Raw genomic sequence first — 57,671 nt, forward strand, 5'->3', positions numbered from 1 at the left:
TTTTGGGGGGGGTTCGCGCCCCCCCCAAAATCCTTTTTCATTTTTTTTATTAAAAAAAAAACAAAAAACCCCCCCCGGGGGGGTCCCCCCCCCCCCGGCCCCCCCCCTTCATGATACCAAAACTGGCGGAAATTTATTTTAGGCCAGTCTCTAGCTTGGGACGGAACCTCAGTTTGGCAAGTCAAACACCAGCACTTCGGCCGCTTTGGCGTCCTGCAAGGTCACCAGCGTCTCCGCGGTGATCTTCAGCGCATCGCCGCCCTGCAGCGCCACGCCGTTGACGCTGACCTCGCCACGGATCACGTGGACATACGCATTGCGCCCGGCGGCCAGCTCATGCTTCAGGCTGTCGCCCGCGGTCATGATGGTGGCGTAGATCGCCGCATCCTGGTGGATCAGCACCGAGCCTTCGCGGCCGTCGCTGGAGGCGATCAGGCGCAACTGGCCCAGTTTGCTCTCAGGCGTGAAGTTCTTTTCCTCGTAGCTCGGAGGAATGCCGGTCACGTTGGGCTGGATCCAGATTTGCAGGAAATGCACTTGCTCGCTGCGCGAATGGTTAAACTCGCTGTGACGCACGCCGTTGCCGGCGCTCATGCGCTGGACGTCGCCGTAGTGCAGCACCGAGCCGGTGCCCATGCTGTCCTTGTGCTCCAGCGCGCCGCTCAGCACGTAGGAGATGATTTCCATGTCGCGGTGGCCGTGGGTGCCGAAGCCCTGGCCGGCCTGCACCTGGTCTTCGTTGATCACCAGCAGCGGACCGAAGCCGACATGTTCCGGATCGTGATAGCTGCCGAACGAGAAGGTGTGGCGCGACTGCAGCCAGCCGTGGTTGGCGACGCCGCGTGCTTCACTTTTACGAATTTGCAACATGATGGGGCTCCGTTTCTAGTTTGTTAATGTGCGATAATTTCGCATCCATGAATCACAGTGTACGCCTGTGATTCGGAATGAAAAAACGGAAAATTTACCCTTTTACTATCGAAAAAATCGAATGCTAAGACTGAGCCTGGAAGCGCTGCAGATTGTCGATGCGATCGACCGCCGCGGATCGTTCTCGGCGGCCGGCAAGGAGTTGCACCGCGTGCCGTCGACGATTTCCTACACCGTCAGCAAGCTGGAGGACGACCTCGGCGTGCAGGTGTTCGAGCGCAACGGCCCGCGCGTCGTGCTGACGCCGGCCGGCGTCGAGCTGCTGAAAGAGGGGCGCTACCTGCTGAAGGCGGCGCAGGACCTGGAACACAGGGTGCGCCGCGTGGCCTCCGGCTGGGAGACCGAGCTGGCGGTCGGCATGGATTCGATGTTCTCGGCCTGCATGTTCCACGACGATATCAAGGCCTTCTACGACGTCGCCCAGCAGACCCGGCTGCGCATCGTGCAGGAGGCGCTGTCCGGCACCTGGGAGGCGCTGCTGGACCGGCGCGCCGATCTGCTGGTCGGCGTGGCCGGCGACGGTCCGGCCGGCGGCGGCTACGTGTCCCAAGCCATCGGCAAGATCGGTTTCGTGTTCGCGGTGGCGCCCGGGCACCCGCTGGCCGCCGTCGAAGGCAGCCTCGACCGCGTCCAGCTGCAGCAATACCGCGCCGTCAGCGTGGCCGATTCGGCGCGACAGATGGCGCCACGCACCGTCGGCCTGCTGCTGGGCCAGGACACGCTGACCGTGCCCGACATGCGAACCAAGTTCCAGTACCAACTGGCCGGCATGGGCTTCGGCTTCCTGCCCGAGCCCTGCGCCCGCGCCGCCATCGCCGCCGGCTTGCTGGTGGAAAAGCAGGTGGACGAGCCGAAACCGGCGGAAACCTTCTACCTGGCGTGGCGCAGCGGCGAAAACGGCGCCGCGCTGAAGTGGTGGATAGATCGCATGGTCCGGCCCGGCCTGTTCGAGCGGCTGGTGGGGCATTTGCCCCATCACCAGCTCGCCGTTTGATACAGAACACGGATCGGGCGCGTGAATTGCGGGCTTACGCGGCATAATGTTGGCAAATGCCAATAATTTCGGAGTACCATAGCGGGATCGCAGATTGCTTTCGCTGGAACAATATCATGACCGCCTCGACCGCCATGCCACCTGTGTTCTTGCATCCCCTGGCCGACCGTCACGGTACTCCGGCGGCGCTGCTGTTCGATGTCGCAGGCCTGGAGCAGCCGGAAGCGGTGCCTTTGGCCGCCCTGCAGGAGCTGGCGGGCGGCAGCATGGGCTGCTACTACCGCGCCGGCCAGGCCGACGCCGTCCACCAGGTGCTTGACGAGGCCGGCTGGAAACCGCTGACCGCCGACAAGATCCAACGCGTCGACAGCGCTTGGAGCGCCGACCTGCCGGCGGCGGTCGCCTGGGTCGAGGGCGACTGGTTCCTGGCGCCCCCGCCCAAGCCGGTCGGCAACCAGGCCGCCTCGCGCGCGCTGGCGATGAAGCTGGTGCAACTGGTCTCGGCCGACGCCGACACCCACGAAATCGAGGCGCTGCTGCGCCAGGATCCGACGCTGTCCTACCACCTGCTGCGGCTGGTTAATTCGCTGGGCATGGGCACCGGCCGCCGCGTCACCAGTTTTTCGCAGGCCATCCTGATACTCGGGCGTTCGCAGCTGCGGCGCTGGCTCAACCTGATGCTGTTCTCGTCGCGCGAAGCGGACCAGCGCTCGGCCATGCTGCTGGCGCGGGTGTCGGTGCGGGCGCGCGCCATGGAGCTGCTGGCCAAGGCAGCCGGGCAGGACAAATCGCATCAGGAGCAGGCTTTCATGACCGGCATGTTCTCGCTGCTGGGCGTGTTGTTCGGCATCCCGCTGGCCGAGGTGCTGCAGCCGCTGACCATCAGCGAGGCGGTGCAGCAGGCGCTGCTGATGCGCGACGGCGAACTGGGCCAGCTGCTGTGCGTGGTGGAGGCTGCCGAACGCGGCGACGCCGCCTGCCTGACCGAATGCCTGCAGGCGCTGCAGATCGAGCCCGACAGCTTCAACCAGATACTTGCCGACTCCTACCTGTGGATGCAGGGCGTGGCGGCCGGCAAGACGGGATCCGCCCATGCGTGACGCGATCGAGCGTTGCCTCGCACTGAGCCAGCAAGCCCGCAGCGAATCGGGCGAGGCGCTGACACGCACGCTGGCCGCGCTGGACGCCGCGCTTGCCGAGGCGCGCGGGCTGGCCGAGCCGGATGCCGATGCAGGCGACGCCGTGCTGGAGCTGGACTTGACCGGCTACCTGACCGCATGGAGCCTTGGCGCGCAGCAGATGTTCGGCTACGCGGCCGCCGAGGCGCTGGGCCAGCACATCCTGTTCCTGTACGCCGAGGACGACGACGACGGCAATATCGCCGAACTGTTTTTCGAGGACGACGGCAAGGAAGGTGGATACGGCGGCGCCCACACCGAAGTGCGGCGCCGCAAGAAGAGCGGCGAAATCATCTGGGTCCAGCTGCACATCACGCTGCGCCACGACGAGGCCGGCGATCCGGTCGGCATGCTGGTGCGGCTGGCGCAGGTGGACGAGGCGCTGTCCGATGCGGACAAGATCCACCTGCACGCCCGCATCATCGAGGACAGCGACCAGGGCGTGCTGATCACCGACGCGCATGAACGCATCGTCTCGATCAATTCCTCGTTCACCCGCATCACCGGCTACACGCCGGAAGAATCGATAGGCAAGACGCCCGACCTGCTGCGCTCCGGCGTGCACGACGCCGAGTTCCGCGCCAAGGTGCGCTCGGCGATGCAGGGCGAGGGTCCGTGGCGCGGCGAGATCATCGGCAAGCGCAAGAACGGCGAGCTGTTTCCGCAGTCGGTGACCATCAGCGTGGTGCGCGACGAGCAGGGCAAGATCAGCCATACCTTCTCGCTGTTTTCCGACATCAGCGTGCACAAGGACGCCGAGGCGCGCATGCAGCGCATGGCCAATTACGACTCGCTGACCGGCCTGCCCAACCTGTGCCTGCTGAACCAGCTGGTCAGCCAGGCGCTGACCGAGACCAAGCGCTCGAAGGAACACGGCGCGCTGCTGGTCATCGACATCACCCGCATCGGCGCCATCAGCGACACGCTGGGCCACGACATCGGCAACGACCTGCTGTGCGAGATCGGCCGCCTGTTCCGCCTGTCGCTGCGCGAGGCCGACGTGCTGGCGCGGCTCGACGGCCACAAGTTCGCCGTGGCGCTGCTGCATATCGAGAAGCGCGAGCACGCCGCCATCGTCGCGCAAAAGCTGCTGGCCGCGCTGGCGCAGCCGATCGTGCTGGCCTCGCACAGCCTGCAGGTGGGCGCGCACATCGGCATCACCGTGTACACCGAAGACGGCACCGACGTGCCGACCCTGATACGCTACTCCGACGTGGCGATGAGCAAGGCCGCGCAGAACATCGAGTCCGGCTTCCTGTTCTACAGCGAGGAAATGAACCAGCGCGCCAAGGAGCACCTGCGCATCGAGAGCGAGCTGCGGCAGGCGTTGCTCAACAACGAGCTGATGCTGTACTACCAGCCCAAGGTCAGCCTGCGCAGCGGTCGCATCGTCGGCGCCGAGGCGCTGCTGCGCTGGCGCCATCCGGTGCGCGGGCTGGTGTCGCCGGGCGTGTTCATCCCGGTGGCGGAAGAGACCGGGCTGATACTCGACCTCGGCACCTGGGTGCTGGAGGAAGCCTGCCGCCAGGTGCGCGAGTGGAAGGACGCCAACCTGATCATGCCGCCCATCGCCGTCAACCTGTCGGCGCGGCAGTTCGACAGCCAGCTGCCCAAGCGCATCGCGGCGGTGCTGGAGCGGCACGGCGTGCAGCCGGACCAGATCAACCTGGAAATCACCGAGAGCCTGCTGGTGCGCGGCACCGACAATGTGATCGCCATCATGAACGAGCTGGTGGCGATGGGGATGGCGCTGGCGCTGGACGACTTCGGCACCGGCTATTCAAGCCTGGCTTATCTGAAGAAGTTCCCGATCAGCACGCTGAAGATCGACCGTTCCTTCGTCATCGGCTTGCCTTACGAAGAAAACGATTGCGCGATCGCGCGCGCCATCGTCACCATGGCGCAGCAGCTGCGCCAGGAAATCGTGGCCGAGGGCGTGGAGACGGCCGAGCAGATGAGCTTCCTGCGCGAGCTCGGTTGCGACCAGCTGCAAGGCTATCTGTTCAGCCAGCCGATACCGGCGGCCGACTTCGCCGGCATGCTGCGCGAAGGCAAACGGCTGGCGTTCGGCGGCCGTTGAGCGTTGTGCGGCCCTCCCTAAGGCGGATGGACGCTGAGCGCAGCGGGTGCTAGGCTGGTCAAGCTGATTTTCGGCGACCACCATCGGAGGCTCACATGCAGCAACTGGTCCGCACTCCCGTTTTTCTTTTCGTATCGCGGTTCATCCGGCGCCCGATAGCGGCCCGTGCGGCGGCCGTGCTGCTGGCGGGCTGCGTCGCGGCCTCCAGCCATGCGGCGCCTGCCGCCATGCAGTCCGCCACCAAGCTCGCCTTTGGCGGCGCCGGCACCCTGTTCGTGGCCGACTGGAAGGGTGCGCGCATCTACGCGCTGCCGGTCGCGGCGCCGGCCAGGGCGGCCGGCAAGACCTTCAACCTGATGGACGTGCAGGCGCCGATCGCCAGGGCGCTCGGCGTGGCGCCGTCGGCGCTGCGCTTCGAGGACCTGGTGGTGCAGCCCGACAGCGAGCTGGCCTTTGTCGCGCTGACGGTGCGCGGCGCCAAGGGCAAGTCGTCGCCGGCCATCGTCAGCATCGACGCTAGCGGCAAGGTGGCGCGGCTCGACCTGGCCAAGGCGGTCAGTAGCGCCAGCTCGGCCGCGATCACCGACGCGCCGTCGGCCGACCTGGCCTTCTGGCGCGACCTGCCTGCGCAAACGCTGACCGTCACCGACATGCGCTTCCACCAGAACAAGCTCTACGTGGCAGGCCTGTCCAACCGCAGCTTCGCCTCGACCCTGCGGGTGTACGACTACCCGTTCAGCGGCAAGGCCCAGGCCACCACCATCGAGATGTACCACCCGGTGCACAACGAGATCGAGACGCGGGCGCCGATCCGCAGCATGGCGGTGATGACCATCGCAGGCGAGCCGTCGCTGCTGGCCGCCTACACCTGCACGCCGCTGGTGATCATCCCGCTCAAGGACCTGAAGGACGGCGCCCACATCGTCGCCAAGACGGTGGGGGAGATGGGCTGGGGCAGCGCGCCGAACGGCCTGGTCACCTTCAGGCAGGGCGACGTCGAGTATGCGCTGCTGGCCAATTCCAGCCGCTCGGCCGACCTGATGACGGCGTCCGACCTGGGCGCCGCCGCCGGCGCGCCCGGCGTGACCACGCCGATCGACTGGCCGGCCAAGCCTTATCTCGGCGTGAAAGGGATGATGACGCCGCTGGCGCCGGTGATGCGCATCGATAACCTGAACGCCGGGTTGCTGCTGGCGCTGCGGCGCGAGGATGCGAGCGGCAATATGCAGCTGGTCTCTATCCCCAAGGGGGCCTACCTGCGCCTGAGCGATTTCGTCAACGAATACGACTTCCCCGACTACAAATATCCGGACGGCGACAAGTTCCGCGATTTCCACAAATATGCGCGCGGCCTGGAGGGCTATCCTGAACTGGCGCGCTAGCGCCGGGGTGCTGGCGCTGCTGCTGCCGGGACTGGTGATAGCCGGCGTGCTGGTCACGCCGTCGGGGCCGGAAGTGGCGGAAAACCTGCTGCGCATCGAGCTGCATCTCGACACGCCGTTGTCCGCGCCGCTGGACATGCGGCGCGTGGTCCTGCTCGACAGCGCCGGCGTCCCCATCGACGGCGCCTTCCTCGACCTGCCGCTGGCCGACCCGGACGGCAGGGCGGTGGCGCTGCTGCTGCATCCCGGACGCATCAAGACCGGCGTCGGCCCGAACCTGGCGCTGGGGACGGCGCTGCACGCCGGCCAGGCCGTGCGCCTGCGCATAGCCGACGCGCAACTGGGCCGGGTGGTGGAAAAACAGTGGCGTGTGGCGCCACCTTTGCGGCAGCTCATCGATCCCCAGCGCTGGACGGTGCATGCTGTCAAACGGGGTAGCAGGCAGCCGCTGCGGGTCGCGTTTCCCACCGCGCTCGATGGCGATGCGGCGCCGCTGATCGCGCTGCAGGGACCGGATGGCCGGCGCGTGGCCGGTGCGGCGCGGCTGCTGTCCGGCGAGCGCGAGTGGCGCTTCACGCCGGCGCCGGCCTGGCGTCCCGGTACCTATCTGTTGCGCGTGCACCCGAGGCTGGAAGATCCGCAGGGCAATCGCCTGTGCTCGGCGTTCGAACAAGCCGGGCAGAGCAGTCAGGCGTGCGCTGAGGAAGGGCGACTCGAGTTTATAATCAATTAATAGTTTGCCACGCCGCAACTGCGGCACATTTTGGAGACTGCCATGCAAAAACGTACTTTCCTGCTTCGTTCCACGATCGCCCTGGCGCTTGGCCTGGGCCTCGGCGCCTGCACTACCACCACCACGTCCGGCAAGGCCGATTCCGCGGCGGTCCGCACGGAGATCGAGCAGGGCGCCCACAGCACGCTGGAGCGGCTGTATTCGGAAGTGAAGGGTTCGCGCGAGCTGGTGCGCAAGGCCAACGGCGTGCTGGTGTTCCCGCGCGTGCTGGCGGCCGGCCTGGTGGTGGGCGGCGAGTACGGCAAGGGCGTGCTGCATAGCGGCAGCCAGACGGTGGATTACTACAGCGTGGCGTCGGTGTCGGTCGGCTTCCAGGCCGGCGCGCAGTCGAAGGCCGTGGTGCTGTTGTTCATGACCAAGGATGCGCTGGATAAATTCCGCAACAGCAAAGGCTGGACCGCCGGCGTCGACGGCTCGGTGGCGCTGCTGAAAGTGGGTGCCAACGGCGAGATCGACACCACCACCGCCAACAATCCGGTGCAGGCGCTGGTGCTGACCAACGCCGGCCTGATGGCCAACCTGAATCTCGAAGGCACCAAGATCTCCAAGCTGGAGCTGTAATCCCGGCGGCCGGCGCGGAAAAGGCTTTGCCGCCGCGCCGGTTGCGGCTAACCTATGGTTTTTGACCACAGGGATACCCCGATGAGCCGCAACATCCTCGACGAAGCGCATATCCACCCGGCCGTACGCGACTATGTCAGCGGCTACCACCGCGACCTGGTGGCGGAAGTGCAGGCGGCCGTGGCGGCCAACACCGTCGTCGTGGTCGGCATGGGACTCAATCCGTTTCCGCGCAAGGCCCGCAAAATCCTCGACGGCCTGGGCACGCCTTACGCCTACCTCGACTACGGCAACTACTTCACCGAATGGCGTCCGCGCATCGCGCTGAAAATGTGGACCGGCTGGCCGACCTTCCCGATGATCTTTGTAAAAGGCACGCTGATCGGCGGCGCCACCGACCTGCAGAAGCTGGTCGACCAGGGCGAATTCGCGCGCATGGTGGCGTGATGCAAACGCTGGCGCTGCGGCTCAATCCCGGCGACGACCTGCGCGCCTCGGTGGTGGCGGCCTTGCTGGCCAGCGGCCACGAGGCCGGCTTCGTGCTGCAGGGAATCGGCAGCCTGAACGTGGCGCAGCTGCGCTATGCGGGCCTGCCGCAGCCCGACGAACTGCGCGGCGACCTGGAAATCCTGACCGTGGCCGGATCGATCTCGGCCGACGGCGCGCATCTGCACATGTCGGTGTCGGATGCGCAGGGGCGGGTGCTGGGCGGCCACGTCTGCGCCGGCTGCCTGGTGCGCACCACGGCGGAGCTGCTGCTGGCGCTGCTGCCCGGCCAGCGCTTCACGCGCGAGCTGGACCCGCGCACCGGTTATCCGGAATTGAAGATAGCCTAGTCCGGATCGGTTTCGTTGATCTTTTCCGTCAGCTCCTTCAGCGGCGCCGGCGCTTCATCCAGGTGATAGCGCACGCAGTGCGGCTGCTTGCCGTCTTCGCAGACTTCCAGGTCGTATTGAAAATCCCAGGACTTCGGCGCCGACTTGGTCAGCGTAGGCGGCAGCGCGAAAAAATCCGTCGCATGGATCAGGCTTTGCAGCTCGGCCGCCTGGTCTTTCGGCAGCCGGGCCAGGTCCAGCGTGCGCGTCTGCGCGCCGGCGGGGCCGGTAAATCCGCCGGTACATCGTAACTTCAACAGCATCTCATTCTCCTTTAAACGACGCCCACCACTTTCCATGCGGCCTGTATCGCGTGCTGCTCGGCCGAATCGGCGCCGTACAGCAACGTGGCGGCCTGGGTGGTGGCCTTGGCCATGTCGGCAAACGTGGCGTTCGACGTCAGCAATCCCAGCGCCTTGTACCAGATCGGCGCCGCCTTGTCCCAGGAGTTGCCCTTGAGCGCGACGGCCGCCGCGTAAAACGCGTGGTTGGGTATGCCGGAGTTGGTGTGGACGTCGCCGCCTTCCACATATCCCGCCATGGTCTTGGGTTGATCGTCGCCGGACCAGGTTAGTTCCCGGTTGCCCGGATCGGCCATCGAGCGCAGCGCCTTGCCGACGCCGGGAGCCATCAGGCCGGCGCCGATCAGCCAGTCGGCCTGTTCGACGCTCTGTTTCAGCGCCCACTGCTTGACCACGCTGCCGAACACGTCGGAGATCGACTCGTTCAGCGCGCCGCTCTGGTTTTCGTAGACCAGGCCGCCCGGCACCGCGTACTGGGTGACGCCGTGCGTCAGCTCGTGGCCGATAACGTCGATGGCGCCGGTGAAGCCGAGGAACAGCTTGCCGTCGCCGTCGCCGTAGACCATCTGCTGGCCGTTCCAGAAGGCGTTGTTGAACTTGTTCTGGTAATGCACAGTGGAATCGATGCGCAAGCCCTTGTTGTCGATGGAGTTGCGCTTCAGTACTTCGCGGTAGAAGTCGTAGGTGGCGCCGGCGCCGTCATAAGCCTGGTTGACGGCGACGTCGGCCACGGCCGCCGCGCCTTCGCCGCGCACCAGCTTGCCGGGCAGCGTGGACTTGTGCCTGGCGTCGTAGACGGTGCGGCGCTTCTCGCCGGCGGAGGCGATACCCATCGCGACCGGCGTCACCGAGCGCTGGCCGCGCAGGTGGGCCGATATTTCGCACTGATCCAGCAGCAACTGACGTTCGGCAGGCGTCACGGCCGCAGATTCGGCCAGCTTGCGCAACATTTTCGACGGGATAATGAAGCAGGTGCAGTTGAGCGGCTGTGACGACATGGCGATCTCCTTCGCGAAAGCAATAGTGTCTTTATACACTTGTTTCCGCTGCTGGGATGTCACGATTCGGCAGAGCCGAAGACGATGCGGCACACCGCCTCGCATTTGGCGAGGTCGAACCGGTTTCCCGTGCGCACGCCGGACTCCATGTCTATCCAGTAGGCGGTGTCGGCGTCGAGCGGCAAGTGCGCCAGCACCGCGGCCACGTTGTCCGGATTCAATCCTCCCGAATAGCCGCAAAACGCCTGCCGCGCGCCGATGGCGGGCCATACCTCCGGCCGTTGGCCGGTGCCGAACGAGACGTCGTAAAGCCAGTCGACGCGTGCATCCACGGGAAACTCCCCCTGGCACTGCAGCGCCGCGCGCACGCCGTTGCGGGCCGCGTACAACTGGCTGTTGCGGATCTCGCTGTCGCTGCTGCCGGAGCGGCTGTGGTTGATCTGTATGCGGGCGTAGCCGCTCAGGTCGAGGCCGGGATCGCCGCCTTCCACGATGGCCCTGGCCGCCGCGCCGCACACGTGCGCCGACAGGCGCAGCGGCGCGCCTTGCAGGGCCCTGCGTACCGCCGGAAGCGGAAACAGCGGCGCTCCTTCCTGTGCCACATCCAGTAACACGCCCCATTCGACCGGATAGCGCGCCGACAGCGCCAGCATGCCCGGCAGCAGGACGCTGTCGTCGATGCCGGTGAAGGTGATAAAGGACGGTGCCGTGAAAAGTGCTGTCATGATTGTCTTTGGTTTTTTATGGTACGTACCATTGTATTTATAAAAATTCAAAAATCAAGAAATTTGCTCAAAAAATACAAGATAAAATAAATTTATTGATAATTGGTACGTACCATTATATAGTTTTGTCAGGTGGCTATTTCGATCAATCAAAGACAGCGAGGGAGGTGGTGGGCATGACGATCTTGAGGCAAGCGTGGGGTATATGCGGGGCCGTGGCGGCGTTGGCGCCGTCCGGCCTGGTCCTGGCGCAGGATGCGGTACCGGCGACTGCGCCGACGCCGGCGCAGTTGCAGACGGTGACGGTGAGCGCCGAGCGGCGTCAGGAAAATATCAAGAACGTGCCGGTGTCGGCATCCATCGTCTCGGACGAGGCGCTGGCTGCGCTGAATTCCGGCAACCTGGACATGCAGATGCTGGCGGGCCGCGTGCCCAGCCTGAACGTGGAGTCGTCGTTCGGCCGCTCCTATCCGCGCTTCTACATTCGCGGCTACGGCAACGTCGATTTCCATCAGAATGCGTCGCAGCCGGTATCGCTGGTCTACGACGACGTCGTGCTAGAAAGCCCGGTGCTGAAGGGTTTCCCGGCGTTCGACCTGGAACGCATCGAAGTGCTGCGCGGTCCGCAAGGGTCGCTGTTCGGCCGCAACACGCCGGCCGGCGTGGTCAAGTTCAATTCGGTCCAGCCCTCGTCCACGCCGGGCGGCTATGTGACGGTGTCGGATGCCACCTATAACACCGCCAATCTGGAAGCGGCGCTGAATGTGCCGATGGGGGACGGGCTGGCGGCGCGCATCTCGGTGCTGGGCGAGCACCGCGACAACTGGATCGGCAATCCCCATACCGGCGACGCCAAGGCCTACGGCGGCTACAACGACAACGCCGCGCGCTTCCAGCTGTCCTACAAGCCCGACGCCAATTTCAGCGCGTTGGCCAACCTGCACGGACGGACGCTGAACGGCAGCGCCTCGGTATTCCGCGCCAATATCATCCAGAAGGGCAGCGACGCGCTGGTGCCCGGCTTCGACGTGGCCAGCGCCGCCACCGACGGCGACAATGGGCAGCACCTGGAAAACTACGGCGGCAACCTGCGCCTGCAATGGCGCCTGGGCGGTGTGACGCTGCATTCGATCACCGGTTATGAAACCGTGCGGGTGTTCAGCCGCGGCGACATCGACGGCGGCGTGGGCGCCGCGTTCGCGCCGCCGTCCGGACCGGGCTTGATCCCCTTTCCGGTCGAATCGGCCGACGGCACCTCGGGTCATCATCAGCTGACGCAGGAGCTGCGGCTGGAATCGAACCTGAAGGATGGACTGCGGTGGCAGGCCGGCCTGTTTTATTTCGATGAGCGCTACCGGATCGACAGCTACAGCTACGACTCGCTGAACCACGGGGTACTGACCGCCGATGTCCGCTCGCACCAAAAGAACGACGCCTATGCCGCATTCGGCTCGCTGAACTACGATGTCAACGAGCGCGTCAACCTGCGCGCGGGCCTGCGCTACACGCACGACAAGAAAGAGCTCTACACCGAGCGCGCGGACAAGCCTGACGGAGGCAGCGACGTCGACGCATCCGCCGGCCTGGCCACCGGCACCAGCGTCTCCAAGGTCAACTGGGATGCCAGCGGCGTCTACAAGCTCAATGAGGACGCCAACCTGTATGCGCGCGTCGCCACCGGCTTCCGCGGCGCCACCATCCAGCCGGCGGCGACGTTCAATCCGATGTCGGTGGCGCAGCCGGAAACCATCACCTCGTATGAAGTCGGCTTCAAGTCGGACCTGCTGCAACGCCGGGCGAGGGTGGCGGTCGACCTCTACGACTACACGGTCAAGGGCCTGCAGCTGACGGCGGTCGGCGGCTCGTCGAATTCGGCGATCCTGCTGAACGCTCAGAAAAGCAAGGGGCGCGGCGTCGAACTGGATCTGGAAGCCTATCTCGCCGACGACCTGCTGCTGACGTTCGGCGGCAGCTATAACTTTACCCGCATCGACGACCCCAATCTGACCGTCGGCGCCTGCGCCGCCTGCACCATACTCAATCCGACGGTGGTCGTGGGCGGTTCGAGGCTGGTGCGCATAGACGGCAATCCGCTGCCGCAGGCGCCACGCTGGACCGGCAATGTCACGCTGCGCTACAGCCGCCCGTACCGCAACGGCGAGCTGTTTGCCTATACCGATTGGGTGTACCGCAGCGACGTCAATTTCACGTTGTACCGCTCGAAGGAGTTCGTCGGCAAGCCCTTGCTGACCGGCGGCCTGCGCGTCGGCTACAAGTGGGACAACGACCGCTACGAGGTGGCGCTGTTCGGCCGCAACATCACCAACCGCGTCCAGCTGATCGGCGGCATCGACTTCAACAACCTGACCGGCTTCGTCAACGACAGCAATCCGCGCATCGTCGGCCTGCAGCTGAGCCGGCGCTTCTGAGCCCGACGAAAGGACATAGCGATGATGACCACATTGCCCGAACTGGCCAGGCGCATGCCCAAGGCCGAACTGCATCTCCACCTGGAGGGGACGCTGGAGCCTGAATTGATGTTTGCGCTGGCTGCGCGCAATGGCATCGCTTTGGCCTGGGACTCGGTCGAGGCGGTACGCCAGGCTTATGCCTTCGACGACCTGCAATCCTTCCTCGACATTTACTATGCGGGTGCCAGCGTGCTGCTGACGGAGCAGGATTTTTACGACATGACCTGGGCCTATCTGCTGCGCGCGCGGGCCGGCAACGTGCTGCATGCAGAGATGTTTTTCGATCCGCAGACGCACACCGCGCGCGGCGTGGCTTTCGCTACCGTGGTGGAAGGCATCGGCCGCGCGCAGGACGACGCGGAAGCGGCATGGGGCATGAGCAGTGCGCTGATCATGTGCTTCCTGCGGCACCTGAGCGAGGATGATGCGTTTGCCACGCTGGAGCTGGCCATGCCGCACCGGCGGCGCATCATCGGTGTCGGCCTGGATTCCTCGGAGCGCGGCCATCCACCGGAAAAATTCGCGCGGGTCTTTGCGCGCTGCCGGGAACTGGGACTGAGGCTGGTCGCGCATGCGGGCGAGGAGGGGCCTCCGGCCTATATCTGGAGCGCGCTCGACGTACTGAGGGTCGAGCGCATCGACCACGGTGTGCGCTGCCTGGAAGACGCGGCGCTGGTGCGACATCTGGCGGAGCAGCGCATACCGCTGACGGTTTGTCCGCTGTCGAACATCAAGTTGCGCGTATTTCCCGGCATGGCCTCGCATAACCTGCGCCGGATGCTGGACGCCGACCTGGCCGTGACGCTGAACTCGGATGATCCGGCATATTTCGGCGGCTATATCGAGGACAACTTCGCTGCCGCCTTCGAGGAACTGCCGCTTGATGCCAGTCACGCCTATCAGCTGGCCTGCAACAGCTTCGACGCCGCCTTCCTGCCTGCCGAGGTCAAGGCGCGCTTCCGCGCCGAAGTGGCGGTGTTCTTCGCCGGCCATATGTGGCCCGATCGCGACCACCTCATTTGTCGAACACCGGAAGGAATAGCTTCATGAACCAGTTGGACCAGCTCAAACAATACAGCGTCGTTGTCGCCGATACCGGCGACTTCCTGGCGATGCGGACCTACGCGCCGCGCGATGCGACCACCAATCCATCGCTGATACTGAAGGCCGCGCAGGCGCCGGCCTACCGCCCCCTGCTCGAGCGGGTTGTGGAAGCCAACCAGGGCCTGGCCTGCTCGGATCTGGCCGATCATCTGCTGGTGGCGTTCGGGGTGGAGATCCTGCGCATCGTCCCGGGGCGGGTATCGACCGAAGTCGACGCGCGCATGGCGTTCGACAGCGCCGGCACCGTGGAAAAGGGCAGGGCCTTGATTGCCCGCTATGAGGCGGCGGGCATCGCGCGTGACCGGGTGCTGATAAAAATCGCCGCCACCTGGGAGGGCATACGCGCCGCCGAGGTGCTCGAACGCGACGGCATACACTGCAATATGACGCTGGTGTTCGGGCTGGCGCAGGCGGCCGCCTGCGCCGAGGCCGGCGTCCGGCTGATATCTCCGTTTGTCGGCCGCATCAGCGATTGGTATCGGCAGCATACCGGCTTGACCTATGCCGCCGACGACGACCCGGGCGTGCTGTCGGTAAGGCGCATCTTCGATTACTACGCCAGGCATGGCCACCGCACCGAAGTGATGGCGGCGAGCTTTCGCAGCACGGCGCAGATTGCCGCGCTGGCCGGCTGCGACCTGCTGACCGTCAGTCCCGAGTTGCTGGGGCAGTTGGGGGAGTCGGAGGCGCCGCTGGCGCGCAGGCTCGATCGCGCTGCTTTGGACGCGGAAGCGATCGAGCGTGTGCCGGTGGACGAGGAGTCGTTCCGCCGCATGCTCGACGGCGACGCCATGGCCAGCGCCAAACTGGCCGAAGGCATACGCCAGTTTTGCGACGATACCGACCGGCTGGAGCGCCTGATCGGCGCCGTAGCCGGTTGAGTGGTCATGCCGGCTGGCCGATGCTCCACTTGCTGATGCGGGTCTTGTAGCGGTAGGACGGAAGATATTTCATCTCGCAGTATTCGACCGGCTCGCGCCGGCTCGACAGCATGATGCGTTCGCATACCAGAATGGGCGTGCCGGCCGTGATGCCCAGCAGCTGGACCTCTTCGGCGCCGGCGGGAATGGCGCCTATGCTTTCAAGGCTCTCCGACGGCTCGATGCCGAACTTGTCCACCAGCAGGCGATACAGCGAACCGGCCCGCTCCAGGTCTTTGCGCGCCAGCTGTTCCCCAGGCGGCAGACGGACGTAGGAATCCTGGATGCCGATAGGCGCGCCATCCATCAGCCGCAGCCGCTTCAGGTGCAGGATGGGCGTCTCGCTGTCGATGTTGAGCAGGCTGGCGATGGCCATGCTGGCGATGATCTCCTCCATCACCAGGATCTTTTGTCCAGGTACGCCGCCGCGTTTGATGGTGTCCTCGGTAAAGCTGTCCAGGAAGCGTGACATCTTGCGCACCGCAGCGGGTGCGGCAAACGTGCCACGACCGTGGTCGCTGTACAGCACTCCCTGTTCTTCCAGTAGTTTGATGGCCTTGCGGACAGTGTCGCGGCTCACCTCGTGCGTGGCGGCCAGATCGCGTTCGGCCGGAATGGCGTCGTTGGGGGCGATATGGCCGGATTCAATTTGCATCCGCAGCATGTCGGCCAGCTGGCGGTAGATCGGTGTGGAATTTGAAAAGGCGGTCACGCTGTTCACCTTCATGTATGAGGGACGGTAGTTATTTTGCTCGGCATGTTAACACGAGACGCCGACATGTCACGCGGCGGTCATGATGGAATTATATCTTGGTTCGTACCATTTTTTTGATCGCTGTGTTGTTTGTGTATGTTACGCAGAGATTTTATGAAACGTGTTGCATTTTTTTATTGAAGAATGGTACGTACCACTATACAATTCAATGCATGGGGAAGCATTAGTTCAAAAACAGGTATTTGTCCATTACTCAGGGGGTATCGTGTATAGAAGAATCGGATTGCTGGCAGCCGGATCGGCCGCCATGCTGCAGTGGGGCGCTCCGGCGGCGGCACAGGAAGCCGCGGTCAGCACGGACGACAAGGCGCCGACCGTGATTGAAGTCACCGGCCATGTGATGGGCAAGGGCGAGGCGCGGGCCAATAGCGTCATCGACAAGGAAACCATACAGCAGCAGCCTGCGGGCCTCGATCCGCTCAAGCTGCTGGCACGGGTTCCGGGCCTGCAGGTCAGCTCCAGCGACGCCTTGACGGGCAGCTTCTCGATGCGCTTGACCATGCGCGGCTTGAACAAGGAGCAGATCGGCATCTCCGTCGACGGCATCCCGAACGGATCGACGCTGTCCAACGGCGGCACCATGCCGAACCGCCTGCTCGAACCGGCCAACCTGGTGCGGGTCGACGCTTCGCAAACCGCCGGCGACCTGGGCACGCCGTCGAACCAGGCGCTGGGCGGCTATATCGACTACAAGACGCGCGATCCGGCCAAGGAGCGCGGTGGCGACGTGGAACTGTCGGCCGGCAGCTTCGGCTACCAGCGCGAATTCCTGCGCGTCGACAGCGGCAAGTCGGCGCTGGGGACCAGCGCCTACCTGGATTACTCTCACGAATACGTGCGCACCTGGCCCGGAGAGCAGGCCGGCCGCAACCGCCGCCAGCACGCCGACCTGCGTGTGCTGCAGGATCTGGGCGGCGGCTCCAGCCTGCGCGCCACCGTCAGCTACAACTCTTTTTCCGATAATGACTACGACGCGGTCGCGTTGCGCGCCGTCGCGGCGCCGTTCTACAAGGCCACGTTCGAAGGCAATCCGAACACCGACGCGCTGACCGACCGCTGGACCGGCGACCCGGCCATCGACCAGAACTACCGGGGCACGCGCGGCATCAACAGCGAGGATACGCTGGCTCACGTCGACTGGACCCAGCGCTTCGGCGAAACCGGCAAGTTCACGCTCAAGCCTTATCTGCACAAGCAGAACGGCAATGGCTGGTTCTACGTCCCGTATGAGCAGCTGCCCAGCAATGGCCAGCAGTACAGCGTGGTCGCGGCGGGCGCCTCGCCGACGGCGGTGGTGCAGGAGTGCTACAAGAATCAATATCAGCGCACGGCCAGCGGCGCCCTGGTGCCGGTGGCGGCGGTGTCCATCCCGGCCGGGTCCAGCGCCGCGGCGCTGAAGACGGCGGGCTGCCCGGCGGCGGCCAAGTATGCGATGAATCCGGTCGGCACGTGGGGCGCGCGCGAGGCGACCACCCGCCGCAGCGACAATGCGATCGACCGCAAAGGCACGCTGGCCGAAGTGGCGATGACCTTCGACGAGGTGCATCGCGTGCGCCTTGGCGGATGGTACGAGCACATCACGCGCGCGAAGGTGCGCAACTGGTTCGACGTCACCGATCCCAAGGTGAGCGGAGCCTATGCCGACAGCGCGCTGTATTCCGTCACACAGGACCGCCACTACACGTCCAACACCGCAATGGCCTATGCGCAGGACAAAATGAGCCTGATGGGCGACCGCGTCGAACTGGATGTCGGTGCGACCTTCCAGCGCTTCAGCGAGTCCTATATGTCGCCGGTGGAGTTCGCGGGTTCGCGTTCGCTGCGGGTATCGTCCAAGCTGCTGCCCAAGCTCGCCGCGCTGTACCGCATCACCGACGAGTGGGAAGTCTTCGCCAGCGGTTCGAAAAACTTCAGCGCCATTCCCGACAGCGTTTTCGAAGGCACGGCGGCGGTCGATTCCAAGAACGGCATCAAGCCGGAAACCTCGATCAACAAGGACCTGGGTTTGCGCTGGGTGCGTGACCGCTACGGCCTGGCGCTGACGGCGTATTCGATCGACTATCGCGACCGCATCTCCATCCAGAACGGCAATCCGAACGGCGACATCTTCTCGCGCGACGCCAAGACCACCTTCCAGAACCAGGGCGGCATCAGCTCGCGCGGGCTGGAACTGACCGCGCGCGCCACCGGCGACACCTATGAGCTGTATGCGAACGCCGCCTACAACGATGCGCACTACGTCGCCGATACTGTGGCCGAAGGCATCAAGTCCGGCGATCCGGTGCTCGGCGCACCGCGCCACTCGGCCTTTGCGGAAGCGGTATGGAAACCGATGGCCGCGTGGCGCGCCGCCGTCAACGCCAAATATGTGGGCGAGGCCGCCGGCACCTACGGCGTCGTGCCGAATACCGTGGTCACCGGCGGACCTGCCACCTATCCGCGCGAGTACATGCCGGCCTACACGCTGGTGGGGCTGTCCCTCAGCTACCGTCCGCAGGGGCAGTTCCTGGGCTACTTCCGCAACGCCGAGCTGTCCTTCAACGTCGACAACCTGTTCGACAAGCGTTATCTGGGCGGCGTGGGGGCGGAGCTGACCACCTCCAATCCACTGACCTCCGGCCGTTATTTCCTCGGCAGTCCGCGCACGCTTTTCTTCACGCTGCGCAGCCACTTCTGAGCTATCCCGGCTGGCGCCGCAGGAAGTCGCATAATATAGACAGGGACCACCTTTGGGAGGGGTTGTGAAGCAAGCCGGTTTTCTTTTGCTGCGGCAGTTGTGCTGGTTGGGCCTCCTGGTGCTGGCGCTGTATGCGCTGGCCTGGGCAGGGCGGCGCGCCTATGCGCCGGAGGCGGCCGGCGCGCGGTTGCGGGTGGCGTTGTTCATCAACGGCACCCGTGGCGACAAGTCGATGTTCGACTCGGCCGCGCACGGCATGGCGCAGGTGGCGGCGGCGCTGCCGGTGCGGACCCGGGTGATCGAGGGCGGCACCGATCCCACGCGCTGGGAGGCGGCGCTCAGCGACCTGGCCGACAGCGGCGACTATGACGTGGTGGTGGCCGGCACCTTCACCATGGTTCCCTATGTGCAGAAGCTGGCCGCGCAATTCCCGGCGACCCGTTTCATCGTCTTCGACGCGGCGGTCGACTATGCGGCCTGCCAATGCGGCAATGTGTATTCAATGCTGTTCCGCCAGAACGAAGGCGCCTACCTGGCCGGCTACCTGGCGGCGCGCCTGATGCAGCAAGGCCTGCCCGGCGCTCCGGCGGGCAGCGCGCTGGGCGTGGTGGGCGGCATGCAATTCCCCGTGATCGAGGATTTCATCATCGGCTTTGGCGCCGGCGCCAGGGCCGCCGTGCCGGGCATCGCGATACTGAGCCAGTACGCCAACGCCTTCTCCGATCCGGCCGCGGGCAAGGAGATCGCCAAAGCCCAGTTCGGACAGGGCGCGGGCCTGATCTTCCACGCCGCCGGCGCGACCGGCCAGGGCGTGACCGAGGCGGCGGCGGAGGCCAGGCGCTACGTGATCGGCGTCGACATGGACCAATACCAGCTTTACCGCACCAGCAATCCCCAGCGGGCCGCGGGCATCGTCACTTCGGTGCTCAAGGAGGTCGACGCCGGACTGCTGCGCGCGGTCGGTTTGCAGCTGGAGGGCCGGCTGCCGTACGGCCGCGCGGAATCGCTCGGCCTGGCCGAGGGCGGCATCCGGCTGGCGCGACATTCGCAGGTGATGGATGCGGCGGCGCCTGCGCTGTTGCGCGAAGTCGATGCGCTGCAGGACGCCATTGTGCAGGGCCGCGTGCGCGTGCCCGGCGCTTTCGCCAAGACGATGTGAGGACCGCAAAGAACATGAAGCACACGATGCACGACATTCAGCCGCCGCGCCTGGAATTGCGCGCGGTCTCGAAGCGCTACCCGAACGGCACGCTGGCCAGCGATGGCGTCAGCCTGCAGGTGCGGCGCGGCGAGATCCATGCGCTGGTGGGCGAGAACGGCGCCGGCAAGTCGACGGTGATGAAGATGCTCTACGGGCTGGAACAGCCGAGCGCCGGCAGCATCCTGCTGGACGGCCAGCTGCGGCAGCTGCGCGATCCCGGCGAGGCGATCGAGGCCGGCATCGGTCTGGTGCCGCAGCACCTGCAACTGCTGCCGTCGTTTACCGTGGCACAGAACGTGGTGCTGGGCAGCGAGCCGTCGCGCTTCGGCCTGCTCGACCGCCAGGCCGCCATCGACCAGGTGCGCGCCGTGTCGCGGCGTTTTGGCCTGGAAGTCGATCCGCAGGCGCTGGTGTCCGGCCTGTCGCTGGGAGAGCAGCAGCGGGTCGAGATACTCAAGACGCTGTACCGGGGCGCCAGCCTGATCCTGCTCGACGAACCGACCGCCGTGCTGACGCCGGGCGAAGCCGAGGCGCTGTTCGCCGCCTTGCGCGCGTTGACGGCCCAGGGCCTGACCGTGCTGCTGATCACCCACAAGCTGACCGAGGTGCTGGACGTGTCGGACCGCTTCACCGTGCTGCGCGGCGGCCGCGTGACGGGCCAGGACGACGCCGGCGCCGTCGATGCGGCGCGCCTGACCGAGATGATCGTCGGCCGTCCGCTGGCGCCGTTGACGGTGGAGCGAACCGGCAAGCGCGGCCCCGGCACGCCAGCGCTGTTCAGCGCGCGCGGCGTCGGCCTGCGCCGGCCCGACGGCAGGGCGCAATTGAACGGCATCAGCTTCGAGATCGCGGCCGGAGAGATACTCGGCATCGCCGGGGTCGAGGGCAACGGACAAGGCGCGCTGGCCGATGTGCTGAGCGGCCTGCGCTCGCCCGATCATGGCCAGGCGCTGCTCGACGGCCGCGTCGTCACCGGCGCCGGCGTGCGCGCGGCGCGTGCCGCCGGCGTGGCGGCCATCCCCGAGGACCGGCTGCACAACGGCGTCGCCGCGGACATGAGCATCGCCGACAACGCGATCGCCGGCGCCTACCACAGACAGCCCCTGTCGCGCATGGGCTGGTTGAGCGCCGCAGCCATCCAGGCCATGGCACAGCGCCTGATGGCGCGCTATGGCGTGGCCGCGCGCGGACCCGGCCAGGCGATCGGCGCTCTCTCCGGCGGCAATATGCAGAAGATCGTACTGGGGCGGGAGCTGGACGCCGCGCCGCGCTTCCTGATCGCCAGCCAGCCGACGCGCGGCGTCGACCTCGGCGCGGCGCAGGCGCTGCGCCGCTGCCTGGTCGAATTGCGCGACAGCGGCGCCGCCGTGCTGCTGATTTCGTCCGATCTCGATGAAGTGCTGGAGCTGTCGGACCGGATCGCCGTGCTGTCGCAGGGCGAGATCGTCGGCCACTTCAACGGCGGCGCCACCGCCGCGCAACTGGGCGCCTACATGACCGGCGCGCGGCGCCAGTCCGGCGCCGCCGCGCTGCTCGAATCCCCGTTCAGCGGCGAGGTGGCGGCATGACGGCCGAAACCCTGAGCCAGGCCTCGACGGCGCTGCCACCGGCCGCGCTGCCGCTGCCGCCACCCGAGTTGTCGCGCGGCTGGCGCCTGGCGCTGGCCGTGGTCGCCGCGCTGCTGGCCGGCCTGGCCATGACGGCGCTGGTCAGCCGCGAGCCGCTGCGCGCCTACCTGGTGCTGTTGACCGGCGCCTTGCCCGATGTCGACTGGAGCCGCGCGCACGGCTGGCAGCTGCACCGCATGGTGCGTTTCGGTACGGTCATCGAGGATGCCGTCACGCTGACCTTCCTCGGCCTGGCGGTGGCGCTGCCGTTCCGCGCGCGCCAGTTTTCGCTGGGTGCCGACGGCCAGATGTTCCTGGCCGCGCTGGCCGCCACCGCCACCAGCCTGTATTGGCTGCAACTGGGCGGTCCGGCGTGGCTGCTGCTGCCGGCCGCCGCCTGCGCCGCCGTGCTGACCGGCTTTGCCTGGGGCCTGCTGCCAGGGCTGCTGAAGGTCCGCTGCGGCGCCAACGAAATGGTCACCAGCCTGATGCTCAACCTGATCGCGCTGCAGTTCTACCGGCTGGCCGTCGCCGACTGGCTGCGCGATCCGCATGCCGGCTATCAGGTGACGCCGCTGTTGCCGGCGGCGGCCGTGTTCTCGCCGCTGCTGGAGCACACCAACGTGACGACGCTGCTGTTCGCCGTGCCGCTGGCGGTGGCGGCGGCCGCGCTGCTGCTGACACGCACCACGCTGGGCTACGAGATCCGCGTCACCGGTTCGGCGCCGGCGTTTGCGCTGCAGGCCGGCCTGCCGGTCGGCCGCGCGGTGGTGCTGTCGATGGCTGCTGGCGGCGCCTTCGCGGCGCTGGCCGGCCTGCACATCAGCAACGGCCTGCTCAAGCGGCTGCCGGTCGACCTGTCGCCGGGCCTGGGCTACGACGGCCTGCTGGTGGCGCTGTTGGCGCGTAACGATCCGCGCGCGGTGCCGTGGGCGGCGCTGTTCTACGCCTGGCTGCGCACCGGCGCGCAGACCATGGAACGCAGCACCGACGTCTCGCGCGAGACGGTGCTGGTGATCCAGGCGCTGATCATCCTGTTCGTGGTGGCCGAGCGCCTGCTGCCGAAGCGCGTCAGCGATGTGCTGGCGCGCTGGACCGGAGGTGCGCGATGAGCGCCGACATCACCGCCGCCGGCGGCGTGGCCGGCATGGGCGCGGTCCTTCTGCTGATCGCGCTGCTGCGCGCGGCCACTCCCATCCTGCTGGCGGCGCTGGGCGGCCTGGTATCCGAACTGGCCGGGTGCGTCAACGTGGCGCTTGAAGGCATCATGCTGATCGCCGCCTTCTTCGGCGTGATCGGCGCCTTGTATGCCGGGCGCTGGTTCCCGGGACTGGCGCCGTGGCTCTATCCCTGGCTGGGCTGTGCCGCCGGCCTGCTGGCGGCGCTGCTGCTGACGGCGTTGCTGGCGGTGTTCCATCTGGAGCTGGGTGCGGACCTGATCGTCGGCGGCATTGCGATCAACCTGCTGGCGGCCGGCCTGACGGTGTTCCTGCTGGTCTCCCTGATCGGCGACAAGGGTTCGACGGCCGGCATCAACACGCCGTTGCTGCCGTCGGTCCACGTGCCCGGCCTGGCCGGCTGGCCCCTGGCCGAGTTGCTCGTCAACGGCGAGGCGGGACACGGCCAGCATGTGCTGCTGATCGCCGCCTTCGCGCTGGTGCCATTGCTGTCGCTGTTCCTGTCGCGTACCCGCTACGGCGCCTGGCTGCGCGCCGTCGGCGAAAACCGCGCCGCTGCGCTGGGGGCCGGCATCCCGGTGCGCCGCATGCAGTATGCGGCGTTGCTGCTCAGCGGAGCGCTGGCCGGCATGGGCGGCATTTATCTGAGCATGGGCTATCTGTCGCTGTTCCAGGCCGACATGACAGCCGGCCGCGGCTTCCTGGCGCTGGCCGCGGTGTTCCTCGGCGCCCGCAAGCCGCGCGGCGTGCTGGCGGCCGCGCTGCTGTTCGGCGCCGCCAGCGTGCTGGCCACGCGGCTTGGCGCGCTGAACTGGCCGACCCAGGTCATCTACATGCTGCCGCCGCTGGTCACCATCCTGGCACTGATGCTGGCCGGCCGGCGGCGCACGCAAACCTCATTATGAAAGAAGGATACAAGTGAATTACGATATGGTGAATCCCGATCAACTGCAAGACCGCATCCACGCCTCGCTGGCGCTGGCCGGCATGGGCGACGCCCTCGGTGCGCCCACCGAACAATGGACGATCGATGAAATCGCGGCCAAGTACGGCGGGCTGGTGACGGCCTTCGACGATCCGCCGGAGGACACCTTCGCCGGCGCCAACCAGGGGCGCCGCGCTGAAGTGACCGACGACGCCAGCCAGATGTACTATCTGGTGCGGGCGATGCTTGCCGCCGGCGGGGAATTGGACCGCCAGCAGTGGGTGGCGTGCCTGCTGGACTGGGTGGCGCACAGCCCCAAGGCCGGCTTCATGGGCCCGAGCACGGCCGGCATCGTCAAGGCTTTGCAGGAAGGCAGCGACACCGCTCTGGTGGGCGTCATCGGCCGCTCACGCCGCAAGATGACGACGGTCGGCACCACCAACGGCGCGGCGATGCGGGTGGCGCCGGCGGGCCTGCTGTACCCGGGCGACATCGATGCGGCCTGCCGCTTTGCGCTGGTCACCTGCCTGCCGTCGCACGATACGGACGTGGCCATTTCCGCCGCCTGCTCGGTGGCGGCCGCCACGGCACAGGCGCTGGCGACCGATGACCTGGACCGGGTGCTGGAGGCGGCGGTGCAGGGCGGACGGCAGGGCGAACAGCTGGCGCAGCGGCACGCGCGCCTGGTCGCCGGCCCCAGCTACCTGGCGCGGTTGGAGATGGCCTTGCGCATCGCGCGCGAATCGCACAGCGACGATGCCTTCCTGCGGCGTATGGAGCGGGAGGTCGGCAATTCGGTATTGGCGGCGGAGTCGGTGCCGGCGGCGCTGGGTGTGGTGGCATATGCGCAGGGCGATCCGCTGCGCACCATCGCCTTGAGCGCCTCGATCGGCAACGACACCGACTCGATCGCCACCATGGCCGGCGCCATCGTCGGCGCGCTGCGCGGCACGGCGGCCTTGCCACAGCAACTGCTGGCTGAATTCAAGCGCACCAACGGAGCCGAATTCGATCTCGATGCCATGTCCGCCGGCCTTGCCGCACTGGCCATACGCAATGCAAACGTTGCATGCACGGAGGATGCACCCCAATGAAGCCGGATATCTCACAAGGCTGCGCGCGGCGCTGGCAGCTGCTGTCGTTCGGCGATCCCGTCGCCGATATCGTTATCGCCGCCAACCAGCCGCCGCCGCTGGGCGAAAAAGTGGTGGGCCGTCCGCTGGGCATGCTGGCCGGCGGCACCACCGCCAACGTCGCTTGCGCGGTGGCGCGGCTGGGCATGTCCAGCGCGGTGTTCGGCCGCACCGGCGACGACGCGGCGGGCCAGCTGCTGCGTGATTCGTTCGCCGATTTCGGTGTCGACGCCGGCTATCTGCGGCGTGAACAGGGGGCGGTGTCGGCATCGGCGATCGTCATCGTGACGCCGGGCGGCGAAAAGTCCATCATCTACCAGCCGATGGATACCGTGACGCCGGACCGGCAGGCGCTGGCAACTGCGCTGGGCGAATCGCGGGTGGCTTACGCGATGCCCTATGATATCGAGGAGTTCGACGTACTGAGCACCGTCGCGCGCGAGCAGGGCGCGCTGGTGGCGATCGACCTGGAGTCGGCGGTGGTGCCCGACGTTGCGGCCATGCGCGCACGCGTATCGCGCGCCGACATCGTGTTCTTCAACCAGTCCGGTTTCGAGGCGGGCGCCGGCTGCGCGCCGTCGTTCGATGCGATGCGCGCCTTGCTGGCGCTGGGGCCGCAGCTGGTGGTGGTGAGCTTGGGCGCCGCCGGGGCGATGGCGGTGACGGCCGGCGAGGAAGCGGCGCAGGTGGCGTTTCCCGCAGCGGTGGTCGATACCGCCGGCGCCGGCGACAGCTTCAACGCGGCCTTTCTGGTGGCCTGGCTGGAAGGCAGAAGCCTGCGCGCATCGCTGGGCTTCGCCTGCGCCGCGGCCAGTTGCACCGTGGCCGCGATGGGCGCCCGCACCGCGTTGCCGGACCGCGCGACCGTCGAGCGCCTGCTGGCGCGCCATCAGTCGGGGAGCGGGCGATGATCACGGTATTCGGTTCGATCAATGTCGACATCAGCGTTGCGGCACAGCGCCTGCCGCAACCCGGCGAGACGGTGCTCGGCGGCCAGTCCCTGCTGTCGCCCGGTGGCAAGGGAGCCAACCAGGCCCACGCCGCGCGCCGCTTCGGCGCCGAGGTGCGCATGGTGGGCGCGGTCGGCGACGATGCCTTTGCCGCACCGGGCCTGCAATACCTGGCCGGGGCCGGCGTCGATATCGGCGGCGTCGCAAGCATTCCGGGACAGAGCACCGGCATGGCCCTGATCGTGCTCGATGCGGCGGGAGAGAACACCATCGTGGTGGCGCCCGGCGCCAACCTGCTGGCCAGCGCGGATCAGGTGTCCGAGCAGGAGTTGCGCGGCAGCGGCGCCTTGCTGCTGCAGCTGGAAACCGATGCCGGCGCCAGCATGGCGCTGGCGCGGCGCGCCAGAAGCGTGGGCTGCAAGGTGATCATGAATGCGTCGCCGCTGGACCAGGGCGCGCAGCTGGATCCGCATGCCATCGATACGCTGATCGTCAACCACGACGAACTGCGGCAGCTGGCGCAACGTGCCGGAGTCCAGGGCGCCACGCCGGCGGCGCTGGCGACGGCGCTGGCAAGGCGCTATGCCAACGAGGTACTGGTCACGCTGGGAGCGCAAGGCGCGCTGCTGGCGGGCGCCGACGGCGGCGTGCTGTCGGTGCCGGCTTTCGACGTGAAGGTGATCGACAGCACCGGCGCCGGCGACACCTTTGCCGGGGTGTTCGCGGCCGCCGTCGCCGACGGCGCCGGACGCCGGCAGGCGCTGACCTATGCCAGCGCGGCGGCGGCACTGGCCTGCACGCGGCGCGGCGCGCAGGCCGCGCAGCCGGACCGGCGGGAAATCGAGCAACTGCTGGCTCGCCAACAACAAGGAGTATCCACATGAAGCACATCATTATCGACTGCGATCCGGGTATCGACGATGCCCTGGCCCTGCTGCTGGCGGCCGGCAGCCCGTCGCTGCGGGTGTTGGCGGTGACCACCGTGGCCGGCAACCGGCCGGTGGCCACGACGGCGGTCAACGGCAGGAAAATAATGGACCTGGCCGGACAGCGCCAGGTGCCGGTCTACGCCGGCGCCGCGCTGCCGCTGGGTTATGCCGAGGCCCGGTGCAATCTGGTGCATGGCGAAGACGGTTTGGGTGGCGTCGATGTCGGCGCCGCCTCGCCGGTGCAGGACGGGCATGCTGCCAACCGCCTGATCGAGCTGCTGCTTGAACATCCGCCGCACACCATCGAACTGGTGGCGACGGCGCCGCTGACCAACCTGGCCCTGGCCGAGAGCCTGTCGCCGGGCATCCTGCGGCGCGCACGGCGGCTGCTGATCATGGGCGGAGCGCTGCGCTTCCCCGGCAATATCACGCCGGCGGCGGAGTTTAATTTTTACGCCGATCCGATCGCGGCCGGGATGGTGCTGGCGGCCGGCGCCAACACGGTGCTGTTCCCGCTGGACGTCACCAGTTCGGCCATCATGACGCCGGCATGGATAGACTCCTTCCTTCAACTGGGCAGCGCCTGCGGCCGCGCCGCCGCCGGCATGCTGCAGGCCTATGCGGAACTGGACCCGCTGCTGCACGACGCCTGTCCGGTCGCTCACCTGCTCGACGAGACGCTGTTCACCGGCGAACCTTGCCGCGTCGAAGTCGACTGGCGTCCGGGACCGACGGCGGGCCACGCGCTGGCCTGGTTCGGCGAGCAGGTCGGCGCCGCCCATCCGCCGAACGTGCTGGCGATGACGGCGGTGCGCAACGACGCCTTGCTGGCACTGGTGCGCGGCGCGATCGCGACCTTGCCGTGAGGGCAGGGTGGGCGCTGGCCGCCGCCCGGGTCCTCGCGCTGGCGGCCGCGCTCAGCGCCTGCGCCAGCGTGCCGATGGGCGCCTCGGCGCCGTCGCGGCATGCGTCCGGCGCCAGCCTGCGCTTCATCGGCGAACAGCGCCTGGCCTGGCGCCAGCCGTTCGAAGGCACCATCGTCGGCGGCCTGTCCGGCATCGACTACAGTCCGCGCAGCGGCCAGTGGATCATGGAAAGCGACGACCGCTCGGAGATCAATCCGGCGCGCTTTTACACGGCCCTGCTCGACTATGACGAAAGCGCCTTCCGCTCAGTCACGCTGACCGGCGTGCACTTTTTCCGACAACCGGACGCCAGCCTGTATCCCGGCGCGACGACGCTTGCGGCGGGCGGCGAGGTGCCCGACATCGAGACCATACGCTACGATCCACTGGACGACAGCGTCTGGTATGCCAGCGAAGGCGACCGCAAGCTGGGCTTCCATCCCTTCGTACGGCACGCCGCCGTCGATGGCCGCTATCTCGGCACGCTGCCGATGCCGGCCATGTTCCGTGTCTGGCCGGAGCGCGAATACGGGGTGCGCAACAACCTGGCGTTCGAAGGGATCAGCTTTGCGCCGGATGGCCGCTCGCTGTGGCTGGGCATGGAGGCGCCGCTGTACCAGGACGGTCCGCTGCCCACGATCGCGGCGGGCGCCTTTGCGCGCATCAGCCGCTTTGGCCGCGACGGCGGCTTGCTGGCGCAGTACGCCTATCCGGTCGATGCCATTCCGCAGCCGCCGGCGCCGGGAAAGCTGGCCGACAACGGCGTGTCGGAGATCCTGGCCGTCGATGCCCGGCACCTGTACGCCATCGAACGCTCGGGCGCGCAGGACGCCGGCGGGAACTTCAGTTTCCACATCCGGCTGTATGAGATGGACGTGGCCGGCGCCACGGATGTGTCGCAGCTGCCGGCCTTGCAGGGCGCCAGCTATGTGCCGGCCCGCAAGCGCCTGGTGCTGGACTTCGATACGCTGCCATTGCCGCGCATCGACAATATCGAAGGCATGGCCTGGGGCGCCAGGCTGGCCAATGGACACGATACGCTGGTGCTGGTCTCCGACGACAACTTCAACCAGGCGGAAGTGACGCAGTTGCTGCTGTTCGAGGTCGTGCCGGATTGAAGGCTAGCGGCTTGCGCGCAGGGGATCGAGCAGGGCGCGCAGGTTGTTGTGGTCGAGCTCGTACATCAGCGCTATCAGGCCGCCCAGCTCGCCGGAGGGAAAACCCTCGCGCGCAAACCAGCCCAGGTAGTGGCCGGGCAGGTCGGCGATGAGGCGGCCCTTGTATTTACCGTAAGGCATTTCGCGGGTCAGCAGCAGGGCAAGTTTTTCGGAATTCATGGGATAGGAGTGCACACAATCGGGTTGCTGATGCAGCTATCTTACCTTTCGCCACATCGAAAATATTTACAAGATTCTCTAGACGACTGGTCTAATCGTTGATATATTACAGTCCATGAGTACAGCGACTACATCCCAACCCGTAGATGTCCGTGAGAACATCATTGCCACCGGCCAGCGCATCATGGCTGGCAAGGGATTCTCGGCCGTCGGCCTGAACGAGATATTGACGGGTGCCGGCGTGCCCAAGGGTTCCTTCTACCATTATTTCGGGTCGAAGGATGCGTTTGGCGAGGCGCTGCTGGATAGCTACTTCGATGATTACCTGGCAGAGATCGACGCCACGCTGGCGCAACCCGGCCTGACGATGGCGCAACGGCTGATGAACTACTGGCAGGCGTGGCAACAGGCGCAATCGTTTTTCGATTGCCAGGGCAAATGCCTGGCCGTGAAACTGGCGGCCGAAGTGGCGGACTTGTCGGAGGCAATGCGGCTGGCGCTCAAGCGGGGGACTTCGGGCATCGTCACCCGTCTGGCGCGGGCGATCGAGGCCGGGGTGGCCGAGGGATCGCTGTCCATCGACGATGATGCGGACAGCACGGCGCACAGCCTGTATCAGCTGTGGTTGGGCGCCAGCGTGATGGTGAAGATAGGGCGCACTATGGAACCATTCGAGACGGCCTTGTCGACCACCCGCAGGATTCTTCATCTTCCCCCTGATTAAGGAGGGGATCATGGCATTTCTGCAGAAATGCTTTTTTTTGCCAGTCATCTAGACGACTGGTCTACTAGCAATACCTATTTTTAATCACTCAAGGAGAAACAACATGAAAAAAGTTCTGATGGTTCTGACTTCGCACAGCGAACTGGGCGACACCGGCCGCAAGACCGGCTTCTGGCTCGAAGAGCTGGCCGCGCCGTATTACGCTTTCAAGGATGCCGGCTTGCAGGTGGTGCTGGCCTCGCCGCTGGGTGGACAGCCTCCGCTGGACCCGAAGAGCAACGAGCCGTCGTTCCAGACCGAGCTGACGCGCCGCTTCGAAGCGGATGCGGCGGCGACCGCGCAGCTTGCCGCCACCGTGCGCCTGGACAGCGTGACGCAGGCCGATTTCGACACCGTGTTCTACCCGGGCGGCCACGGCCCGCTGTGGGACCTGGCCGAAGACAGGAACTCGATCGCGCTGATCGAATCCTTCATCGCCGCCGACAAGCCCGTCGCGCTGGTGTGCCATGCGCCTGGCGTGCTGCGCCACGTCAAGACGCCGGCGGGCCGCCCGCTGGTCGAAGGCAAGAAAGTGACCGGCTTTACCAACACCGAGGAGGAAGCCGTCGGCCTGACGAACGTGGTGCCGTTCCTGGTCGAAGACGAACTCAAGGCCAGGGGCGGCGTGTATTCCAAGGGCGAGGACTGGGGTTCGTACGTGGTTCGCGACGGTCTGCTGATCACCGGCCAAAACCCGGCATCGTCGGCCGCCGCGGCAAGCCTGCTGATGCAACGGATCGCCTGAGCGACGGCCCGTCACGCTAACGAACAAGGAAAGGGCAGTGCCATGCTGGAACATATCAAGTCCTCAGGTTGGTTGCGGGATGCAAACTTCATCAACGGCGCCTGGGTGGCGGCCGACGATCGCCGCGTCCATGGCGTGGATGATCCGGCCAGCGGCAAGTCGCTGGGATCGATCGCCTGGTCGGGCGCTGCTGAAACGCGGCGCGCCATCGACGCCGCGCAAGCCGCGTTCGCCGATTGGTCGATGACGACCGCCGCCGAGCGGGCCGGTTTCCTGCTGAAGATCGCCGCCATCGTCCGCGAGAACCTGGATGACCTGGCTGGCCTGCTGACCCTTGAACAGGGCAAGCCGCTGGCGGAGGCGCGCGCCGAGATGAAGCTCGGTGCCGACTACATCCAGTGGTTTGCCGAGGAAGCCCGCCGCATCAATGGTGAAATCATCCCGTCGCCATGGAAGGGCCGGCAAATCCTGGTGACGCGCGAGCCGGTCGGCGTCGTCGGCGCCATCTCGCCCTGGAATTTCCCGTTCTCCATGTTGGCGCGCAAGATCGCCCCGGCGCTGGCGGCAGGCTGCACCGTGGTCGCCAAGCCGTCGGAGTTCACGCCGTATTGCGGCCTGGTGTGGGGCGTGCTGGCCGAAAAGGCCGGCTTGCCCGCCGGCGTCGTCAACGTGGTGACGGGCGACGCTGCGGCGATCGGCGGCGCGCTGGTGGCGGATGCCAGGGTGCGCAAGCTCACCTTCACCGGCTCGACCCGCGTCGGCAAGCTGCTGTATGCTCAGTCGGCGGCGACGATGAAAAAACTGTCGCTGGAATTGGGTGGCAACGCGCCGTTCATCGTGTTTGACGACGCCGACATTGAGCAGGCGGTCGAAGGCGCCGTCGCCGCCAAATTCCGCAACAGCGGGCAGACCTGCATCTGCGCCAACCGCATCTACGTGCAGGACGGCGTCTACGACGCATTTGCGCGGAGGCTGAGCGAGCGCGTGGCGGCGCTGAAGGTGGGCAACGGTTTCGTTGCCGGCGTCCAGCAGGGGCCGTTGATCAACGCGGCCGCCGTGGAAAAAGTCGAGGCGCACGTCGCCGACGCACAGGCCAAGGGCGGGCGGATCCTGGCCGGCGGCCGGCGCCATGCATTGGGCGGCACCTTCTTCGAGCCGACCGTCATCGCCGATGCCACGGCCGGCATGTTGATTGCGCACGAGGAAACCTTCGGCCCCGTCGCCGCCTTGTTCCGCTTCCATGACGAACAGCAGGTCATCGACGCTGCCAATGCGGAACCGTTCGGCCTTGCCGCCTATTTCTACAGCCGCGACCTGGCCCGCGCCTTCCGCGTCTCCCGCGCGCTGGACAGCGGCATGGTCGGCGTCAACGAAGGCCTGGTAACGACCGAGGTGGCGCCGTTTGGCGGCGTCAAGGACAGCGGCATAGGCCGCGAAGGATCGAGCCACGGCATCGACGAATACCTGAGCCTGAAGTACGTCAGCCTCGGCGGTCTGTAATCACCTCAAGTTTGTTGATCTGGCAGCAAATATGTTTGCGATTTTCGTGTCTTTTTCTCAGTAAAGAAAGTCCCGATACTGCATGACATCAACTTTTCAGGAGTTAAGTCATGCCTATTGCCTTGCTGGCGCTGACCATCAGCGCGTTTGCCATCGGGACCACCGAGTTTGTCATCGTCGGCCTGCTGCCGACCATCGCCGCCGATCTGGGCGTGAACCTGCCGTCGGCCGGCCTGCTGGTCAGCCTGTACGCACTGGGCGTGGCCATCGGCGCGCCGGTGCTGACCGCGCTGACCGGCAAGGTGCCGCGCAAGGCGTTGCTGGTGTCGCTGATGGTGCTGTTCACCCTCGGCAACCTGCTGGCCTGGAAAGCGCCCAGCTATGAATCGCTGGTGATCGCCCGCATCCTGACCGGGCTGGCGCACGGCGTGTTCTTCTCGATCGGCTCGACCATCGCCACCTCGCTGGTGCCGAAGGAAAAGGCGGCCAGCGCGATCGCCATCATGTTCACCGGCCTGACCGTGGCGCTGGTGACCGGTGTGCCGCTGGGCACCTTCATCGGCCAGCACTTCGGCTGGCGCGAGACGTTCCTGGCCGTGTCCGCGCTGGGCGTGCTGGCCTTCGTCGGCAGCCTGCTGTTCGTGCCGTCGTCGATCAAGCACAACAAGCCGGCCTCGCTGCTGCAGCAGGTCAAGGTGCTGGGCGAGCCGCGCCTGCTGCTGGTGTATGCGATCACCGCGCTGGGCTACGGCGGTTCCTTCACCGCCTTCACTTTCCTGGCGCCCATCCTGACCGACATTTCCGGCTTCAGCGCCAACACGGTCGGCCTGGTGATGCTGGTGTACGGCGTGTCCGTCGCGGTCGGCAATATCTGGGGCGGCAAGCTGGCCGACCAGCGCGGTCCGATCGGGGCGCTGAAAATCATCTTCCTCGGCCTGGCCGCGGTGCTGCTGGTGGTGACCTTCGCCGCGCCCTACAAGTGGCTGATGGTGGCGACCGTGCTGGCATGGGGCGCCGTGGCCTTCGGCAACGTGGCCGGCCTGCAAGTGTATGTGGTGCAGCAGGCCGAGCACTACACACCGCGCGCCGTCGATGTGGCCTCGGGCCTGAACATCGCCGCCTTCAACCTCGGCATCGCCGGCGGCGCCTGGGGCGGCGGCCTGATCGTCGAGCACCTGGGCCTGCTGCACACCGGCTGGATCGGCGGCCTGGTGGTGCTGGGCGCGCTGGGCCTGACCGCGCTGAGCGGCCGCCTCGACCGTTTGAGCCCGCGTCCGGCCAGCGCCGGCGGCGAAAAGTCGATTCATGCCGTGGCGCACTGAGCAGTGTATATTGGCGGCGAATTGAATCACTCGCCGCCGGAATACCCTTCATGTCTGCTGTTTCCCTGTTCTGCCTCGTCTTCGCTTATTTCGCCTTGCTGCTGGCCGTGGCCTGGCGCACTTCCCGCAACGCCACCAACGACAGCTTCTTCATCGGTAACAAGAGCAGCAACTGGATGCTGGTGGCGTTCGGCATGGTCGGCACCACGCTGAGCGGCGTCACCTTCATCAGCGTGCCCGGCGCCGTCGGCCGCGACGGCTTCGGCTACCTGCAGGTGATCCTCGGCTACGTGCTTGGCTACATCGCCGTCGCCGCCATCCTGCTGCCGCTGTACTACCGCCTCAAGCTCACCTCGATCTACCACTATCTCGACATCCGGCTGGGCCGCCGCTCGTACCAGAGCGGCGCCGCCTTCTTCATCCTGTCGCGCACGCTGAGCGCCTCGGCGCGGCTGTACCTGGTCGTCAACATCCTGCAGGCCACCATCCTCGACAGCTTCGGCGTGCCGTTCTGGCTGACCACGCTGGCGATCCTGGCCATGATCCTGCTGTACACCTATGAAGGCGGCGTCAAGACCATCGTCTGGACCGACACGCTGCAAACCGCCGGCATGCTGCTGGGCCTGGTGATCTGCGCCGGCTGGCTGCTGTCGCAGCTGGACCTGAGCCTGCCCGCCAGCCTGGCTCAAATGCAGGCGCAGGGACTGGCCCGGGTCGTCACCAGTTCGGTCGACAGCCCCGCCTATTTCTGGAAGCAGGTGCTGGCCGGCTTCTTCATCGTGCTGGCGATGACCGGCATGGACCAGGAAATCATGCAGAAAAATATCTCGGTGCGGACGCTGCGCGATTCGCAAAAGAACATGCTGCTGCTGACCGTCGTGCTGACGGCGGTGCTGGTGCTGTTCATGTTCCTCGGCGGCCTGCTGACCCTGTACGCGCCCACCGTCGGCCTGGCCGCGACGGGCGACAAGCTGTTCCCGGCCGTCGTCATGGGCCATATGCCGGCCGCCGTGCAATTGGTGTTCTTCATCGGCCTGGTGTCGGCGCTGTTCCCGAGCGCGGACGGCGCCATGACCGCGCTGACGTCCACTTTCTGCATCGACATCCTCGGCATGCAGCGCCGCGCCGATCTGGCGGCCGAGGCCCAGGTGCGCCTGCGCCATCGCGTGCACCTGGGCTTCTGCCTGCTGTTCCTGCTGCTGGTGCTGCTGTTCAAATGGGTGGACAACGCCAGCATGATAGGCCTTGTATTGAAGCTGACCGGCTATACCTATGGGCCATTGCTTGGCCTGTTCGCTTTCGGCATCCTGACCCGCCGCGCGCTGCGCGACCGCTGGGTGCCGCTGGTGGCGCTGGCTGGCCCTTGCTTGTGCTATGTCATTGATATCAATCAGAAATTGCTTTTCGGCAGCTACCGCCTGGGCCTGGAGCTGCTTATCATGAATGGCTTGCTGGTGTTTGCCGGCCTGCTGCTGATTTCCCGACCAAGCCAAGCACGCTAAGCACAGCAAGCGCGTCATGCGCTATTATTCTTGCAAATTACGCAATCACCTGGAGTATTGATGAGCAAATCCCCGTTTTCCTATATCCGCAGCGGTTTTGCTTTCTTCTGGCGGGCGCTGGACACCGGCCGCCGCACGATACTGAACCTGCTGTTCCTGGCGCTGTTGATCGTGCTCGCTTACGCGATCTTCGGCGGCGGCGCCAAGCCGCTGTCGTCCAAGACCACGCTGGTGCTGGACCTGAAAGGCCAGCTGGTCGAGCAGTCGAGCGCCAACGCGCGCGACGCGCTGGTCAACAGCGTGCGCGGCGGCGAGACCCACAAGATGATGCAGCTGCGCGACGTGCTGGCCGTGCTGGAAACGGCCGCCAAGGATCCCGACATCAGCGGCGCCGTGCTGCTGACCGACGAGATGGAGGGCGGCGGCCAGGCCATGCTGCGCGAAGTGGCGGCCGGCATCGACCGCTTCAAGGCCGCCGGCAAGCCGGTGGTGGCCTGGGGTTCCAGCTACGACCAGCGCCAGTACCTGCTGGCCGCGCACGCCAGCGAGGTCTATCTGCATCCGATGGGCATGGTGCTGCTGGAAGGCTTCGGCCGCTACCGCAACTACTACCGCGACGCGCTCGACAAGCTGGGCGTGACGGTCAACCTGCTGCGAGTGGGCACCTACAAGAGCTTCGGCGAACCGTACATTGCCAACGGCCCGTCGCAGGCCGCCACCGAGGCGGAATCGTATCTGAACAACGCGCTGTGGACGTCCTACACCGGCGACGTCGAGAAGGCGCGCAAGCTGCCGGAAGGTCAGATCATGAAGACCATCAACGATCTGCCGGCCAAGGTGGCCGAGGCCAATGGCGACCTGGCCAAGGTGGCGCTGTCGGCCAGGCAGGTCGACGGCCTGAAGACCAAGGATGAAATCCGCCAGATGATGATTACGCGCGGCGCCCGCGACACCGACGGCAAGACCTTCCGCCAGATTAATTTCGACGACTACCTGGCCCGCGTTCATCCGAAGCTGACCGGCGATGCCATCGGCGTGGTGGTGGCGCAGGGCGAGATCAGCGACGGCACCGCCGGTCCGGGCTCCATCGGAGGCGACTCGACCTCCAAGCTGATACGCGCCGCGCGCGAGGACGACCGCATCAAGGCCATCGTGCTGCGCGTCGATTCGCCCGGCGGCAGCGCCTTCGCCTCGGAGCTGATCCGCCGCGAACTGGAACTGACGCGCTCCGCCGGCAAGCCGGTGGTGGTCTCGATGGGCAATGTGGCCGCTTCCGGTGGCTACTGGATTTCCATGTCGTCCGACGAAGTGATCGCCGACCCGAACACCATCACCGGTTCGATCGGCGTGTTCGCCATCCTGCCGACCGCCGACAAGGTGATCGACAAGCTGGGCATCCACACCGCCGGCCAGCCGACCACCTGGCTGGGCGACGCCACCAATCCGCTGCGCCCGCTGGACCCGCGCTTCGGCCAGGTGATCCAGGGCAGCATCAACCACGTCTACGCCGAGTTCACGACGCGCGCGGCCAAGGCCCGCAAGACCACGCCGGAAAAAATCGACGCGGTGGCGCAGGGCCGCGTGTGGACCGGGGCGCAAGCGAAGGATCGCGGCCTGGTCGACACGCTGGGCGGCTATCGCGACGCGCTCAAGTCGGCCGCCAAGCGCGCCAAGCTGGGCGACGACTACCGCGTGGTCTACATCGAACGCGAAACCAGCAAGTTCGACCGCTTCATCGAAATGATAGGCGGATCGACGGCGCAGGCTGTGGCGCAGGGCATAGGCGCGCAGATCGGCGCCCAACTGCGTCTCGGCGCAGTCGCCAGCACCGGCCTGCCGCCTAGCGTGGCGAGCGGCATCGTCAACGACCTTGGCTGGCTGTCGGATATCACGGTGGCGCACAAGCCGTTCACCGCGATCACGCACTGCCTGTGCGAATCGCCTTGATGAACGGCGAAATCGGCATCCGCGCCGCCGCGCGCGGGGACGAGGAGGCCTTGTCCGCGGTGGGCAAGGCCAGCTTCCTCGAAGCGTTCGCCGGCATCCTCGATGGCGGCGACATCATCGCCCACTGCGAGCGCCAGCACGCGCCAACCGTCTATCGCGACTGGCTGGCCGACGCCGGCATGCGCATCTGGCTGGCGGAAGCCACGCCGGGCAGGGCGCCGATAGGCTACCTGGTGCTGGCGCCGGCCAAGCTGCCGGTGGCCGAACCGCGCGCGGATGACCTGGAGATCAAGCGCATCTACCTGCTGCACCGCTTTCACGGACAGCGCGTCGGCAAGCGGCTGATGGATGCGGCGGTGGACCATGCGCGCGCACGCGGCGCGGGCCGCGTGCTGCTGGGCGTCTATGCGGGGAATGTCGATGCGCTGGCGTTTTACCGGCGCTGCGGCTTTGCGCAAATCGGCCAGCGCACCTTCCGCGTCGGCGACACCGATTACGACGACGTCATTTTGGCCCTGGAGCTGGGGCCTGCAATAACGGCAGCGTAATCTCGAAGCTGCTGCGGCCATCGTTCATCATGGCGCAGCGCGCTTCGCCGCCGTGGCGGCGGGCGATCTGGCGCACCAGCGCCAGGCCCAGTCCCGCGCCGCTGTTGTCGCGCGTCGAACGCCGGCGGTAGAACGGCTCGAACACCCGCTCGTATTCCGTCTCCGGTATGCCGTGGCCCAGATCCCATACGGTCAGTTTCGCCATGCCGTCCTGGTTGGCGATGCGTACCTGCGCCGGCGGTATGCCGTGGCGGTGCGCGTTTTCCAGCAGGTTGCGCAGCAGCCGGCGCAGCAGGCGCGGATCGCCGTTGACGACGGCCGATTCGCCTTCCAGCACGGCGCCGTCGTAGCGCGCGCATTCCTCCGCGGCCAGCGCCAGCAGGTCCACTTCTTCCAGCTCGGTGTCGTCGGCCACCGCGTCCAGCCGGCTGGCCAGCAGGATCTCGTCGAGCAGGTCATTCAGTTCGGCGATGTCCTGTTCCAACCCGGCGCGGCGTTTCGGATCGATGCCGTCCTTGATCAGCTCCAGCGCCAGGCGGATGCGCGCCAGCGGCGTGCGCAATTCGTGCGAGGCGTTGGCCAGCAGCGTCTTGTGCGCGCCGACCAGTTCCTCGATCTGGTCGGCGGCGCGGTTGAAGCTGCGCGCCAGCCGCGCCACCTCGTCCTTGCCCTCGATCTGTACGCGCGCCTTCAAGTCGCCGGCGCCCAGCGATTCCACGCCTGTCTGCAGCCGCTCCAGCCGCTTGGTCAGGCGCCGCACCAGCGGGAAGGCGGCCATGCCGATGCCCAGCGCAAGCAGCAGCAGGGCGTTGTGCAGCATGGCCTTGGGTCGGGTGAAGCCCAGCGGTTCGCTCGACAGCAGGCGCCGGCCGTCCGGCAGCCGCACATACGATTCGGGCGGCGGACCGGCTACGTCCTGATGACGCCAGTGACGCGCCGGGATCTGCTCGCCGACCACCGCCAGCGGCGTCCAGTCGCGGCTGTACAAGGTCATGTGCGCATCCAGCCTGCCGACCACGCGTTCCAGCGCGGCCTGCTGCTCCGCAGGCGGCGCGTCGGCCGGCGCCAGCATGTTCTGCATGACCACCGCCAGCGTGGCGTTGGAGCGTTCCAGCGGGCCGCCGGTTCGGTGCCACAGCATCAGCACGGCCATCGCGAACAGCGCAAGGCTCAGCAGCAGCGCCACGTAAAAGCTGAAGTAAAGACGGGGCAGGCCAAAGTCCAGCCTTGCCAGCCAGCGTGGACGGGCCTTCAATCCTGCACCTTGGCGAACAGGTAGCCGGCGCCGCGCACGGTGATGATGCGGCGCGGTTTTTTCGGATCGTCTTCGACGGCGGCGCGGATGCGCGACATGTGGACGTCGATCGAGCGGTCGAAGGCTTCCAGCGGTTCACCCTTCAGCAGCTCCATCAGGCTGTCGCGCGACAGTACGCGGCCGGCGTGACGCGCCAGCACCAGCAGCAGGTCGAACTGGTAGGCGGTCAGTTCGCAGGGCGTGCCGTCGAGTCGGGCGGCGTGGGCCGCCGTGTCGATCTCCAGGCGGCCGAAGCGCAGGAAGTCGGCGTGGTGATGCATGGCGCCGTGCTGGGCGTTCTCCGGCTGCGGGCGATGCTCGACGCGGCGGCGCAGGATGGCGCGCAGCCGCGCCAGCAGCTCGCGTGGTTCGAACGGTTTGGGCAGATAGTCGTCGGCGCCGATTTCCAGGCCGATGATGCGGTCGATGGCATCGCCGCGCGCGGTCAGCATCAGCACCGGAATGTCGGACACGGCGCGCAATTGGCGGCAGACATCGAGGCCGTCCATATCGGGCAGCATCAGGTCGAGCACCACGGCGTCGATCTGGCCGGTGGCGATGTGCGTCAGCGCCTCGCGGCCGTTGGGCGCGTGGGTCACGTGGAACGACGCCTGGCCGAGATACTCTACGAGCATCTCGGCCAGGCGCGGATCGTCTTCGACCAACAGAATGCGGTCGTTGGTGCGGTCGGCTGCAGTATTCATGCGGCCCATTCTACGGTCAGGCTGCCCGCTTCACAAGGCGCCCGGACCGCCGTGCATGCCGCGTCCGTGCATCTTCGACAGGTGATCGGCCAGCTTCTGGCGCTGGGCTGGCGTAAGGGTATCCCCTACGTCGGCCATCAGTTGCACCAGCCGTTTGGAAGCCTGGTCGGCCAGCGCGATGCCTTGGGCGCGGGTGGTTTCCAGCGCGGCGCGGTCGATGGCTGGCGCGCCCATCTGCTGCGCCAGCTGTTTGTGGAGTTGCCCCAGCTGCTCATGCAGCGGCTTGATATCGTCCATGGCGGCTTTCACCAGCGGTTCGATCTTGGCCTTTTGCGCGTCGGTGGCGTCCACTTCCACGTACAGGTGCTTGAGCATATGCCCTGCATGGGCGCCGTCCATGTGGCGCTCGACGGCGAAGGCGCCGGCGCCGGCAAAGATGGCTGCGCCCAGCAGGAAGGCGGCGGTGGTCTGGCGGTTGAAGATACTCATGTTCGGTCCTCGTTTGGTTGATTTGGGAGACAACGAGGCCAGTGTGCGCCGCAATCATGAAGCAACGATGTGGGCGAGGTAAAGATATGTAAAGGCAGTTTAACGAAAGGTACGCAAAGTCCTTGATTTGTAGCGAGTTTGTATCGGCGTGGGCGGGTTAACTGACAGCGGCGCGGGCCCTGTGCTAGAGTCCACGGATTGATCGCCATGGTGTTTTTGCCATGGGCACGCACGCCTAAAAAGGACAAAGATGGACACACAAGTCAAGCCGGCCCAGACTGCCACCCCACCGAAGCGCAGCCGCCGTTCCAGGATCGTCGGCAGCGTCATCGCCGTCGCCGCCATGGCGGGACTGGGTGGGCTGGCTTGGTATCTGACACACCAGCCGGCAAGCACCGGTGCCGGCGGCCCTCCCGGCGCGGGCGGCCCCGGTGGGCCTGGCGGTCCTGGCGGCGGCGGTCGCCGCGGCGGCGGCCCTACCACCACGGTCGGCGTAGCGACGGCGGAAAAGGCCGACATCCCGGTCACGCTGGAAGCGCTGGGCACCGTGACGGCAGCAGCCACCACCACCGTGCGTCCGCAGGTGTCGGGCATCCTGCAGAGCGTATTGTTCAAGGAAGGCCAGATGGTCAAGGCTGGCCAGGTGCTGGCGCAGATCGATCCGCGCCAGTTCGAAATGGCGCTGCTGCAGGCTTCCGGCCAACGCCAGCGCGACGAGGCGCAGCTGGAAAACGCCAAGCTGACGCTGAACCGCTATCGCACGCTGCTGGGCCAGGACTCGATCGCCCGCCAGGACGTGGATACGCAGGCGGCCCTGGTCAAGCAGCTGGAAGGCACCGTCATGACCGACCGCGCGCAGGAAGGCACGGCCAAGCTGAATCTGGGCTACACCAAGGTCATCGCGCCGATCACCGGCCGCGTGGGCCTGCGCGTGGTCGATATCGGCAACCTGGTGGGTTCCGGCGACGCCAACGGCATCGCGGTAATTACCCAGCTGTCGCCCATCGATGTGGAATTCTCGGTCCCGCAGGACAGCGTGCCAGGCGTGATGCGTCAGGTGAACGACGGCGCGTCGCTGAACGCGATCGCGCTTGACCGCACCCGCACCAATGCGCTGGATAACGGCAAATTCTCGGCGATGGACAACCAGGTCGATGTGCAGACTGGCACGGTGAAAGCCAAGGCGCGCTTCGCCAACGCTAAGTTCTCGCTGTTCCCGAGCCAGTTCGTCAACGTGCGGCTGGAACTGCGCACCATCAAGGATGCGATCATGGTGCCGGTGACGGCGGTGCGTCACGGCACGAATGGCGATTTCGTCTACATCCTCAAGGCCGACAAGACCGTCACCATCCGTCCGATCACGCGCGGCCAGGCCACGGTAGACAAGGTGCAGATCGCCACCGGCGTGCAGGCGGGCGAGCAGGTGATCACCGAAGGCGCGGACCGCCTGAAGGAAGGTTCGAAAGTCACGCTGCCTGGCGCTGGCGGCGGCCGCCACGGCGCCAACGGTGGCGCCGCGGCCGATGGCGCTTCCGCGCCGGCCCCGGGCGAACGTCGTCACCGCAAAGAACAAGGCGCGGCACAACAATGAGTCCATCAGCACCATTCATCCAGCGTCCGGTAGCGACATCGCTGCTGATGCTGGCGATCGTCCTTGCCGGTATCGTCGGCTTCAAGTTCCTGCCGCTGTCGGCGCTGCCGCAGGTGGATTTCCCCACCATCCAGGTGCAGACGCTGTACCCCGGCGGCAGTCCTGAGGTGATGGGCCAGACCGTGACCGCGCCGCTGGAGCGCCAGTTCGGCCAGATGGCCGGCCTGCAGCGCATGAGCTCCACCAGCGCCGCCGGCGTCTCCATCATCACGCTGCAGTTCGGCCTGGGCCAGACGCTGGACGTGGCCGAGCAGGAAGTGCAGGCCGCCATCAACGCCGGCGCCTCGCTGCTGCCGACCGACCTGCCGGCGCCGCCGGTCTACGCCAAGGTCAACCCGGCCGACGCGCCGGTGCTGACGCTGGCCATCACCTCGGACACGATGCCGCTGACCGAGGTGCAGAACGTGGTCAACACCCGCCTGGCGCTGAAGATCAGCCAGGTCTCCGGCGTCGGCCTGGTCACGCTCAGCGGCGGCCAGCGCCCCGCCGTGCGGATCGAGGCGGACACCAACGCGCTGGCGTCCTACGGCCTGGGCCTGGACACGCTGCGCACCGCGATCACCGCCGCCAACGCCAACGGCGCCAAGGGTAGCTTCGATGGCCCGACCCGCGCCTACAGCATCAACGCCAACGACCAGCTGGTGACCGCCAAGGATTACAAGGAACTGATCCTGGCCTACAAGAACGGCGCCCCGGTGCGCCTGACCGACGTTGCCGTCGTCAAGGACAGCGCCGAAAACGTCGAGCTGGGCGCATGGTCCGGCAACAAGCAGGCGATCATCCTCAACGTGCAGCGCCAGCCCGGCGCCAACGTCATCGCGACGGTGGACGCGATCAAGGCCCGCTTGCCGGAACTGCAAGCGGGCCTGCCCGGCGCGATGCACGTCGAGGTGCTGAGCGACCGCACCACCGGCATCCGCGCCTCGGTCGAACACGTGGAGATGGAACTGATGCTGGCCGTGGTGCTGGTGGTGCTGGTGATCTTCGCCTTCCTGCACAGCCTGCGCGCCACCGTCATCGCCAGCCTGTCGGTGCCGATCTCGCTGATCGGCACTTGCGGCGTCATGTATTTGCTGGGCTACAGCCTGAACAACCTGTCGCTGATGGCGCTGACCATCGCCACCGGTTTCGTGGTCGACGACGCGATCGTCATGATCGAGAACATCGCCCGCTACATCGAAGAAGGCGAAGAGCCGATGGCCGCCGCGCTGAAAGGCGCCACGCAGATCGGCTTCACCATCATCTCGCTGACGGTGTCGCTGATCGCCGTGCTGATTCCGCTGCTGTTCATGGGCGACGTGGTCGGCCGCCTGTTCCGCGAATTCGCGATCTCGCTGGCGATCACCATCCTGATCTCCGCCGTGGTCTCGCTGACGCTGGTGCCGATGATGTCGGCGCGCTGGCTCAAGAGCCATGCCGAGGAAAAGCCGAGCCGCTTCGCCAAACGCTTCCAGCAGTTCTTCGACTGGGTGATCGGCCACTACGACCGTTCGCTGACCTGGGTGCTGAACCACAGCGGCCTGACCTTGCTGGTGGCGCTGGCCACGCTGGCGCTGACGGTGCTGCTGTACGTGGTGATCCCGAAAGGGCTGTTCCCGACGCAGGACACGGGCCAGCTGCAAGCCCGCCTGGAAACCGGCAAGGCCGTTTCCTACGCCAAGATGGCGGACCTGCAGCAGCAGGCCGCGCGCCTGATCCTGGAGGATCCGGACGTCGGCACGCTGAGCTCCGTGGTCGGCGTGGACGCCGCCAACAACACCATGCTTCATACCGGCAGCATGCTGATCAACCTGAAGCACAAGCGCATCGGCAGCCAGCAGGAGACCATGGACCGCCTGCGCCAGCGCGTGTCCACAATCGCCGGCCTGACGCTGTACCTGCAGCCGACTCAGGACTTGACCATCGACGCCGAATCCGGCCCGACCCAGTTCCGCGTGTCGATCGAAGGGGCGGACAACGCCACCGTCAACCTGTGGGCGAACAAACTGGCGGAGCAGATGCGCACCAAGCATGAGCTGCGCAACGTGGTGTCCGACGTCGGCGCCAGCGCCAACGCGGCCTACGTCAGCGTCGACCGCGACAGCGCCTCGCGCATGTCGATCACCGCCGCCTCCATCGACGACGCGCTGTACAGCGCCTTCGGCCAGCGCATCGTCTCGACCATCTTCACCGAGACCAACCAGTACCGCGTGATCCTGGAAGCGCGCCGCGACGACATCACCACGCCGGCCGACCTGGGCAACCTGCAGATACGCACCGGCTCCGGCAAGGCGACGCCGCTGTCGGCGGTGGCCACCATCACCGAGCGCGCCGCGCCGCTGCAGGTCACGCACGTGGCGCAGTATCCGGCCACCACGCTGGGCTTCGACACCTCGCCGGGCGTCTCGCTCGGCACCGCGGTCGACAGCATCAAGCAGGCCGCCGCCGAGATCAAGTTCCCGGCCTCGGTGACGATGACCTTCCTCGGCGCTTCCGGCGCCTACCAGGCGTCGCTGTCGAACCAGCTGTGGCTGATCCTGGCCGCCGTGATCTGCGTCTACATCGTGCTGGGCGTGCTGTATGAAAGCTATATCCACCCGCTGACGATCCTGTCGACGCTGCCGTCGGCCGGCGTCGGCGCCTTGCTGGCGCTGCTGGTCAGCGGCCAGGACCTGGGCGTGATCGGCATCATCGGCATCATCCTGCTGATCGGTATCGTCAAGAAAAACGCCATCATGATGATCGACTTCGCCATCGAGGCGGAGCGGGAGCAGGGCAAGCCGCCGCGCGAGGCGATCCACCAGGCGGCGCTGCTGCGCTTCCGTCCGATCCTGATGACGACGCTGGCCGCGCTGTTCGCCGCCGTGCCGCTGATGCTGGGCTGGGGCGAGGGCGCCGAATTGCGACGCCCACTCGGCCTGGCCATCTTCGGCGGCTTGATCGTCAGCCAGATGCTGACCCTGTTCACCACGCCGGTGATCTACCTCGGCTTCGACAGCCTGGCGCGGCGCTTCGGCCGCAAGACCGCCAATCCGCCGGCCCAGCCGCCGATGCAGCCTGAAGGTGGTGCGCTGTGAATCTGTCGTCGCCATTCGTCAAACGCCCGATCGCCACGGTCCTGCTGACCTGCGGCCTGGCGCTGGCCGGCATCGGCGCGTTCTTCGTGCTGCCGGTGGCGCCGCTGCCGCAGGTGGACTTCCCGGTGATCTCGGTCAACGCCAACCTGCCGGGCGCCAGCCCGTCGACGATGGCGACCAGCGTATCGACGCCGCTGGAGCGCCACCTCGGCGTGATCGCCGGCGTCAACGAGATGACGTCGCAATCGAACACCGGTTCGTCCAGCGTCACCTTGCAGTTCGACTTGAACCGCAACGTCGACTCGGTCGCGCGCGAGGTACAGGCTGCGATCAATGCAAGCCGCGTCGACCTGCCGGCCACGTTGCGCAGCAACCCGACCTACCGCAAGGCCAACACCTCCGGCATCCCGGTCATGATCCTGGCGCTGACGTCGCACACCCGCACGCCGGGCCAGATCTTCGACGCCGTCTCCAACACGGTGCTGCAACGCCTGTCGCAAGTGACCGGCGTCGGCGACGTCGAGCTGGGCGGCAGCTCGCTGCCGGCCGTGCGCGTGGAGCTCAATCCATATGCGCTGAACCGCTACGGCCTGTCGATGGAAGACGTGCGCGCGGCGGTCCAGGCCACCAACGCCAACCGTCCGCGCGGCGCCTTGCAGGGCAACGGACGCCGGCTGCAGATTTATTCCGTGTCGGCCAACGCCAGCGGCGGCCGCAGCGCAGCCGACTACCGCAAGCTGGTGGTCGGTTGGCGCAACAACAGCGCGATCCGCCTGCAGGACGTGGCGGAAGTGGTCGACGGCGTCGAAGATCAGAACAACCTGGGCTTGTTCAACGGCCAGCCGGCGATCATCGTCGTGCTGCGGTCGCAGGCCGGCGCCAACGTCATCGAAACCGTCAACAGCGTGCGTGCGCAGCTGCCGCAGTTGCAGGCGCAACTGCCGTCCGACATCAAGATCGATGTCGCCAGCGACAGCACCAATTCGATCCGCTCGTCGCTGCACGAAATCGAGATCACGCTGATCATCTCCATCCTGCTGGTGGTGCTGGTGGTAAGCGCCTTCCTGCGCAGCGTGCGCGCCACCATCGTGCCGGCGGTGGCGACCGTGGTGTCGCTGCTGGGCACCTTCGGCGCCATGTATCTGCTGGGTTTCAGCCTGAACAACCTGTCGCTGATGGCGCTGACGGTGGCCACCGGCTTCGTCGTCGACGATGCGATTGTGGTACTGGAAAATACCACCCGCCACATCGAGGCCGGCATGGACCGCTTCGAGGCGGCGCTGCTGGGCGCGCGCGAGGTGGGCTTCACCGTGCTGTCGATCAGCCTTTCGCTGATCGCCGTGTTCATTCCGCTGCTGTTCATGGGCGGCCAGTTCGGCGCGCTGTTCAAGGAATTCGCCGTCACGCTGTCGGCCGCGGTGATGATTTCGCTGGTGGTCTCGTTGACCACCACGCCGATGATGTGCGCCTGGCTGCTGACGCCGGGCCACACCCATGCCAAGCCGCCGGGCCGCATTGCCCGCTTCTTCGAGCGCGGCTTCGACATGGTGCTGAAGACTTACGAACATAGCCTGGACTGGGCGCTGTCAAGCGTGTGGCTGGTGATGCTGAGCCTTGTGTTCGTGATCGGCCTGAACTTCTACCTGTTCGCGGCGATACCGAAGGGCGGCTTCCCGCAGCAGGATACGGGCCAGATCAACGGCGGCATCCGCGCCGACCAGAGTATCTCGTTCCAGGCCATGCAAGGCAAGTTGCGCCAGCTGGTCAATATCATCAAGGACGATCCGGACGTGGCCACGGTGGTCGGCTTTACCGGCGGCCGCCGCGCCGGCGGTGGTTTCATGTTCATCAACCTGAAGCCGGCCAACCAGCGCACGGTGGCGGGGCAGGCCGTGATCGCGCGCCTGCGGCCCAAGCTGGCCAGGGTGACCGGCGTGAGCCTGTTCCTCAGTCCCGTGCAGGATTTGCGGGCCGGCGGCCGCCAGGCCAATTCCAACTATCAGTACACGCTGAAGAGCGACAACCAGGCCGACTTGAAGAAGTGGGCCAGCCGTCTGGCCGAGGCGATGAAGGGGCAGCCCGCGATGACCGACGTCGATACCGACCAGGCGGACAACGGCGTCGAAACCTTCGTCACCATCGACAAGAGCAGCGCCTCGCGCCTTGGCCTGTCGGCGCGCGACGTCGACAACGCCTTGTACGACAGCTTTGGCCAGCGCCAGGTCGCCACCATCTACGATGAGCTGAACCAGTATCACGTCATCATGGAAGTGCCGCGCGAGTTCGCCAAGAGCCCGGAAGCGCTGAAGGACGTGTACGTGCCGTCGAAAGGCTTGCCTGCGCCTAGCGCCAGCAATCCCAACGGCGCCCCGGTGGCGGTGACTGTGGCGGCCACCGGCACCACCAGCACCACCAGCACCAGCACCACCAACGCCACGCCGGCCAACGTCGCCGCGCCGGCGGTCAGGGATGCGTCGTCCGGTTCGGCGCTGAGCACCCAGGCCACGACGATGGTGCCGCTGTCGACGCTGGCGTCGTTCGCCGAAAGCTCGGCGCCGACCTCGATCAACCACCAGGACGGCGAACTGGCGACCACCATCGCCTTCAATCTGCAGGAGGGCAAGAGCTTGTCCGACGCGGCCCAGCAGATCAAGGAGGCCGAAGCGCAAATCGGCATGCCGAACAATGTGCGCGGCAGCTTCCAGGGTTCGGCCAAGGCCGCGCAGGACAGCAACAAGTCGCTGCCGCTGCTGATCCTGGCCGCCATCGTCGTGATCTACATCGTGCTCGGCATCCTGTACGAAAGCCTGGTGCATCCGGTGACGGTGCTGACCACGCTGCCGTCTGCGGGCGTGGGCGCGGTGCTGGCGCTGCTGATCTTCAAGATGGAGTTCTCCACCATTTCGCTGATCGGCATCTTCCTGCTGATCGGTATCGTCAAGAAGAACGCCATCCTGATCATCGACTTCGCGCTGGAGGCGGAACGCTCGCGCGGCCTGTCGCCGGTCGAGGCGGTGCGCGAGGCCTGCCTGCTGCGCTTCCGCCCGATCCTGATGACGACACTGGCCGCGGCGCTGGGTGCGCTGCCGCTGGCGATCGGCTTCGGCGAAGGCTCGGAGTTGCGCCAGCCGCTGGGCGTCGCCATCATCGGCGGCCTGATCGCCAGCCAGGTATTGACCCTGCTGACCACGCCGGTGGTCTACATCCTGATGGACAAGCTGCGCCGCCGCAGCCCGTCCGAACAACATTTAAGCCGCATTCACAGCGAATCGCCGAGCACACCATGAGCAAATACGCACCATCCCCACGTTATCAACCGATCGCGCTGTCCGTGCTGGCCGCGCTGTTGGCCAGCGGCTGCGCGGTCGGCCCGGCCTACCAGCTGCCGTCCACGCCGCAGCCGGCGGCCTACAAGGAAACCGCCACCGACGCCGAGAAGGCCGCCGCCGGCTGGACCGCCGCCGCGCCGGCCGACACGCTGGAACGCGGTCCCTGGTGGCAGCTGTTCGGCGATCCGCTGCTGAACCAGATGGCCGACAGCATCGAAGTGTCGAACCAGAACGTCGCCGCCGCCGTCGCCAACTACGCGCAGGCCCGGGCGCTGGTCGAGCAGCAGCGCGCCGCGCTGTTCCCGACCTTCGACCTGAACGCCAGCGCCAACCGCTCCGGCGGTGGCGGCAACACGCCGACCGGCAACGCCTACCGCGCCAACATCGGCGGCAGCTGGGAGCCGGATGTCTGGGGCAAGCTGCGCGCCGGCGCCAGCGGCGCCAAGGCCGGCCTGCAGGCCAGCGCCGCCGACCTGGCCGCCGCGCGCCTGTCGGCGCAGGGCGAGCTGGCCACCAATTACTTCTCGCTGCGCCAGACCGACGCCCAGAAGGCGCTGCTGGACGCCACCACCGAAGGCTACGAGCGCGTGCTGCAGATCACGCAGAACCGCTTCGACGCCGGCATCGCCGCCAAGTCGGACCTGCTGCAGGCGCAAACCCAGCTGGCCAACGCCCGCATCGACCAGGTGACGCTGGTCCGCCAGCGCGCCACGCTGGAACACGCGATCGCCGTCCTGCTGGGCAAGGCCGCCAGCGATTTCAGCCTGCCGCCGGCGCCGTGGAAAGTGGTGGTGCCCGACGTGCCGACCGGCGTGCCGTCGACGCTGCTGCAGCGCCGTCCGGACATCGCCTCGGCCGAGCGCCGCGTGGCCGCCGCCAACGAGCAAATCGGCGTCGCCCGCAGCGCCTACTTCCCCAGCCTGAACCTGACCGGCTCCTTCGGCTACGGTTCCAGCTCGACCGGCGGCTTGTTCAACGCCTCCAACAACCTGTGGTCGCTGGGCTTGTCGGCCGCGCAGACACTGTTCGACGCCGGCGCCACCAAGGCCCGCGTCAGCGGCGCCGTGGCGCAGCGCGACGCCACCATCGCCCAGTACCGCCAGACCGTGCTGGCGGCGTTTGCCGACGTCGAAAACCAGCTGGCCGCCACCCGCGCGCTGGCCCAGCAGCAGGACCTGCGCAAGCTGGCCTCCGAGGCGTCCGACCAGGTCGAGGCGCAGATGCTCAACCGCTACCGCGCCGGCCAGGTCAGCTACAGCGACGTGGTGACGGCGCAAAACACCGCGCTGGCCGCGCGCCGCGCGCTGGTACAGGCACAGGCCGACCGGCAGACCACGGCGGTTGCGCTGATCCAGTCGCTGGGCGGTGGCTGGCGCGCTGCGGGCGAATAGCCGAGTACGCTTGGTTTTTGGGCGTGACCTTTGTATAATCTTCTGGCAAGATGTAAACAAAGACTACTTTCCCGAAACGCCTGGTCGCCAGTGCGGGGTCGCTCCGGTAGGTTGCCGCGCCACGATGACAAAACAAGCCGCCCCCATTGCTGCTGCCGATGAGACGATCGCGGTCGTCGGCGTCGGCGCGTCCGCCGGCGGGCTCGATCCGATCTGCGAATTCCTCGCCAGCGTGCCGCCGGCCAGCGCTTGTGCCTATGTCGTCGTGCAGCACCTCGATCCGCTCCACAAAGGCATGCTGCCCGAGTTGCTGCAGCGTGTCACCCGCATGAAGGTATGCGAAGTCGAAGACGGCATGGCGGTCGAAGCCAATCACGTCTACGTGATCCCGCCCAACCGCGATCTGGGGTTCGACGGCGAGCGTTTCGCCGTGCTGCCGCCGGCGGGCGATCGCGGTCACCGCCTGCCGATCGATAACTTCTTCCTGGCGCTGGCGGCGCGCTGCGGCGAGAAGGCGGTCGGCATCGTTTTTTCCGGCATGGGCTCGGACGGCACGCTGGGTCTGGCCGCGATCCGCGATGCCGGCGGGCTGACGCTGGCCCAGCTGCCGTCGTCGGCGCGCTTCGATCCGATGCCTGCCAACGCCATCGCAGCCGGCGTGGTCGATGTCGTGGCCCTGCCGACAGACATGGCGCTGCATGTGGTTTCCTGGCGCGACACGCAGAACGCGGGCCTGCCGGCCCAGGCCACCGCGCAGCGCGACGCGCTGCAACAGCTGTTCCAGTTGTTGCTCCAGCAGACCGGCGCCAATTTTTCCGACTACAAGCTCAGTACCGTCTTGCGCCGCATCGACCGCCGCATGAAGCTGTGCCAGTGCGCCTCGCTGCCCGAATATGTCGGCTTCATGCACAACAACCCGATCGAGGTCGAGCTGCTGTTCAAGGAGCTGCTGATCGGCGTCACCAACTTCTTCCGCGATCCCAAGGTGTGGGACTACCTGATGGCGACGGCATTGCCTCAACTGCTGGCGGATCATCCGAACGGCGCCGCCTTCAAGGCCTGGGTGCCTGCCTGCTCGACCGGAGAGGAGGCGTATTCGCTGGCGATCGCCTTCAACGAGGTGTTGGGGCAGCTGCGCCCGGCGGCGCAGTACACGCTGCAGATCTTCGCCACGGATCTCGACGACGACGCCATCGAGCGGGCACGCCAGGGGGTGTTCGGCGCCGGCATCGAGGAGCACGTCGGCCCGGCGCTGCTGCAGCGCTACTTCATGCCGGCCGAGAAGGGCGGCTACCGCGTCCGCAAGGACGTGCGCAACACCATCATCTTCGCGCGCCAGAACATCATTTCCGACCCGCCGTTCACCAAGCTCGATATACTGTGCTGCCGCAACCTGCTGATCTATTTCACGGCCAAGCTGCAGGAACAGTTGATACCGCTGTTCCATTACGCCTTGAAGACCGGTGGGCTGCTGATGCTGGGCAGCGCCGATACTCCCGGCCATTTCAACGAGTTGTTCGCGCCGACCAGCGGCGCGGGCCGCATCTACCGGCGGCTCGACGCCTCCATTCATCGTGTCGCCAATTATTTTCCTACGCGCGTCAGCAGCGTGTCGATTCCTCCAGCCAGCGAACCCAGTGATCCTTCCATGAACGGTAATCTTCAAACCCAGGTCGAGCAGATGCTGCTCAAGAAGCATGCGCCGGCCGCCGTGCTGCTCAACGTGAATGGCGACATCCTGTACATCCACGGCCGCACCGGCGCCTATCTGGAGCCGGCCGCCGGCAAGGCCAACTGGAACATCCACGCGATGGCGCGCGACAGCCTGCGGCACGAGCTGGCCGACCTGCTGAAGCGGGCCTCGCAGTCCAGCGACATGATCGCGGTGCGCGGTCTGATCCAGCGCGACGAGAAGGGCAAGCCCTCGCAGGCGGTGGACCTGACCGCCGAGTCCATGACGGAAGGCGGCTCCCTGGCCGGCACCGTGCTGCTGACCCTTGCCACCGTGCCGCTGCCGCCGGCGAAGCGCCGTCCGCGCTCCAGCAATCCGCAGGTGCTGGAGCTGGAGCAGCAGCTGGCGCAGGCGCGGCTGGAGATCCAGGCGGTGCGCGACGAGATGCAGGCCTCGCGCGAAGAACTCAAGTCCGCCAACGAGGAACTGCAGTCGACCAACGAGGAGCTGCAGTCGACCAACGAGGAACTGACCACCTCCAAGGAGGAGATGCAGTCGCTGAACGAGGAGCTGTACACCGTCAACGCCGAGCTGCAATCGAAGGTCGACGACCTGTCGCTGGTCAACGGCGACATGAAGAATCTGCTCAACAGCACCGACGTCGCCACCATCTTCCTCGACAGCGCGCTGCGCATCCGCCGCTTCACCGACCAGAGCACCCAGATCTACAAGCTGATCCCCGGCGATGTAAACCGCCCGTTGAGCGACATCGTCAACGACCTGCAGTACCCGGACCTGGAGGCGGACGCGCGGGAGGTGCTGCGCACGCTGGTGTTCCGCGAGCGCCAGATCCCGACCCGCAACGGCGGCTGGTACACCGTGCGCATCATGCCCTACCGGACGGTGGAGAATGTCATCGACGGCGTGGTGGTCACCTTCATCAACATCACCGAATCGAAACAGCTGGAGGCGCAGTTGCGGTCGATGCAAAAGGGCGAGGACTAGCATGCCAAGGCGACCGCGTCCCGAACTCGATCCGGTCCAGCTGCGGCGCATCGCCGAGCTGACGGTATCGGCGCTGCCGACCGCCCAGCTGACGTCGGCGGACGCCGACAGCGATGAGCTGAGGCGCTGGCATGAACTGCAGGTCAGCCAGATCGAGCTGGACATGCAGAACACTGCGCTGCTCGAACTGCAGGCCGAGCGCGACCAGGCCGAAGCGGGACGCGACCGCTACGCCATGCTGTACGACCAGGCGCCGGCCGGCTACCTGTCGCTCGATGTCGAGGGCCGCGTGCTGCGTGCCAACCATGCGGCCGGCGAGCTGCTGGCTTGCCCGCGCGAGGAATTGCCGGGCAAGCGCTTCGAACAATTCGTCGCGCCGGAAGCGCAGGCGGCCTTGCGGCTGTTCCTGCGGCAGTTGTTCGAGCATGGCGCGCGCGCGGTGCTGGAGGTGCCGCTTTTCGACCGCCATGCCGGCGCTGCCACAGGCGCGCCGGCCGAGCCGCGCCAGGTCCACATCGAAGCCAACCTCGATGCCGAGGCCCGCAGGTGCCGGGTGATCCTGACCGACATGGGCACGGCCGACCGGCGCGAGGCGGCGCGGAGGCGCGCCTTCCAGGTGCTCGACAGCATAGGCGAGGGCGTGCTGGTGTGCGACGCCGACAACAACATCGTCTCCGTCAATCCCGCCTTCACCGCCCTGACCGGCTACCCGGTGGAGGAGGTGCTGGGCCGCAATCCACGCTTCCTCGGGCGCCCGGGCGCCCATGCGGCCGGCTACCATGCGGAGGCGATGCGCTGCCTTCGCGCCTACGGCAAATGGCAGGGCGAGGTGCACAACCAGCGGCGCGACGGCACGCCGTACGTGGCGCACATGTCGCTGACGGTGATACGCGACGAGCATGGCGGCATCAATGCGTTCATCGGCGTGTTCTCGGATATCACCGCGCGCCAGCAGGCGGAGGCGGCGCTGCTGCAATTGTCGCGCGAGCTCGATGCGCGCGTGGTCGAGCGGACCGCCGCGCTGACCGAGGCCAACCTGCGCCTGACGCAGGAGGTGGCGGAGCGCAAGCGCGCCGAGGCCGACCTGCAGGAATCGCGCGAGCAGCTGCGCAAGCTGGCCGAGCATCTGGAAACGGTCAAGGAGGACGAGCGCACGCGCATCGCCCGCGACATCCATGACGAGCTGGGACAGAACCTGCTGGCGCTGCGCATCGACGTCTCAATGCTCAGCGCGCGCACCGGCGAGCGCCATGTGCGGCTGCACAACCGCGTCGAAGCGGTGCTGGAGAACGTCGACACCACCATCCGCAACGTGCGCGGCATCATGAACGAGCTGCGGCCGGCGGTGCTGGACCTGGGCCTGCAGGCGGCCCTCGAATGGCAGGCCGGCGAGTTCCGCAAGCGCAGCGGCCTGGCGTGCACGCTGATGCTTCCCGCCGAGCCGGTGTTCGCCGCCATCAAGCCCGAGATGGAGATCGTGCTGTTCCGCGCGCTGCAGGAGGCGCTGAGCAATGTGCGCCGTCACGCCGGCGCCAGCCGGGTCGACATCGCGCTGGCGGAGCAGGGCGGCCGCCTGCGCCTCACCATCGCCGACAACGGTATCGGCCTCGCGCCCCAGCATCGCGGCAAGAGCGAGTCCTTCGGCCTGATCGGCATGGCGCAGCGGGTGGCCGCGCTGGGCGGGCGCCTGGACCTGGGCCTCTACGTGCCGGGCGGAGGTTGTACGCTGACAATAGACTTGGACCTCGCATAAGGCATATACTGCCGCCAGCATTTATCCTGGGGGCGCTCTTGTTAAAATATCTAGTACTGCCGATGGCGCTGATCAGCGCCGCAGCGGCACAGGCCGACGAAGGCCAGTGGCAGCCGTACCAGCTGCCGCAACTGAAATCCGAACTGAAACGCGTCGGCATCACGATCCCGGCCGAAAAACTGGCGGACCTGTCCAAGCACCCGATGAGCGCCATCGTCGCGCTGCCCGGCTGCTCGGCCTCCTTCGTCTCGCCCGACGGGCTGGTGGTGTCCAACCACCACTGCGCCTACGGCGCGATCCAGCGCAACTCGACCCCCGAACATAACTACATCGTCGACGGCTACCTGGCCAGGACCCGCGCCGAAGAGCTGCCGGGCGGCCCGAACACGCTGGTCTACGTGACCGACAAGGTGGAAAACGTCACCGACCGCGTGCTCAAGGGCGTGACCGCGTCGATGAGCGGCAGGCAGCGCCACGACGCGGTGGAAAAAGCCGTCAAGGCGCTGATCGCCGAATGCGAGGCCGACAAGAGCTACCGCTGCTCGGTGCCGGCCTTCCATCGCGGCCTGGAGTACTACCGCATCCGCCAGATGATGATACGCGACGTGCGCCTGGTGTACGCGCCGGCCGACATGATCGGCAACTTCGGCGGCGACATCGACAACTACGAGTGGCCACGCCAGGGCGGCGACTATTCCTTCCTGCGCGCCTACGTGGGCAAGGACGGCCGTCCGGCCGACCCGTCGCCGGACAACGTGCCTTACCACTCGAAGGACTTCCTGGTGGTGTCGGCCGCCGGCTTGAAGAACGGCGATCCGGTGCTGCTGGCCGGCTATCCGGGCCGCACCGGCCGCTACAAGCTGCCGTCGGAAATCCGCGCCGCGCGCGACAGCGCCTATCCGGCCAAGGTGGCCGAGATCCAGGCCGACCTGGACGTGATCGCCGCCGCGGTCAAGGGCAATGCCGCCGCCGCCGTGCGCTATGCCAGCGTCGACAAGAGCATGAACAACGTGATGAAGAAAACCCAGGGCCTGCTGGACGGCTTTGCGCGCAAGGACATCGCCGCCATCAAGGACGTGCAGGACGCCGAGTTCCGCGCGTGGTATGCGAAGCAGCCGGGCGTGTCGAAAACGCTGCTGGCGGAACTGGACGCGGCGATCGCCGCCGACATCGCGCTGGCCGACGAGGAATTCGGCTACAGCGTGGCCACCACCGGCGACCTGCTGAAAAGCGCCGCCACGCTGTACCGCCTGGCGCGCGAAAACGCCAAGCCGGACGCGGAACGGGAAAGCGGCTACCAGCAGCGCGACCTGACCTTTATCAAGGCCCGCCTGAACCGTCTGGAGCAGTCTTACGTGGGCAGCGTCGACCAGGCGCGCTTCGCGGCCGCGCTGCAGCGCTACGCCAGGCTGCCGAAGTCCATGCACGTAGCCGGCATGGACGCATTGCTGCCGGCGGTTGACGCGGTGCCGGCGATGTACGGCAAGACGGAACTGGGCGATACCGCCAGGCGCCTGGCGTGGGTGGGCAAGGATGCCGCCGCCATCGCCGCTTCGGACGACGCCTTCCTGCAGCTGGCCGTCAAGCTGGACGATGTGACCGAGTCGCTGAAGGAGCGCCGCAAGGAACTGGACGGCAATCTGGAGCGCGTGATCCCGCAATACATGCAGGCTGTGATCGCGTGGAAGAAGTCGCAGGGCAAACCGGTGTATCCTGATGCGAATTCGACGCTGCGCGTGACCTATGGCACCGTGTCGCCGTACTCGCCGAAGGACGGCATCACCAAGGGCCCGTTCACCACGGTCGAAGGCATCGTCGAGAAGCATACCGGCAAGGACCCGTTCAACGCGCCGCAAAAGCTGCTCGATGCGATCAAGGCCAAGCGCTATGGGCAATTCAAGGATCCGGTGCTGGGTACCGTGCCGGTCGATTTCCTGACCAGCGCCGATACCACCGGCGGCAACTCCGGCTCGGCGGTGATGAACAGGAACGGCGAGTTGATCGGCCTGAATTTCGATTCGACCTACGAGTCCATCACCAAGGACTGGTACTTCGACCGCGATATCACCCGCGCCATACACATGGATATCCGTTATATGTTGTGGATCATGAGCGAAGTGGATCACGCTGATAACGTGCTCAAGGAGATGACCATCAAATACCCGGCGCAAAAAAAATAATGAACGAGCTATCGGTTCTATTAGGTTACGCGAATACGCTCTGGCACCTGGCGGGCTTCGTCACGACTCCGCTGGAACTGGTCTCCTTCATCCTGTCGGTGGCCACGGTGTGGCTGAACATCCGCCAGAGCCATTGGGGCTGGCTGTTCGCCATCATCTCGTCGGTCACCTACGGCCTGGTGTTTTTCGGCTCGCGCCTGTATGGCGACATGGGCCTGCAACTGGTGTTCATCACGGTGTCCTTCTATGGCTGGTACCAGTGGCTGCACGGCGACGACAGCCATGACCGGCTGCCCGTCACCGCGCTCAATGCGCGCGGCCGCTGGAGCGCCGCCGCCGGCTGGCTGGTGGGCTTCGCGCTGCTGGCGTGGTTCCTCAAGTCGTACACCGATACCGACGTGCCGAACGCCGATGGTTTCCTGACCGCCGGTAGCCTGGTCGGACAGCTGCTGCTGTCGCGTAAAAAGATCGAGAACTGGCATGTATGGATCATCGTCGACGTGCTGTACGTGGCGCTATACCTGCACAAGCACCTGATGCTGACAGCGGTGCTGTACGCGGTCTTCGTCGGCATGGCGGTGATCGGCCTGCGCGCCTGGAGCGAAGACGGCCAGAGTGCGGACGGCGGCGCCGGCCGGCGCATGGCGCTGGAATGAACGCGCCGCCGCTGCGCGTGGCGATACTCGGCCCCGAGTCGTCGGGCAAATCGACGCTGGCCGAGACGCTGGCCATGCGTCACCAGACGCTGTGGGTGCCCGAATACCTGCGCGAGTTCGTCGACACCGAGGGCAGGGTGCCGGTGGCCGCCGACCAGTTCCACATCGCCGCCACCCAGCGCGACCGCGAGGACGCGGCCGCAGCCAGTGGCGGAACCAACAAATATCTTTTCTGCGACACCGCGCCGCTGATGACGGCGGTCTACAGCCGCCACTATTTCGGCGGCATCGACGACCAGCTGGCGCCGCTGGCGGACCGCCATCCGCAGGATTACGCCATGACGCTGGTGGCCTCGCCGGATATTCCCTGGGTGGCCGACGGCCTGCAGCGCGACAGCGAGGAAGTCACCGCCATCATCTATCGTATGCTGCTGGACGAACTGGCCGCGCGTGGGATACCCTATCTGCTGGTGTCGGGTGAACTCGATCAACGCTTATCCTGGGTGGAAAAACATTTATGAAAAGGCGGCTGGCGGCGTTATTGATGCTGGCGTCCCCGCTGGCGCTGGCCGATACCGGCTACTACCTGGTTTCCACCTACGATGTGGAAGGCCAGGCGTCCATCGACTACAAATACTGGAACGCCCACTACAAGGGATTTACCACCGCAGCGCCGGAAATCGGTTTCGGCTACGGCGTGACGTCGCGCTGGTACACGGAGCTGTACGCGCAGTGGTTCCAGTTCAACGGCGGCGGTAAAAAATGGGCGGAAACCGCCTGGCAGAACGACTTCATGCTGACGCAAGGCCAGTACGATTTCGACCTGGCGCTGCACACCAAGGTCACCAAGGCACGCGACAGCGCCGACGGTTATGCGCTGGAAGCGGGGCCGGTGCTGCAGACGGAAATCGGCCGCACGCAATTCAACGCCAACCTGTTCTTCCAGCGCGACGTCCGGGTCGAGGGCGGCGGCGAGCATCCGCTGGAGCTGACTTACCAGCTGCAGGTCAAGCATCACTGGAAGCCGTGGTTCCAGCCCGGCGTGCAGGCCTTCGGCGAAGTGGGGAAATGGAATGACTGGCTGCCTTACCGGCAGCAGTCGCACCGCGCGGGACCGGCGGTGCTGGGCCATGTGGATATCGGCAAGCAGGAACTGAAGTATGAATTCGCCTACCTGATCGGCAGGAATTCGGCGCGCGCAGCGAAGAGCTTCTCGATGCGCGCGCAGCTCATT

At 66.4% G+C, this 57,671-nt stretch carries 47 protein-coding genes (1 of these 47 running past the window's edge); 38 read left to right on the top strand and 9 right to left on the bottom strand.

Features of this window, described 5'->3' with window-relative positions; all coding sequences use genetic code 11:
• Positions 1-168: 168 nt before the first annotated feature.
• A complete protein-coding gene (locus ACCD07_RS16505; protein ID WP_176651787.1) occupies positions 169-870 on the bottom strand; it encodes a pirin family protein in 702 nt (233 codons plus the stop codon).
• Between the two features lie 121 nt (positions 871-991).
• On the opposite strand from ACCD07_RS16505, the gene ACCD07_RS16510 reads away from it, so the two are divergent.
• The 8 genes from ACCD07_RS16510 (at position 992) to ACCD07_RS16545 (ending at position 8,754) form a co-directional block, all read left to right on the top strand.
• Entirely contained in the window at positions 992-1,924 is a 933-nt protein-coding gene (locus ACCD07_RS16510; RefSeq protein WP_176651786.1) for a LysR family transcriptional regulator, read from the top strand.
• Positions 1,925-2,040: 116 nt separating this feature from the next.
• Positions 2,041-3,024, top strand: a complete 984-nt coding sequence (locus ACCD07_RS16515) for an EAL and HDOD domain-containing protein (protein ID WP_353402932.1) — start codon at positions 2,041-2,043, stop codon at positions 3,022-3,024.
• The gene (locus ACCD07_RS16520; RefSeq protein WP_176651784.1) at positions 3,017-5,182 is read left to right on the top strand and encodes a putative bifunctional diguanylate cyclase/phosphodiesterase; all 2,166 of its coding nucleotides are present in this window, start codon (positions 3,017-3,019) and stop codon (positions 5,180-5,182) included. Before ACCD07_RS16515 ends, ACCD07_RS16520 begins: the two co-directional genes overlap by 8 nt.
• Positions 5,183-5,277: 95 nt before the next feature.
• A complete protein-coding gene (locus ACCD07_RS16525; RefSeq protein WP_413447967.1) occupies positions 5,278-6,564 on the top strand; it encodes a hypothetical protein in 1,287 nt (428 codons plus the stop codon).
• Positions 6,524-7,297, top strand: a complete 774-nt coding sequence (locus ACCD07_RS16530; protein WP_413447968.1) for a hypothetical protein — start codon at positions 6,524-6,526, stop codon at positions 7,295-7,297. Before ACCD07_RS16525 ends, ACCD07_RS16530 begins: the two co-directional genes overlap by 41 nt.
• Before the next feature lie 42 nt (positions 7,298-7,339).
• Positions 7,340-7,918: a YSC84-related protein gene (locus tag ACCD07_RS16535; protein ID WP_176651782.1), complete on the top strand. Its 579-nt coding sequence runs from the start codon at positions 7,340-7,342 to the stop codon at positions 7,916-7,918.
• 81 nt (positions 7,919-7,999) lie between these two features.
• Positions 8,000-8,365 carry a glutaredoxin gene (locus ACCD07_RS16540; protein WP_176651781.1) on the top strand — a complete coding sequence of 122 codons (366 nt, stop codon included), beginning with the start codon at positions 8,000-8,002 and terminating at the stop codon, positions 8,363-8,365.
• Positions 8,365-8,754, top strand: a complete 390-nt coding sequence (locus ACCD07_RS16545) for a PPC domain-containing DNA-binding protein (RefSeq protein ID WP_176652140.1) — start codon at positions 8,365-8,367, stop codon at positions 8,752-8,754. Before ACCD07_RS16540 ends, ACCD07_RS16545 begins: the two co-directional genes overlap by 1 nt.
• On the opposite strand, the gene ACCD07_RS16550 is transcribed toward ACCD07_RS16545, so the two are convergent.
• Genes ACCD07_RS16550 through ACCD07_RS16560 form a run of 3 tightly spaced genes read right to left on the bottom strand, consistent with a single transcriptional unit; the run spans position 8,751 to position 10,818 of the window.
• The gene (locus tag ACCD07_RS16550) at positions 8,751-9,056 is read right to left on the bottom strand and encodes a protealysin inhibitor emfourin (RefSeq protein ID WP_176651780.1); all 306 of its coding nucleotides are present in this window, start codon (positions 9,054-9,056) and stop codon (positions 8,751-8,753) included. The two genes, ACCD07_RS16545 and ACCD07_RS16550, sit on opposite strands and share 4 nt — an antisense overlap.
• An 11-nt stretch (positions 9,057-9,067) precedes the next feature.
• On the bottom strand, positions 9,068-10,093 hold the full coding sequence (locus tag ACCD07_RS16555) for a M4 family metallopeptidase (RefSeq protein WP_176651779.1): 1,026 nt from the start codon (positions 10,091-10,093) through the stop codon (positions 9,068-9,070).
• A 59-nt stretch (positions 10,094-10,152) separates the two neighbouring features.
• Positions 10,153-10,818, bottom strand: coding sequence for a hypothetical protein (locus tag ACCD07_RS16560; RefSeq protein ID WP_413447969.1), 666 nt, complete (start codon positions 10,816-10,818; stop codon positions 10,153-10,155).
• A gap of 176 nt (positions 10,819-10,994) precedes the next feature.
• Here ACCD07_RS16560 and ACCD07_RS16565 point away from each other — a divergent pair, with 176 nt between their 5' ends.
• The 3 genes from ACCD07_RS16565 to tal are packed head-to-tail and all read left to right on the top strand — an operon-like array spanning position 10,995 to position 15,274.
• Entirely contained in the window at positions 10,995-13,247 is a 2,253-nt protein-coding gene (locus ACCD07_RS16565; protein ID WP_413447970.1) for a TonB-dependent receptor, read from the top strand.
• A gap of 21 nt (positions 13,248-13,268) precedes the next feature.
• Positions 13,269-14,339: an adenosine deaminase gene (locus ACCD07_RS16570; RefSeq protein WP_413447971.1), complete on the top strand. Its 1,071-nt coding sequence runs from the start codon at positions 13,269-13,271 to the stop codon at positions 14,337-14,339.
• Positions 14,336-15,274, top strand: a complete 939-nt coding sequence (gene tal / locus ACCD07_RS16575; protein ID WP_413447972.1) for a transaldolase — start codon at positions 14,336-14,338, stop codon at positions 15,272-15,274. The genes ACCD07_RS16570 and tal overlap by 4 nt, the downstream gene beginning before the upstream one ends.
• Positions 15,275-15,278: 4 nt before the next feature.
• On the opposite strand, the gene ACCD07_RS16580 is transcribed toward tal, so the two are convergent.
• Positions 15,279-16,025 (bottom strand): GntR family transcriptional regulator, encoded by a 747-nt coding sequence (locus tag ACCD07_RS16580; RefSeq protein ID WP_413447973.1) that lies wholly within the window; start codon positions 16,023-16,025, stop codon positions 15,279-15,281.
• Positions 16,026-16,293: 268 nt separating this feature from the next.
• On the opposite strand from ACCD07_RS16580, the gene ACCD07_RS16585 reads away from it, so the two are divergent.
• The 10 genes from ACCD07_RS16585 to ACCD07_RS16630 all read left to right on the top strand — a co-directional run bounded on the left by ACCD07_RS16585 (position 16,294) and on the right by ACCD07_RS16630 (position 28,711).
• On the top strand, positions 16,294-18,765 hold the full coding sequence (locus tag ACCD07_RS16585) for a TonB-dependent receptor (RefSeq protein ID WP_413447974.1): 2,472 nt from the start codon (positions 16,294-16,296) through the stop codon (positions 18,763-18,765).
• 64 nt (positions 18,766-18,829) lie between these two features.
• Positions 18,830-19,924: a BMP family lipoprotein gene (locus ACCD07_RS16590; protein ID WP_413447975.1), complete on the top strand. Its 1,095-nt coding sequence runs from the start codon at positions 18,830-18,832 to the stop codon at positions 19,922-19,924.
• A gap of 14 nt (positions 19,925-19,938) precedes the next feature.
• On the top strand, positions 19,939-21,534 hold the full coding sequence (locus tag ACCD07_RS16595; RefSeq protein WP_413447976.1) for an ABC transporter ATP-binding protein: 1,596 nt from the start codon (positions 19,939-19,941) through the stop codon (positions 21,532-21,534).
• Positions 21,531-22,685, top strand: coding sequence for an ABC transporter permease (locus tag ACCD07_RS16600; RefSeq protein ID WP_413447977.1), 1,155 nt, complete (start codon positions 21,531-21,533; stop codon positions 22,683-22,685). The genes ACCD07_RS16595 and ACCD07_RS16600 overlap by 4 nt, the downstream gene beginning before the upstream one ends.
• Positions 22,682-23,656 carry an ABC transporter permease gene (locus ACCD07_RS16605; RefSeq protein WP_176651771.1) on the top strand — a complete coding sequence of 325 codons (975 nt, stop codon included), beginning with the start codon at positions 22,682-22,684 and terminating at the stop codon, positions 23,654-23,656. The genes ACCD07_RS16600 and ACCD07_RS16605 overlap by 4 nt, the downstream gene beginning before the upstream one ends.
• A 13-nt stretch (positions 23,657-23,669) precedes the next feature.
• Positions 23,670-24,770 carry an ADP-ribosylglycohydrolase family protein gene (locus ACCD07_RS16610; protein WP_413447978.1) on the top strand — a complete coding sequence of 367 codons (1,101 nt, stop codon included), beginning with the start codon at positions 23,670-23,672 and terminating at the stop codon, positions 24,768-24,770.
• The gene (locus ACCD07_RS16615; RefSeq protein ID WP_413447979.1) at positions 24,767-25,720 is read left to right on the top strand and encodes a carbohydrate kinase family protein; all 954 of its coding nucleotides are present in this window, start codon (positions 24,767-24,769) and stop codon (positions 25,718-25,720) included. Before ACCD07_RS16610 ends, ACCD07_RS16615 begins: the two co-directional genes overlap by 4 nt.
• Positions 25,717-26,643, top strand: a complete 927-nt coding sequence (locus ACCD07_RS16620; RefSeq protein ID WP_413447980.1) for a ribokinase — start codon at positions 25,717-25,719, stop codon at positions 26,641-26,643. The genes ACCD07_RS16615 and ACCD07_RS16620 overlap by 4 nt, the downstream gene beginning before the upstream one ends.
• A complete protein-coding gene (locus tag ACCD07_RS16625; protein WP_413447981.1) occupies positions 26,640-27,554 on the top strand; it encodes a nucleoside hydrolase in 915 nt (304 codons plus the stop codon). The genes ACCD07_RS16620 and ACCD07_RS16625 overlap by 4 nt, the downstream gene beginning before the upstream one ends.
• On the top strand, positions 27,551-28,711 hold the full coding sequence (locus tag ACCD07_RS16630; RefSeq protein WP_413447982.1) for an esterase-like activity of phytase family protein: 1,161 nt from the start codon (positions 27,551-27,553) through the stop codon (positions 28,709-28,711). The genes ACCD07_RS16625 and ACCD07_RS16630 overlap by 4 nt, the downstream gene beginning before the upstream one ends.
• Positions 28,712-28,714: 3 nt before the next feature.
• Here ACCD07_RS16630 and ACCD07_RS16635 read toward each other — a convergent pair whose 3' ends face one another.
• Positions 28,715-28,930: a DUF3820 family protein gene (locus tag ACCD07_RS16635; RefSeq protein ID WP_413447983.1), complete on the bottom strand. Its 216-nt coding sequence runs from the start codon at positions 28,928-28,930 to the stop codon at positions 28,715-28,717.
• Between the two features lie 115 nt (positions 28,931-29,045).
• On the opposite strand from ACCD07_RS16635, the gene ACCD07_RS16640 reads away from it, so the two are divergent.
• The 7 genes from ACCD07_RS16640 to ACCD07_RS16670 all read left to right on the top strand — a co-directional run bounded on the left by ACCD07_RS16640 (position 29,046) and on the right by ACCD07_RS16670 (position 37,257).
• On the top strand, positions 29,046-29,654 hold the full coding sequence (locus ACCD07_RS16640; protein WP_413447984.1) for a TetR/AcrR family transcriptional regulator: 609 nt from the start codon (positions 29,046-29,048) through the stop codon (positions 29,652-29,654).
• A 103-nt stretch (positions 29,655-29,757) separates the two neighbouring features.
• A complete protein-coding gene (locus ACCD07_RS16645) occupies positions 29,758-30,438 on the top strand; it encodes a type 1 glutamine amidotransferase domain-containing protein (protein ID WP_413447985.1) in 681 nt (226 codons plus the stop codon).
• A 42-nt stretch (positions 30,439-30,480) separates the two neighbouring features.
• Entirely contained in the window at positions 30,481-31,938 is a 1,458-nt protein-coding gene (locus ACCD07_RS16650; RefSeq protein ID WP_413447986.1) for an NAD-dependent succinate-semialdehyde dehydrogenase, read from the top strand.
• Positions 31,939-32,048: 110 nt separating this feature from the next.
• Complete coding sequence (locus ACCD07_RS16655; RefSeq protein WP_413447987.1) at positions 32,049-33,260, top strand: MFS transporter; 1,212 nt, start codon at positions 32,049-32,051, stop codon at positions 33,258-33,260.
• Between the two features lie 50 nt (positions 33,261-33,310).
• On the top strand, positions 33,311-34,762 hold the full coding sequence (locus ACCD07_RS16660; protein ID WP_413447988.1) for a sodium:solute symporter: 1,452 nt from the start codon (positions 33,311-33,313) through the stop codon (positions 34,760-34,762).
• Between the two features lie 60 nt (positions 34,763-34,822).
• On the top strand, positions 34,823-36,709 hold the full coding sequence (gene sppA, locus ACCD07_RS16665; RefSeq protein WP_413447989.1) for a signal peptide peptidase SppA: 1,887 nt from the start codon (positions 34,823-34,825) through the stop codon (positions 36,707-36,709).
• Positions 36,709-37,257, top strand: a complete 549-nt coding sequence (locus ACCD07_RS16670; RefSeq protein WP_413447990.1) for a GNAT family N-acetyltransferase — start codon at positions 36,709-36,711, stop codon at positions 37,255-37,257. The genes sppA and ACCD07_RS16670 overlap by 1 nt, the downstream gene beginning before the upstream one ends.
• On the opposite strand, the gene ACCD07_RS16675 is transcribed toward ACCD07_RS16670, so the two are convergent.
• From ACCD07_RS16675 to ACCD07_RS16685, 3 genes are read right to left on the bottom strand one after another with little or no spacing between them, the layout of a single operon-like run.
• On the bottom strand, positions 37,214-38,512 hold the full coding sequence (locus ACCD07_RS16675; protein WP_353402942.1) for a sensor histidine kinase: 1,299 nt from the start codon (positions 38,510-38,512) through the stop codon (positions 37,214-37,216). The two genes, ACCD07_RS16670 and ACCD07_RS16675, sit on opposite strands and share 44 nt — an antisense overlap.
• A complete protein-coding gene (locus ACCD07_RS16680) occupies positions 38,509-39,255 on the bottom strand; it encodes a response regulator (RefSeq protein WP_176651759.1) in 747 nt (248 codons plus the stop codon). The genes ACCD07_RS16675 and ACCD07_RS16680 overlap by 4 nt, the downstream gene beginning before the upstream one ends.
• 30 nt (positions 39,256-39,285) lie before the next feature.
• Positions 39,286-39,744: a Spy/CpxP family protein refolding chaperone gene (locus ACCD07_RS16685; RefSeq protein ID WP_413447991.1), complete on the bottom strand. Its 459-nt coding sequence runs from the start codon at positions 39,742-39,744 to the stop codon at positions 39,286-39,288.
• Positions 39,745-39,994: 250 nt separating this feature from the next.
• On the opposite strand from ACCD07_RS16685, the gene ACCD07_RS16690 reads away from it, so the two are divergent.
• From ACCD07_RS16690 to ACCD07_RS16735, 10 genes are all read left to right on the top strand, one after another.
• A complete protein-coding gene (locus ACCD07_RS16690; protein ID WP_176651757.1) occupies positions 39,995-41,335 on the top strand; it encodes an efflux RND transporter periplasmic adaptor subunit in 1,341 nt (446 codons plus the stop codon).
• Positions 41,332-44,451 (top strand): efflux RND transporter permease subunit, encoded by a 3,120-nt coding sequence (locus ACCD07_RS16695; protein ID WP_413447992.1) that lies wholly within the window; start codon positions 41,332-41,334, stop codon positions 44,449-44,451. Before ACCD07_RS16690 ends, ACCD07_RS16695 begins: the two co-directional genes overlap by 4 nt.
• Positions 44,448-47,738: an efflux RND transporter permease subunit gene (locus ACCD07_RS16700; protein WP_413447993.1), complete on the top strand. Its 3,291-nt coding sequence runs from the start codon at positions 44,448-44,450 to the stop codon at positions 47,736-47,738. Before ACCD07_RS16695 ends, ACCD07_RS16700 begins: the two co-directional genes overlap by 4 nt.
• The gene (locus ACCD07_RS16705) at positions 47,735-49,171 is read left to right on the top strand and encodes an efflux transporter outer membrane subunit (RefSeq protein ID WP_353402946.1); all 1,437 of its coding nucleotides are present in this window, start codon (positions 47,735-47,737) and stop codon (positions 49,169-49,171) included. Before ACCD07_RS16700 ends, ACCD07_RS16705 begins: the two co-directional genes overlap by 4 nt.
• 124 nt (positions 49,172-49,295) lie before the next feature.
• Positions 49,296-51,848: a chemotaxis protein CheB gene (locus tag ACCD07_RS16710; protein ID WP_413447994.1), complete on the top strand. Its 2,553-nt coding sequence runs from the start codon at positions 49,296-49,298 to the stop codon at positions 51,846-51,848.
• Between the two features lies 1 nt (position 51,849).
• Positions 51,850-53,601: a PAS domain S-box protein gene (locus ACCD07_RS16715; RefSeq protein WP_413447995.1), complete on the top strand. Its 1,752-nt coding sequence runs from the start codon at positions 51,850-51,852 to the stop codon at positions 53,599-53,601.
• A gap of 38 nt (positions 53,602-53,639) precedes the next feature.
• A complete protein-coding gene (locus ACCD07_RS16720; RefSeq protein WP_413447996.1) occupies positions 53,640-55,781 on the top strand; it encodes a S46 family peptidase in 2,142 nt (713 codons plus the stop codon).
• Positions 55,781-56,437: a nicotinamide riboside transporter PnuC gene (pnuC, locus tag ACCD07_RS16725; RefSeq protein ID WP_413447997.1), complete on the top strand. Its 657-nt coding sequence runs from the start codon at positions 55,781-55,783 to the stop codon at positions 56,435-56,437. Before ACCD07_RS16720 ends, pnuC begins: the two co-directional genes overlap by 1 nt.
• Positions 56,434-56,958, top strand: a complete 525-nt coding sequence (locus ACCD07_RS16730) for an ATP-binding protein (RefSeq protein ID WP_353402950.1) — start codon at positions 56,434-56,436, stop codon at positions 56,956-56,958. Before pnuC ends, ACCD07_RS16730 begins: the two co-directional genes overlap by 4 nt.
• Positions 56,955-57,671, top strand: the 5' portion of a protein-coding gene (locus tag ACCD07_RS16735; protein ID WP_353402951.1) for a hypothetical protein. It continues 6 nt past the right edge of the window; the window shows 717 of its 723 coding nt (coding positions 1-717); its start codon is at positions 56,955-56,957; the stop codon falls past the right edge of the window. Before ACCD07_RS16730 ends, ACCD07_RS16735 begins: the two co-directional genes overlap by 4 nt.

Origin of the sequence: Duganella sp. Dugasp56 (assembly GCF_047304105.1) — a bacterium.
Lineage (GTDB): Bacteria > Pseudomonadota > Gammaproteobacteria > Burkholderiales > Burkholderiaceae_D > Rugamonas > Rugamonas hordei.

Bases quoted from the DNA above. Each gene is read 5' to 3' on its own strand.
- ACCD07_RS16505 (WP_176651787.1), bottom strand. From the start codon at position 870: ATGTTGCAAATTCGTAAAAGTGAAGCACGCGGCGTCGCCAACCACGGC.
- ACCD07_RS16510 (WP_176651786.1), top strand. From the start codon at position 992: ATGCTAAGACTGAGCCTGGAAGCGCTGCAGATTGTCGATGCGATCGAC.
- ACCD07_RS16515 (WP_353402932.1), top strand. From the start codon at position 2,041: ATGACCGCCTCGACCGCCATGCCACCTGTGTTCTTGCATCCCCTGGCC.
- ACCD07_RS16520 (WP_176651784.1), top strand. From the start codon at position 3,017: ATGCGTGACGCGATCGAGCGTTGCCTCGCACTGAGCCAGCAAGCCCGC.
- ACCD07_RS16525 (WP_413447967.1), top strand. From the start codon at position 5,278: ATGCAGCAACTGGTCCGCACTCCCGTTTTTCTTTTCGTATCGCGGTTC.
- ACCD07_RS16530 (WP_413447968.1), top strand. From the start codon at position 6,524: ATGCGCGCGGCCTGGAGGGCTATCCTGAACTGGCGCGCTAGCGCCGGG.
- ACCD07_RS16535 (WP_176651782.1), top strand. From the start codon at position 7,340: ATGCAAAAACGTACTTTCCTGCTTCGTTCCACGATCGCCCTGGCGCTT.
- ACCD07_RS16540 (WP_176651781.1), top strand. From the start codon at position 8,000: ATGAGCCGCAACATCCTCGACGAAGCGCATATCCACCCGGCCGTACGC.
- ACCD07_RS16545 (WP_176652140.1), top strand. From the start codon at position 8,365: ATGCAAACGCTGGCGCTGCGGCTCAATCCCGGCGACGACCTGCGCGCC.
- ACCD07_RS16550 (WP_176651780.1), bottom strand. From the start codon at position 9,056: ATGCTGTTGAAGTTACGATGTACCGGCGGATTTACCGGCCCCGCCGGC.
- ACCD07_RS16555 (WP_176651779.1), bottom strand. From the start codon at position 10,093: ATGTCGTCACAGCCGCTCAACTGCACCTGCTTCATTATCCCGTCGAAA.
- ACCD07_RS16560 (WP_413447969.1), bottom strand. From the start codon at position 10,818: ATGACAGCACTTTTCACGGCACCGTCCTTTATCACCTTCACCGGCATC.
- ACCD07_RS16565 (WP_413447970.1), top strand. From the start codon at position 10,995: ATGACGATCTTGAGGCAAGCGTGGGGTATATGCGGGGCCGTGGCGGCG.
- ACCD07_RS16570 (WP_413447971.1), top strand. From the start codon at position 13,269: ATGATGACCACATTGCCCGAACTGGCCAGGCGCATGCCCAAGGCCGAA.
- tal (WP_413447972.1), top strand. From the start codon at position 14,336: ATGAACCAGTTGGACCAGCTCAAACAATACAGCGTCGTTGTCGCCGAT.
- ACCD07_RS16595 (WP_413447976.1), top strand. From the start codon at position 19,939: ATGAAGCACACGATGCACGACATTCAGCCGCCGCGCCTGGAATTGCGC.
- ACCD07_RS16600 (WP_413447977.1), top strand. From the start codon at position 21,531: ATGACGGCCGAAACCCTGAGCCAGGCCTCGACGGCGCTGCCACCGGCC.
- ACCD07_RS16605 (WP_176651771.1), top strand. From the start codon at position 22,682: ATGAGCGCCGACATCACCGCCGCCGGCGGCGTGGCCGGCATGGGCGCG.
- ACCD07_RS16615 (WP_413447979.1), top strand. From the start codon at position 24,767: ATGAAGCCGGATATCTCACAAGGCTGCGCGCGGCGCTGGCAGCTGCTG.
- ACCD07_RS16620 (WP_413447980.1), top strand. From the start codon at position 25,717: ATGATCACGGTATTCGGTTCGATCAATGTCGACATCAGCGTTGCGGCA.
- ACCD07_RS16625 (WP_413447981.1), top strand. From the start codon at position 26,640: ATGAAGCACATCATTATCGACTGCGATCCGGGTATCGACGATGCCCTG.
- ACCD07_RS16635 (WP_413447983.1), bottom strand. From the start codon at position 28,930: ATGAATTCCGAAAAACTTGCCCTGCTGCTGACCCGCGAAATGCCTTAC.
- ACCD07_RS16640 (WP_413447984.1), top strand. From the start codon at position 29,046: ATGAGTACAGCGACTACATCCCAACCCGTAGATGTCCGTGAGAACATC.
- ACCD07_RS16645 (WP_413447985.1), top strand. From the start codon at position 29,758: ATGAAAAAAGTTCTGATGGTTCTGACTTCGCACAGCGAACTGGGCGAC.
- ACCD07_RS16650 (WP_413447986.1), top strand. From the start codon at position 30,481: ATGCTGGAACATATCAAGTCCTCAGGTTGGTTGCGGGATGCAAACTTC.
- ACCD07_RS16655 (WP_413447987.1), top strand. From the start codon at position 32,049: ATGCCTATTGCCTTGCTGGCGCTGACCATCAGCGCGTTTGCCATCGGG.
- ACCD07_RS16660 (WP_413447988.1), top strand. From the start codon at position 33,311: ATGTCTGCTGTTTCCCTGTTCTGCCTCGTCTTCGCTTATTTCGCCTTG.
- sppA (WP_413447989.1), top strand. From the start codon at position 34,823: ATGAGCAAATCCCCGTTTTCCTATATCCGCAGCGGTTTTGCTTTCTTC.
- ACCD07_RS16670 (WP_413447990.1), top strand. From the start codon at position 36,709: ATGAACGGCGAAATCGGCATCCGCGCCGCCGCGCGCGGGGACGAGGAG.
- ACCD07_RS16680 (WP_176651759.1), bottom strand. From the start codon at position 39,255: ATGAATACTGCAGCCGACCGCACCAACGACCGCATTCTGTTGGTCGAA.
- ACCD07_RS16685 (WP_413447991.1), bottom strand. From the start codon at position 39,744: ATGAGTATCTTCAACCGCCAGACCACCGCCGCCTTCCTGCTGGGCGCA.
- ACCD07_RS16690 (WP_176651757.1), top strand. From the start codon at position 39,995: ATGGACACACAAGTCAAGCCGGCCCAGACTGCCACCCCACCGAAGCGC.
- ACCD07_RS16695 (WP_413447992.1), top strand. From the start codon at position 41,332: ATGAGTCCATCAGCACCATTCATCCAGCGTCCGGTAGCGACATCGCTG.
- ACCD07_RS16705 (WP_353402946.1), top strand. From the start codon at position 47,735: ATGAGCAAATACGCACCATCCCCACGTTATCAACCGATCGCGCTGTCC.
- ACCD07_RS16710 (WP_413447994.1), top strand. From the start codon at position 49,296: ATGACAAAACAAGCCGCCCCCATTGCTGCTGCCGATGAGACGATCGCG.
- ACCD07_RS16715 (WP_413447995.1), top strand. From the start codon at position 51,850: ATGCCAAGGCGACCGCGTCCCGAACTCGATCCGGTCCAGCTGCGGCGC.
- pnuC (WP_413447997.1), top strand. From the start codon at position 55,781: ATGAACGAGCTATCGGTTCTATTAGGTTACGCGAATACGCTCTGGCAC.
- ACCD07_RS16730 (WP_353402950.1), top strand. From the start codon at position 56,434: ATGAACGCGCCGCCGCTGCGCGTGGCGATACTCGGCCCCGAGTCGTCG.